The sequence below is a fragment of the Gluconacetobacter asukensis genome, from assembly GCF_014174375.1.
GTDB classification, from domain to species: Bacteria; Pseudomonadota; Alphaproteobacteria; order Acetobacterales; family Acetobacteraceae; genus Gluconacetobacter; species Gluconacetobacter asukensis.
Genome location: NZ_JABEQE010000006.1, coordinates 1 through 57,671, shown reverse-complemented (window position 1 = coordinate 57,671; position 57,671 = coordinate 1). Strand labels below are relative to the sequence as shown.

At 65.3% G+C, this 57,671-nt stretch carries 45 protein-coding genes, 1 tRNA gene and 1 riboswitch (1 of these 47 running past the window's edge); of the genes, 25 read left to right on the top strand and 21 right to left on the bottom strand.

Annotated features, from left to right (window positions below; translation table 11 throughout):
- The 5 genes from HLH35_RS20300 to HLH35_RS08545 all read right to left on the bottom strand — a co-directional run.
- Nucleotides 1-461, bottom strand: the 5' portion of a protein-coding gene (locus HLH35_RS20300) for an IclR family transcriptional regulator domain-containing protein (protein WP_182978756.1). The gene continues 232 nt to the left of window position 1, outside the view; only the first 461 of its 693 coding nucleotides appear in the window; its start codon is at nt 459-461; its stop codon lies beyond the left edge, outside the window.
- 27 nt (nt 462-488) lie between these two features.
- Nucleotides 489-2,081: an amino acid permease gene (locus HLH35_RS08560; protein WP_182978755.1), complete on the bottom strand. Its 1,593-nt coding sequence runs from the start codon at nt 2,079-2,081 to the stop codon at nt 489-491.
- Nucleotides 2,082-2,175: 94 nt separating this feature from the next.
- The gene (metE, locus tag HLH35_RS08555) at nt 2,176-4,488 is read right to left on the bottom strand and encodes a 5-methyltetrahydropteroyltriglutamate--homocysteine S-methyltransferase (protein ID WP_182978754.1); all 2,313 of its coding nucleotides are present in this window, start codon (nt 4,486-4,488) and stop codon (nt 2,176-2,178) included.
- 110 nt (nt 4,489-4,598) lie between these two features.
- Nucleotides 4,599-4,797, bottom strand: a riboswitch (cobalamin riboswitch).
- Between the two features lie 395 nt (nt 4,798-5,192).
- Nucleotides 5,193-5,732: a GlcG/HbpS family heme-binding protein gene (locus HLH35_RS08550; RefSeq protein WP_246384962.1), complete on the bottom strand. Its 540-nt coding sequence runs from the start codon at nt 5,730-5,732 to the stop codon at nt 5,193-5,195.
- 116 nt (nt 5,733-5,848) lie between these two features.
- Nucleotides 5,849-7,150, bottom strand: coding sequence for a carbohydrate porin (locus HLH35_RS08545; RefSeq protein WP_408870110.1), 1,302 nt, complete (start codon nt 7,148-7,150; stop codon nt 5,849-5,851).
- 1,065 nt (nt 7,151-8,215) lie between these two features.
- Between HLH35_RS08545 and HLH35_RS08540 the strand changes: the two genes are divergently transcribed.
- The 7 genes from HLH35_RS08540 (at nt 8,216) to HLH35_RS08510 (ending at nt 15,088) form a co-directional block, all read left to right on the top strand.
- A complete protein-coding gene (locus HLH35_RS08540; RefSeq protein ID WP_182978752.1) occupies nt 8,216-8,728 on the top strand; it encodes a sugar dehydrogenase complex small subunit in 513 nt (170 codons plus the stop codon).
- Nucleotides 8,729-8,740: 12 nt separating this feature from the next.
- Nucleotides 8,741-10,180, top strand: a complete 1,440-nt coding sequence (locus tag HLH35_RS08535; protein WP_182978751.1) for a cytochrome c — start codon at nt 8,741-8,743, stop codon at nt 10,178-10,180.
- Nucleotides 10,181-10,208: 28 nt separating this feature from the next.
- On the top strand, nt 10,209-11,843 hold the full coding sequence (locus tag HLH35_RS08530) for a GMC family oxidoreductase (protein ID WP_182978750.1): 1,635 nt from the start codon (nt 10,209-10,211) through the stop codon (nt 11,841-11,843).
- Nucleotides 11,844-12,024: 181 nt separating this feature from the next.
- The gene (locus tag HLH35_RS08525; RefSeq protein ID WP_182978749.1) at nt 12,025-12,963 is read left to right on the top strand and encodes an ArsR/SmtB family transcription factor; all 939 of its coding nucleotides are present in this window, start codon (nt 12,025-12,027) and stop codon (nt 12,961-12,963) included.
- Between the two features lie 40 nt (nt 12,964-13,003).
- A complete protein-coding gene (gene metF, locus HLH35_RS08520) occupies nt 13,004-13,870 on the top strand; it encodes a methylenetetrahydrofolate reductase [NAD(P)H] (RefSeq protein ID WP_182978748.1) in 867 nt (288 codons plus the stop codon).
- A 76-nt stretch (nt 13,871-13,946) separates the two neighbouring features.
- The gene (locus HLH35_RS08515) at nt 13,947-14,882 is read left to right on the top strand and encodes an SPFH domain-containing protein (protein ID WP_182978747.1); all 936 of its coding nucleotides are present in this window, start codon (nt 13,947-13,949) and stop codon (nt 14,880-14,882) included.
- Nucleotides 14,879-15,088, top strand: coding sequence for a toxin-antitoxin system HicB family antitoxin (locus HLH35_RS08510; RefSeq protein ID WP_182978746.1), 210 nt, complete (start codon nt 14,879-14,881; stop codon nt 15,086-15,088). The genes HLH35_RS08515 and HLH35_RS08510 overlap by 4 nt, the downstream gene beginning before the upstream one ends.
- 13 nt (nt 15,089-15,101) lie before the next feature.
- Here HLH35_RS08510 and nagA read toward each other — a convergent pair whose 3' ends face one another.
- The 6 genes from nagA to HLH35_RS08480 form a co-directional block, all read right to left on the bottom strand.
- Nucleotides 15,102-16,220 (bottom strand): N-acetylglucosamine-6-phosphate deacetylase, encoded by a 1,119-nt coding sequence (gene nagA / locus HLH35_RS08505; RefSeq protein WP_182978745.1) that lies wholly within the window; start codon nt 16,218-16,220, stop codon nt 15,102-15,104.
- Nucleotides 16,217-17,515, bottom strand: a complete 1,299-nt coding sequence (gene gluP, locus HLH35_RS08500) for a glucose/galactose MFS transporter (RefSeq protein WP_182978744.1) — start codon at nt 17,513-17,515, stop codon at nt 16,217-16,219. Before gluP ends, nagA begins: the two co-directional genes overlap by 4 nt.
- Nucleotides 17,512-18,816, bottom strand: a complete 1,305-nt coding sequence (locus tag HLH35_RS08495) for a class II D-tagatose-bisphosphate aldolase, non-catalytic subunit (protein WP_182978743.1) — start codon at nt 18,814-18,816, stop codon at nt 17,512-17,514. Before HLH35_RS08495 ends, gluP begins: the two co-directional genes overlap by 4 nt.
- A gap of 27 nt (nt 18,817-18,843) precedes the next feature.
- Nucleotides 18,844-19,797 (bottom strand): SIS domain-containing protein, encoded by a 954-nt coding sequence (locus tag HLH35_RS08490; RefSeq protein WP_182978742.1) that lies wholly within the window; start codon nt 19,795-19,797, stop codon nt 18,844-18,846.
- Between the two features lie 61 nt (nt 19,798-19,858).
- Nucleotides 19,859-20,836: a BadF/BadG/BcrA/BcrD ATPase family protein gene (locus tag HLH35_RS08485; protein ID WP_338029318.1), complete on the bottom strand. Its 978-nt coding sequence runs from the start codon at nt 20,834-20,836 to the stop codon at nt 19,859-19,861.
- A 115-nt stretch (nt 20,837-20,951) separates the two neighbouring features.
- Nucleotides 20,952-21,743, bottom strand: a complete 792-nt coding sequence (locus tag HLH35_RS08480; RefSeq protein WP_246384960.1) for a DeoR/GlpR family DNA-binding transcription regulator — start codon at nt 21,741-21,743, stop codon at nt 20,952-20,954.
- 578 nt (nt 21,744-22,321) lie between these two features.
- On the opposite strand from HLH35_RS08480, the gene HLH35_RS08475 reads away from it, so the two are divergent.
- From HLH35_RS08475 to HLH35_RS08455, 5 genes are all read left to right on the top strand, one after another.
- Nucleotides 22,322-24,499, top strand: a complete 2,178-nt coding sequence (locus tag HLH35_RS08475; protein WP_182978740.1) for a TonB-dependent receptor plug domain-containing protein — start codon at nt 22,322-22,324, stop codon at nt 24,497-24,499.
- A gap of 3 nt (nt 24,500-24,502) precedes the next feature.
- The gene (locus HLH35_RS08470) at nt 24,503-26,488 is read left to right on the top strand and encodes an enterotoxin (protein ID WP_182978739.1); all 1,986 of its coding nucleotides are present in this window, start codon (nt 24,503-24,505) and stop codon (nt 26,486-26,488) included.
- Nucleotides 26,488-27,660: a glycoside hydrolase family 27 protein gene (locus HLH35_RS08465; RefSeq protein WP_182978738.1), complete on the top strand. Its 1,173-nt coding sequence runs from the start codon at nt 26,488-26,490 to the stop codon at nt 27,658-27,660. Before HLH35_RS08470 ends, HLH35_RS08465 begins: the two co-directional genes overlap by 1 nt.
- Entirely contained in the window at nt 27,657-29,513 is a 1,857-nt protein-coding gene (locus tag HLH35_RS08460) for a beta-galactosidase (RefSeq protein ID WP_182978737.1), read from the top strand. The genes HLH35_RS08465 and HLH35_RS08460 overlap by 4 nt, the downstream gene beginning before the upstream one ends.
- A 96-nt stretch (nt 29,514-29,609) precedes the next feature.
- The gene (locus HLH35_RS08455; RefSeq protein WP_182978736.1) at nt 29,610-29,804 is read left to right on the top strand and encodes a hypothetical protein; all 195 of its coding nucleotides are present in this window, start codon (nt 29,610-29,612) and stop codon (nt 29,802-29,804) included.
- Between the two features lie 72 nt (nt 29,805-29,876).
- Here the strand turns inward: HLH35_RS08455 and HLH35_RS08450 are convergent, their stop codons facing one another.
- Entirely contained in the window at nt 29,877-30,560 is a 684-nt protein-coding gene (locus HLH35_RS08450) for a DUF2459 domain-containing protein (RefSeq protein WP_246384958.1), read from the bottom strand.
- Between the two features lie 91 nt (nt 30,561-30,651).
- Nucleotides 30,652-31,839 carry a thiolase family protein gene (locus HLH35_RS08445; RefSeq protein WP_182978735.1) on the bottom strand — a complete coding sequence of 396 codons (1,188 nt, stop codon included), beginning with the start codon at nt 31,837-31,839 and terminating at the stop codon, nt 30,652-30,654.
- 240 nt (nt 31,840-32,079) lie between these two features.
- Between HLH35_RS08445 and HLH35_RS08440 the strand changes: the two genes are divergently transcribed.
- Nucleotides 32,080-32,832, top strand: a complete 753-nt coding sequence (locus HLH35_RS08440; RefSeq protein ID WP_338029317.1) for a TetR/AcrR family transcriptional regulator — start codon at nt 32,080-32,082, stop codon at nt 32,830-32,832.
- A 14-nt stretch (nt 32,833-32,846) separates the two neighbouring features.
- Here HLH35_RS08440 and HLH35_RS08435 read toward each other — a convergent pair whose 3' ends face one another.
- On the bottom strand, nt 32,847-33,629 hold the full coding sequence (locus HLH35_RS08435; RefSeq protein ID WP_182978734.1) for an IclR family transcriptional regulator: 783 nt from the start codon (nt 33,627-33,629) through the stop codon (nt 32,847-32,849).
- 93 nt (nt 33,630-33,722) lie between these two features.
- On the opposite strand from HLH35_RS08435, the gene HLH35_RS08430 reads away from it, so the two are divergent.
- Entirely contained in the window at nt 33,723-35,174 is a 1,452-nt protein-coding gene (locus HLH35_RS08430) for an NAD-dependent succinate-semialdehyde dehydrogenase (RefSeq protein ID WP_182978733.1), read from the top strand.
- A 45-nt stretch (nt 35,175-35,219) separates the two neighbouring features.
- Here HLH35_RS08430 and HLH35_RS08425 read toward each other — a convergent pair whose 3' ends face one another.
- Entirely contained in the window at nt 35,220-36,296 is a 1,077-nt protein-coding gene (locus HLH35_RS08425; protein WP_182978732.1) for an ABC transporter substrate-binding protein, read from the bottom strand.
- A 186-nt stretch (nt 36,297-36,482) separates the two neighbouring features.
- Here HLH35_RS08425 and HLH35_RS08420 point away from each other — a divergent pair.
- Both HLH35_RS08420 and HLH35_RS08415 read left to right on the top strand, forming a co-directional pair.
- Nucleotides 36,483-36,558, top strand: a tRNA-Asn gene (locus HLH35_RS08420).
- Nucleotides 36,559-37,253: 695 nt separating this feature from the next.
- A complete protein-coding gene (locus tag HLH35_RS08415; protein WP_246384957.1) occupies nt 37,254-39,407 on the top strand; it encodes a methyl-accepting chemotaxis protein in 2,154 nt (717 codons plus the stop codon).
- 60 nt (nt 39,408-39,467) lie between these two features.
- Here HLH35_RS08415 and HLH35_RS08410 read toward each other — a convergent pair whose 3' ends face one another.
- Nucleotides 39,468-40,109 carry a LysE family translocator gene (locus HLH35_RS08410; protein ID WP_182978730.1) on the bottom strand — a complete coding sequence of 214 codons (642 nt, stop codon included), beginning with the start codon at nt 40,107-40,109 and terminating at the stop codon, nt 39,468-39,470.
- A gap of 99 nt (nt 40,110-40,208) precedes the next feature.
- Nucleotides 40,209-40,844, bottom strand: a complete 636-nt coding sequence (locus HLH35_RS08405) for a TetR/AcrR family transcriptional regulator (protein ID WP_182978729.1) — start codon at nt 40,842-40,844, stop codon at nt 40,209-40,211.
- Nucleotides 40,845-40,959: 115 nt separating this feature from the next.
- Between HLH35_RS08405 and HLH35_RS08400 the strand changes: the two genes are divergently transcribed.
- Together HLH35_RS08400 and yghU are read left to right on the top strand one after the other, a co-directional pair.
- Nucleotides 40,960-41,664, top strand: a complete 705-nt coding sequence (locus HLH35_RS08400; protein WP_182978728.1) for a glutathione S-transferase family protein — start codon at nt 40,960-40,962, stop codon at nt 41,662-41,664.
- Between the two features lie 12 nt (nt 41,665-41,676).
- Nucleotides 41,677-42,555 (top strand): glutathione-dependent disulfide-bond oxidoreductase, encoded by an 879-nt coding sequence (gene yghU, locus HLH35_RS08395; protein WP_456305635.1) that lies wholly within the window; start codon nt 41,677-41,679, stop codon nt 42,553-42,555.
- Nucleotides 42,556-42,731: 176 nt separating this feature from the next.
- Here yghU and HLH35_RS08390 read toward each other — a convergent pair whose 3' ends face one another.
- Complete coding sequence (locus HLH35_RS08390; RefSeq protein ID WP_182978727.1) at nt 42,732-43,649, bottom strand: AraC family transcriptional regulator; 918 nt, start codon at nt 43,647-43,649, stop codon at nt 42,732-42,734.
- A 458-nt stretch (nt 43,650-44,107) separates the two neighbouring features.
- On the opposite strand from HLH35_RS08390, the gene HLH35_RS08385 reads away from it, so the two are divergent.
- Genes HLH35_RS08385 through HLH35_RS08375 form a run of 3 tightly spaced genes read left to right on the top strand, consistent with a single transcriptional unit; the run spans nt 44,108 to nt 49,924 of the window.
- A complete protein-coding gene (locus tag HLH35_RS08385) occupies nt 44,108-47,293 on the top strand; it encodes an efflux RND transporter permease subunit (protein ID WP_182978726.1) in 3,186 nt (1,061 codons plus the stop codon).
- Nucleotides 47,286-48,461: an efflux RND transporter periplasmic adaptor subunit gene (locus tag HLH35_RS08380; protein WP_182978725.1), complete on the top strand. Its 1,176-nt coding sequence runs from the start codon at nt 47,286-47,288 to the stop codon at nt 48,459-48,461. The genes HLH35_RS08385 and HLH35_RS08380 overlap by 8 nt, the downstream gene beginning before the upstream one ends.
- 2 nt (nt 48,462-48,463) lie before the next feature.
- Nucleotides 48,464-49,924 (top strand): efflux transporter outer membrane subunit, encoded by a 1,461-nt coding sequence (locus HLH35_RS08375; protein ID WP_338029316.1) that lies wholly within the window; start codon nt 48,464-48,466, stop codon nt 49,922-49,924.
- An 88-nt stretch (nt 49,925-50,012) separates the two neighbouring features.
- Here the strand turns inward: HLH35_RS08375 and HLH35_RS08370 are convergent, their stop codons facing one another.
- Together HLH35_RS08370 and HLH35_RS08365 are read right to left on the bottom strand one after the other, a co-directional pair.
- Nucleotides 50,013-50,435, bottom strand: coding sequence for an ArsR/SmtB family transcription factor (locus HLH35_RS08370; RefSeq protein ID WP_246384956.1), 423 nt, complete (start codon nt 50,433-50,435; stop codon nt 50,013-50,015).
- On the bottom strand, nt 50,425-51,081 hold the full coding sequence (locus tag HLH35_RS08365; protein ID WP_182978724.1) for a peroxiredoxin: 657 nt from the start codon (nt 51,079-51,081) through the stop codon (nt 50,425-50,427). Before HLH35_RS08365 ends, HLH35_RS08370 begins: the two co-directional genes overlap by 11 nt.
- A gap of 107 nt (nt 51,082-51,188) precedes the next feature.
- On the opposite strand from HLH35_RS08365, the gene HLH35_RS08360 reads away from it, so the two are divergent.
- The 3 genes from HLH35_RS08360 to HLH35_RS08350 all read left to right on the top strand — a co-directional run bounded on the left by HLH35_RS08360 (nt 51,189) and on the right by HLH35_RS08350 (nt 54,783).
- The gene (locus HLH35_RS08360; protein WP_182978723.1) at nt 51,189-52,115 is read left to right on the top strand and encodes an MBL fold metallo-hydrolase; all 927 of its coding nucleotides are present in this window, start codon (nt 51,189-51,191) and stop codon (nt 52,113-52,115) included.
- Nucleotides 52,116-52,325: 210 nt separating this feature from the next.
- Entirely contained in the window at nt 52,326-54,008 is a 1,683-nt protein-coding gene (locus tag HLH35_RS08355; protein ID WP_182978722.1) for a bifunctional protein tyrosine phosphatase family protein/NAD(P)/FAD-dependent oxidoreductase, read from the top strand.
- A gap of 1 nt (nt 54,009) precedes the next feature.
- Nucleotides 54,010-54,783 (top strand): sulfite exporter TauE/SafE family protein, encoded by a 774-nt coding sequence (locus HLH35_RS08350; protein WP_182978721.1) that lies wholly within the window; start codon nt 54,010-54,012, stop codon nt 54,781-54,783.
- Nucleotides 54,784-54,794: 11 nt separating this feature from the next.
- Here HLH35_RS08350 and pdxR read toward each other — a convergent pair whose 3' ends face one another.
- Entirely contained in the window at nt 54,795-56,330 is a 1,536-nt protein-coding gene (gene pdxR / locus HLH35_RS08345) for a MocR-like pyridoxine biosynthesis transcription factor PdxR (protein ID WP_182978720.1), read from the bottom strand.
- A gap of 149 nt (nt 56,331-56,479) precedes the next feature.
- Between pdxR and HLH35_RS08340 the strand changes: the two genes are divergently transcribed.
- On the top strand, nt 56,480-57,550 hold the full coding sequence (locus HLH35_RS08340; protein WP_220790601.1) for a D-alanine--D-alanine ligase family protein: 1,071 nt from the start codon (nt 56,480-56,482) through the stop codon (nt 57,548-57,550).
- Nucleotides 57,551-57,671 lie beyond the last annotated feature (121 nt).

Genomic DNA, 57,671 nt, shown 5'->3' with positions numbered 1-57,671 from the left:
AGCGTCATCCTCTTTTCGACACCAGGGAAAAACGCCAGGAAGACCAGGCCGAGGGCCGATCCTTCCAGCTTGTCACGCTGCCCGAAGCCCGCCCCGTCCATGCTCCAGGCCGGTGTCTCGATCATGTCGAGATACGCGACTTCATCCCCGCTCGGCACGGCCAGCAGCACCGTCGCATCGCAGGCGCGTGCAATCGCCTCCAGCACCGGGCGCACGCGGTCGCGCAGAATGGAATCATCGCCGGCCATGCGCGCGATATTCAGGATACGGTTGCCGAGATGATAGCGCATGTCCCCCGGCACACGCTGCACATAGCCCAGCCGGTCAAGCGTTTTCAGAATATTGTGGATGGTCGTCTTGCCGATCCCCATCTGCTCGTGAATCGTACGCAGATGCGCCCGCCCACCCTCCTGGGCGATAATCTCCAATATCGCGGCGGCCCGCTCGACGGACTGGATCACAGCCGCCCCCGCGGGCCCAGCACCCGTTCAGTGCCCGATATCCGGCAGCCCGTCATCCGCTTCATCCATCAGCGACAGATCCGGCGCGGCCACGGCGCTGCGCACCCCCCAGACGCAGAACAGCAGCGAGACCCCCGCCACCACGATCAGGTCCCACCCATAGGGAATCCACCCATGCCCGCCGAATTGCGGGCTGCCGGCATAGGACAGCGCCGCGATCGTCGGCAGATAGACCATGAACCAGATGGCATGCCGCGCCGCCGCGCGATGCTGCGCCCAGCTATCCTGGCGGCGGCACCACAGATAGAGCGGCAGAAGCAGCAGCATCAGCAGGATGATATCCCCGCTCAGCGGCCAGCGCGCCCAGTACAGCAGCAGCGACGAGAACATGAAGGCCAGCGCCCCCGTCACCCGCATCACCGGCACCCGCACCGGACGCGGCCGATCGGCCAGCGTGCCCCGCAGCGCCAGCGCCGAAATCGGCAGCATCAGGTACGAAATCACGGTGCAGACCGAAATCACCGCCGCCAGGATACCCCAGCCGCGAAAGCAGAACAGGAAGATATAGGCCGCGCCAATGTTGAACCACAGTGCCGGGCGCGGCACCCCGGATTCCGGATGGATCGCCCCCAGCAGGTCGGGCAGCGTGCCGTTGCGCTGCATGCCCAGCGTCATGCGCGTGCTGGACGCCAGATGCGTCGCCCCGGCCCCGCTGGGTGCCAGGAACGCATCGAAATACAGCAGCACCGCCACCCAGTTCAGGTTGAAGGCAATGGCCAGTTGCGCAAAGGGCGAGGAAAAGGACAGAGCCGCCCATCCCCCCGCACCCGGCCGCACCGCCCCCAGATAGGCGCATTGCAGCAGCAGATAGATCACGGTCGCCGTCGCCACCGACCCGATCACGGCAAACGGAATGCTGCGGCCCGGATTGCGCGCCTCACCTGCCAGATTCAGCGGGCTCTGGAACCCGTTGAAGGCGAAGACGATGCCCGAGGTCGCCACCGCCGTCAGCACGCCGGACAGGCCATAGGGCATGAAGCCTCCCGCCTCCGCACCGGTCAGGTTAGCGCCATGGAAGCTGCTGGCCATCAGCAGCACCGCCGTCGTCGCCGGCACGATCAGCTTGAAGACCGTGATGGCGGAATTGAACCGGGCGAAGAAACGCACGCCCCAGAAATTGAGCAGGAAATAGACCACCACCAGCACGGCGGCAGCCGCCAGTCCGCTCGGCGACAGCACCCCGTCATGATACATCCCCCGCGCCCAGGAGAACGGCCAGGAACTCATATACTGCACCGACGCCTCGGCCTCGACCGGCACGACGCTGACGATCGACAGCCAGTTCGCCCCGGCGGCCATGAAGCCGACCAGCGGCCCGTGCGTCAGGTTGGCGTAACGGACCATGCCGCCCGCCACCGGAAACATGCCGCCCAGCTCGGTCGCCATGGCGGCGATGACCAGCGCGATGAACGCCCCCAGCAGCCAGGCCAGGATGGCGGCCGGTCCCGCGGTGGAGGCCGCCCGCTCGGCCCCGAACAGCCACCCCGACCCGATCATGGCACTCAGCCCGGTGAACATCAGTTGCCAGGGTCCAAGGGCACGATTCAGGCGGGACGACACGTTGGGCAAACTCCGGAACGAAGGGATGGGCGAGCGAATCGCGCGCGAAGCGCCCAACCAACCTCGTTCCGTGCCCGGATGCAACAGGCTCCGTTCAACCCGCGCGCATCGCCCGCGCCGCCGCGACCATGCTGGCGATCGCCGGCCAGACCTCAGGCCATTTGCGGGTCTTCAGCCCGCAATCCGGATTCACCCAGATCTGCCGCGCGTCCAGCCGCCGGGCTGCGGCCTTCAGCAGCGCCACCATCTCGTCCACCGAGGGTTCCCGCGGCGAATGGATGTCATACACACCTGGCCCGATCTCCGCCGGATAGCGATGGTCCACAAAGGCATCCAGCAGTTCCATCTTCGACCGCGCGGTCTCGATCGAAATCACGTCGGCATCCATCGCCGCAATGGCGGCAATGATGTCGTTGAACTCCGAATAACACATGTGGGTATGGATCTGCGTCACATCGGCCACGCCGGACGAGGCGATGCGGAAACTCGCGACCGCCCAGTCCAGATAGGCCTGCCAGTCGCGCCGCCGCAGCGGCAGCCCCTCGCGCAGCGCGGCCTCGTCGATCTGGATGATCGCAGCCCCCGCCCGCTCCAGATCCACCACCTCGTCACGGATGGCATAGGCGATCTGGCGGCAGGTGGTCTCGCGCGGCTGGTCGTCGCGCACGAACGACCAGTTCAGGATCGTGACCGGTCCCGTCAGCATGCCCTTCATCGGCCGCGCCGTCAGCGACTGGGCATATTCCCACCACCCGACGGTCATCGGCTGGGGCCGCGCGACGTCGCCATAGATGATCGGCGGCCGCACGCAGCGCGAGCCATAGGACTGGACCCACCCATGCCTGGTGAACACGAAGCCCGACAGATGCTCACCGAAATACTGCACCATGTCGTTGCGTTCGAACTCGCCATGTACCAGCACGTCCAGTCCCGCCTCTTCCTGCCAGCGGACGGCAGCGGCAATCTCCTCCTTCAGGAAGGCCTCATACGCGTCATCGGCCAGCGCGCCCCGGGCCTGCGCGGCGCGCGCCTGACGCACTTCCGGCGTCTGCGGGAACGAGCCGATCGTCGTGGTCGGGAAAGGCGGCAGGTCCAGCATCACACGCTGCGCGGCCTGCCGCACAGGGAACGGCGTGGCGCGGCCCGCCTGCCCGCTTCCGCCAGCGACGCGCGCCTGGACAGCCGGGCTGTTGATACGCGGCGAGGTCCGGCGCGACGCAACGGCGGCCGAGGCGGCATCCAGTTCCCCGCGCACCGACTCCACCCCCGTGTTCAACGCCCGGGCCAGAATCGCCAGTTCCCCGATCTTCTGCACAGCAAAGGCCAGCCAGGAGCGCACGTCTTCGTCCAGCGCGGTCTCGCGGTCCAGATCCAGCGGGCTGTGCAGCAGCGAGCAGGACGGCGCAAGCTGGAGCGTCCGACCCGAGCGCACAGCCGGCGCAATCCTCGCCAGGATCGCATGCAGGTCGGCCCGCCACACATTCCGCCCATCGATCACGCCCAGCGACAGCACCAGGTCGGGCCGCGCCCCCTCCAGCACGGGCTGCAACTGCCCGGGCGCCCGCACCAGGTCGATATGCAGCCCGTCGACCGGCAACGCCAACGCGGTCGCCAGATTGTCGCCCAGATCGCCGAAATAGGTCGTCAGCATCAGGCGCGTACCGTCCAGCGCCGCATGAAGTTGGGCATAGGCCTGCGCATAGGCGGCACGCGCCGCATCGTTCAGGTCCAGCACCAGACAGGGCTCGTCGATCTGCACCCAGCCGGCGCCGGCATCGGCCAGGGCCCGCAGCACGGCGACATAGACCGGCAGCAGGCGCGGCAGCAGCGTCAGCGGATCGAAATCGCCACCGCGCGCCTTGCCCAGCAACAGGTAGCTGACCGGCCCCAGCAGCACCGGCCGCGTCTCGATCCCCTGGGCGCGGGCCTCATTATACTCATCGACCGGCTTGGTCGAGGACAGGCGGAACACCTGATCGGCAGAAAATTCGGGCACCAGATAATGGTAGTTGGTGTCGAACCATTTCGTCATTTCCGCCGCCGGCACACCGCCCGCCGCATGCGCGGCATGGCCATGGGCACAGGCGGCCTCGCCCTGCGTGCCGCGCGCCATGGCGAAATAGGTCGCGCCGTCGACCGGCCCGCCGCTCCAGCCATAGACCGGCGGAATCGCCCCCACCATCGCGCTGGTATCCAGCACATGGTCGTAGAGCGAGAAATCGTTGGACGGAATCACATCCGCCCCCCGGTCGCGCTGCCAGGCCCAGTTGCCGGCGCGCAGCCGGGCCGCTGCGGCCAGCAGCGACGCGGCATCGCTCCGCCCGGCCCAATGCTGCTCCAGTTCGGTCTTCAGTTCGCGGCGGGGGCCGATGCGGGGAAACCCCAGGGTCGCGACGGTAACACTCATGACTGCCTCGTCAGGTTGGGCGGTGCCGTCGGGACAGGTGCGCACGCGCGCTCACGCCGGCCCAGGGACCGGCGCGGCATCATCCACGCCCCATCCGGACACCCCGCCGGAGGATCTTTGTGGCCATGGCAGGTCTCCTGGCTCGCGGGTCCGCGCATCGCCGGTCCGGCCTTCCCAGGGCGCAAACCCCAGTGACGCGAATGGACCGATGCTCGCCGCTTACAGTTGCGGGGGCAGCGCCGGCATCACACCGGCTTCCCTCTTCGCCGCGCCCCAACGGGACGCGGAACCATGACGTGCCGGATTAAGGCACCCGCCCGCATGACAGTCAACATAATTTGCACATATAAGGATATCGTTATATGTAGAGCGCCATAAAACGCATCCACGACATATTCTCGATATTCCCGACGATCCCGCCGCGCTAATGCATGACCGGGAACCGTACAAAATGTCAGGGAATGGTCCTGCCGCCGGCGCGGGTCGCGATGAGGTAACGCACTCAATCGCGTGAAGACGCTCTTCAAGGCAGGACGGGAGAGCATGCCGCGCCTCGTCGGGCTCGTCACACCAAGTTCTCTCGCCCTGCAAACCTCCGAAACGCGCCTGCGGATTTCGGAGCCGGAATACCAGCCTGGAGGCCAGGCTGATATCCCCATCGCGGGGCAAAACGCCCCGCTTCAAACAATAAAGCCGGAGAAAACTTATTTGAGGCTCTGCAGAGCCGTCGTGACAGCTTCCTTCGCCAGATTGGCATCGGTCTCACCTTCGCCACCGCTCAGGCCCAGCGCACCGATCATCTTGTTGCCGATGGTGATCGGATATCCGCCGCCGGCAGGCAGCGTATCAGGCAGGGTGCCGATCATGTAATTGCCGCCATTCAGGGCATGTTCCATGTCCGCCGACGGACGCGCATAGTTCACGGAGGTCTTGGCCTTCATGATCGCCAGCTTCATGCTGCCCAGCTGCGTGCCGTCCATTTTCTCGAGTGCGACCAGATTGCCGCCCTCATCGACGATCGCAATGGCGACATGCGCATGCACCGCCTCGGCGGCCTGCTTCGCACGCTCGATGAACGCGAGCGAAGTCTTGAGGTCCATGGTGCGCTCATGCGCCAGCGCCGCACGCGGAAGCGCCGCCCCGGCCACCAGCAGGCAGGACGCGGCCACCGCACAGCGCATCGCCGCACGCCGCACGCGCCCCCCTTCGGTCGAGGAGAGGGAAAGGCCGGAGAATAAAATCATGATGTCGTCACCTTTACATGGATCGTCTCGAAACGATCAAGGAAGGACCACCCGTTTTCCATAACGGTTCAGGCGTGGCCCATTGTGGGCCACGCCTGCGGAGCGTCAAGAGACGATCAGAAATTCGTCGTGAACTGACCACCCAGGATCGCAATATCCTTGAACGTCGTCGTGGCGCCCGGATGCTGCATATACTGGAAATCGGCCATCAGGTTGGTCGCCGGCGCCAGATTGATGCTGTAGAAGGCCTCGTAGGCATTTTCCCAGTTCTGAATACCGTAGACCGGGCCCCACTGGTTCGACATGAACGGAAGACCGAGCGCCAGGGACGATTCCTGCTGGAGGCTGACGGTACGGCTCATGTCGTAATGCTGGAACATGATGCCCATCGCATCGTTCGGACGATGCCACGGCGTGCCGCTTTCTACGAAACCGACCCATTCGCGATCGCGCATCGCAACCAGGTTGCCCTGCGCATAGCCCGCGCCGCCTTCGATGATCAGGCCGTTGGTCAGGCCCTCTCCGTTGCGGACCAGCATCTGGTTGAACATGAACCACGCGACGCTCATGCCGGCTTCATAGCGGCGCGGCTGACCGGTCGCCTGGAAGGAATTGCCGTGAATATCCTCATACAGGTTCGGATAGCGCGAATTGTCGTACCAGTAGCCGATCTTGTAGTTGCCGCGCAGCTTGTGCTTGCCGAACTCGGGCATCCAGCCGATTTCGACCTGCGAGGTGACCTTGTCCATGCCGTCCTGCGCAATCGCCCATCCCGAAATACCGCCGTTATAGGCATGCGGGCTGACAAGGAAGATACCACCCTCGATATAAGTCTGCTGCGTCGGCCGGATCTTCAGCACGCCGCCCACATTCCCCGACGGCCAGTCACGACCACCAGGATTGTATTTTCCCGGCGCCCAGTTGCTGCACACCGAGACGTTCATGAAAAAGCACGCCGTATAATCGTACGAGAAGAAGCTGCCGGTCGGAATGTCACCCACCGACACGATGACGCGCTTGTTGAAAAAGCTCTTGTCCGCATACATCTCGACAAGATGGGCAACGACGTTGCCGCGCGCGCCGTAGATCTGTTCCGGATTCGTCACCGAATCGCCGGAATTGAGGCTGAAGCTGCGACCATGCCCGTTGATGACGAGCATATGGGTCCAGAGCCCCTCCACGCCGGCCAGGCGCTGCCAGTCGATATCCAGCTCTCCCGCGACCTGACCCGCCAGCACGTTCGACCGGGTCTTGCCGCCGGTGATATTGCCGACATATTCCTCGTTCAGGGCCAGGTTCAGAAAGACGCCGTGCTTGAGCAGCCACGGCTGAATGCCGTACCAGTCACCAAACAGATGCGGCGCTCCCGCAAGGGTCGGAATGACGGGGCCGATCGTGAATCCGCCCACATCATCCAGCGGATACGCCGTCGGCTGGTAAGCCTTGGACGAGACCGCGCCGTATTCGACCGCCTCGCCCTTGCTGGTTGCCGACGGGGGATTATTGCTGCTTGACGATTGGGCAAGACCGTCGCCGGCATGAAGACCGCATACCAAAATAAAAAACGCTACAAACCGTCCAACACTTTTCACAAAGTGGCGCGACCGGTGACATTCACAGTGTCCGATCATCGGAGTCCTATTGGGAATATGGCGAAACTTTTTCTCTATGAAACGCTTCGTCTCGTTTATGGCCGGGAGGGGGGCATCAGGTCATCTTTCATTTTTGAAAAGGCCTATGATTATAAAGAAATAAAACGCAATCGGCCATGATTTCTCTTTAATCATCATATGCCCGCGCGGCCCTGCGATGGCCGTCATGGGTCCAAGCCGAACCTGCCCTAAACCCACACAGATCCATATTTCCAAAACAGCCTTGCGTAAAGTTTTTTTCACAAAGCGGCGCGCGAATGCCATCCGTGAATACAAATTAGAAAACGTTTTCCCATTAAAAAAAATTTTAGTTTCCGGATAAAATCGCGACTCAAGCCATCCCACCGTCTATTTTTTGATCAATTTTTCAAATTTTGGAATAAATTTGTCCAAAAACTATATACATATACTGATTTTCAGAAATTTCTTTCGGATTTTTATAACATTATTCTAGTAATATACGACAAAATCAAAGAATGAAACTATCTATTATTTATAAGCACACCCACATCAACCCATTCCCATCATGTTATAACATTTTTATTTTCGTCTTTGATTATTAATTTTTTGAAAGTCAGGAATCTATTTGAAATTACTCTCGTGTTCAAAAAAACGTTATCTCTTCTTGCTCCTCCGCTCACCATATCAATCCATTGCGTTCCGATATTTCGGCGATTATGGATTGCCATCCGTCAGTGATGCTTCAGATCTCAAGGACATCGGAAACATAGTTCGTACGCCTTGATATTTGCACAATCCATACCTTTGAACTCGTCTGGGAAAAACATGGGAAATTCCGATAAAGCGCGGGGGGAGCCTGTGCGCGGCCATATGTCCCGCCGCCATATGCTGATGGTATCCGCCGCGTCGGCATTTGGCCTGCTCCTGCCGTCCTTCCAAGCCGCCACGGCCGAGGCAGCAACCGGTGCCACCGTAGACGAAGCCGCTGATTTCATCAGCTTTTCCCGTTTCGCGACCGGACACAGCGCGCTGGACCCGCTGGTCGGCCAATCGCTGCTGGGCGCCCTGCGTGCGCAGAGCGCGCTCTTCCCGGGTCAACTCGCGGCACTGGTCAAGACGGTCGCCGACAACAAGCCGGCCGATGTCGAGGCGCTTGAGGAATCCCTGCGCGGCACACCGCTGCACGACACGCTGCTGCACATCATCCGGGCCTGGTATTCCGGCGTGATCGAGGACGGCACCAACGCCCGCGTCTATGCTTTTGAAAATGCCCTGATGTATCAGCCTGCGCGCGATGTCGTGGTCATCCCGACCTATGCGCATAACGGACCGAACTACTGGGTCGCCGAACCTGCTCCCGTTGAGCAAATGCCGCAATTCTGACCGGGGCGTATCATGAAAAATTCCGTATCGAACTCCCGGAGACTCCTCCGCAGCCTCTGGCTGGCCGCCCCGCTGGTCCTGACGGGGCATGCGATCGCGCATGCCGACACGTCCATGAGCCGTGGCCATTATCTTGCCGTCGCCGCCGACTGCGCCGCCTGCCACACCAACGGCCATGAGGGCGCGGAACTGGCCGGCGGCTATGCCATCGCCTCGCCGATGGGCGCGATCTATTCGACGAACATCACGCCGTCCAAGACGTACGGCATCGGCAATTACACGCCCGAGCAATTCTCGCGCGCGATCCGCCACGGCGTGCGCGCCGATGGCGCCGAACTCTATCCGGCAATGCCCTATGGATCTTACAGCCAGCTGACGGACGAAGACGTCGCGGCGCTGTATGATTACCTGATGCACGAGGTCAAGCCGGTCGACCAGCCCGCGCCGAAGACCAACCTTCCCTTCCCCTTCTCGATCCGTGCCTCGCTGTGGGGCTGGAAGCTGATGAGCGGCGTCGAGGGCAAGCCCTTCGTGCCCGATTCCACGCACGATGCGGCGTGGAACCGCGGCAAATATCTGGTGGATACGCTCGCCCATTGCGGCGAATGCCACACACCGCGCAACATCATGATGGCGCCGAAATCCTCGGCCTATCTCGCCGGCGGCGATCTCGGCTCCTGGCGGGCGCCCAACGTCACCAGCGACAAGGTTGCGGGCATCGGCGGCTGGTCCGATCAGGAACTGCAGGACTATCTGCGGACGGGCAAATCTGCGCATGCGCGTGCCGCGGGCCCGATGGCCGAAGCGGTCGAACATAGCTTCCAGTATCTGACGCCGACCGACCTGGCCGCGATGGTCGCCTATCTCAAGACCGTGCCGGCAATTGCCGAGCCCGGCCAGAGCGCCGCGAATTTCGCCCATGACGGCAAGGCGGCGCCCTTCAATTACGCCGCCGCCAATGCGCGCCGCAATAACAGCTCCCTCAAAGGCATGACCGAAGGCAACGTGCTGTATGAGGCCGTCTGCGCAAGCTGCCACCAGTCGAACGGCAAGGGATCGGCCGATGGATATTATCCGTCGCTGATCGGCAACACGACGACGGGCCAGCCCAACCCGGCCGACCTGGTCGCCAGCATCCTGTTCGGTGTCGACCGCACGGTCGACGGCCATCAGATCCTGATGCCGAACTTCGGTCCCCAGTCTCTGGTGCAGCGCCTGGACGACCAGCAGGTCGCGTCACTCGCCAACTATGTGCTGGGTCATTTCGGCAGCGGGCAGGCGACCGTCACCGCCGAAAGCGTCGCCACCATTCGCGCCGGCGGCCCCAAGCCCGCCATCGCACAGCTTTCCGAACCGCGCGTTCTCGCGGTCCTCGGCATTGTCGGCCTGATCATTCTGGGCGCTCTCGCCCTGGCGCTTCGTTTTATCCTCAAGTCCAGACGCGCCGCGTAAGCCGCCGGAAAACAGGAGAGATTCACTCATGGCTCAAGAAACGCTGACGGCGGACGTCGTCATCGCCGGTGCCGGCATCTGCGGCTCCATGCTGGCGCACAAGCTCGCACGCAACGGCGTGTCCGTCATCCTGCTCGATGCCGGCCCCTATCGCGACCGCGACCAGATCGTCGAGAACTGGCGGAACATGCCGCCGAACAACAAGTCGGAATATGATTACGCGACGCCCTATCCGTCGGTTCCGTGGGCGCCGCACACCAATTATTTCCCCGACAACAACTACCTGATCGTCAAGGGCCCGGATGCCAGCGCCTATCGCCAGGGCATCATCAAGGGCGTCGGCGGCACCACCTGGCACTGGGCGGCGTCCAGCTGGCGCTACCTGCCCAACGATTTCCGCCTGAAATCGGCCTATGGCGTCGGCCGCGACTACGCGCTCAGCTATGATGAGCTCGAGGCCTATTACTACGCCGCGGAATGCGAAATGGGAGTCAAGGGCCCCAACGGGCAGGAGATCATCCCCTCGGCGCCGCGAAAGAACCTGTGGCCGATGGACTCCATGCCGTACGGGCCGGGCGACCGCGTCTTCACGGACATCGTCAAGCCGCTCGGCTATGACAACACGCCGGTGCCCCAGGCGCGCAACAGCCGTCCCTATGACGACCGTCCCCAGTGCTGCGGCAACAATAACTGCATGCCCATCTGCCCGATCGGTGCCATGTATAACGGCATCTATTCGGCACTGAAGGCCGAACGGGCCGGCGCGCGGATCATCCCCAACGCCGTCGTCTATTCGATCGAGACCGACGCGAAGAACAAGATCGTCGCGATGAACTACTACGATCCGGACAAGGGATCGCATCGCGTCGTCGCCAAGACCTTCGTCATCGCGGCCAACGGTATCGAGACGCCCAAGCTGCTGCTGCTCGCCGCCAATGACCGCAACCCGAACGGCATCGCCAATTCGTCCGACCAGGTCGGCCGCAACATGATGGACCATCCGGGCATCGGCATGAGCTTCCAGGCAGCCGAGCCCGTCTGGGCCGGCGGCGGCTCGGTGCAGATGAGCTCGATCACCAATTTCCGCGACGGCCCGTTCCGTTCGGAGTATGCCGCCATCCAGATCGGCTACAACAACACCGCCCAGAATTCCCGCGCCGGCATGAAGGCGCTGTCCATGGGTCTGGTCGGCCGGAAGCTGGACGAGGAAATCCGTCGCCGCACGGCGCACGGCGTGGATATCTACGCCAACCACGAAATCCTGCCGAACCCGGAAAATCGCCTGGTCCTGTCCAAGGACCATCGCGACGCGCTGGGCATCCCGCATCCGGAAGTCACCTACGATGTCGGCGAATATGTCCGCAAATCCGCCGCCCTGTCGCGCCAGCATCTGACGAAGATCGCCCAGGCGATGGGCGGCACGGAAATCGAGATGTCGTCGTTCTTCACGCCGAACAACCACATCACCGGCGGCGCGATCATGGGGCATGACCCCCGGGATTCCGTCGTCGACAGCTGGCTGCGCACCCACGACCATCCCAACCTGTTCCTGGCGACAGGTGCGACGATGGCGGCCTCCGGCACGGTCAACTCCACCCTGACCATGGCCGCGCTGTCGCTGCGCGCCGGCGACGCGATCCTCGCCGATCTCAAGCACGGCTGAGTTTCTCAACATCTCCGCCATGATGAGGTGCCCCCCACCTCATCACGGCCCAAGGCTCCAGACACGCGGCCGCCGGACACATTGTCCGGCGGCCGCGTCGCTATTGGGGGTCATGAACGGAGACATCCCCCAGGAAGCGATATAATTTGCATATATAAGGATATCATTATATCACTCCTTCATGACTTCCCCCCTCACCCTGTTCCAGGCCCTGGCCGACCCGACGCGCCTGCGTATCCTGGCGCTGCTGCGCGCCATGGAACTCTCGATCGGCGAAATCGCGCAGGTGCTGGGCCAGAGCCAACCCCGCGTCTCGCGCCATGTGAAGATCCTGGTCAGCGCCGGACTGGCGGATCGGCGCAAGGAAGGAAGCTGGGTCTTCCTGACCCTCGGCGCGCCCGGCATCGTGGCCCCGGTGCTGAAGGCGATCGATTGCTGGAGCCCCCAGGGTGACGGCGAACAGCAGGCCGACCTCGCCCGGCTGAAGGCGGTACGCGCCGTCCGCGCCACAGCGGCCGAGGATTATTTCGAAACCCACGCCGCCAACTGGGACGCGCTGCGCTCACTCCACGTGGCCGAACGCGATGTCGAGGCCGCGATCGAACGCCTGCTGGCGCCCGAGCCGATCGGGCGCATGGTCGATATCGGCACCGGCACCGGCCGGATGATGGAATTGCTGGGCCGGCAGGCCGCCAGCGCCATCGGCTTCGACCGCAGCCCGGCCATGCTGCGCCTGGCACGCACCAAGCTGGCGCAGCCGGGATCGGACCATGCCGAATTGCGGCAGGGCGACATGTATGCCCTGCCCCTGCCCGATGGCGCGGCCGATTTCGCGATCATGCATCAGGTCCTGCATTACGCGCAGCATCCCGCCGCCGCGATCGCCGAGGCCGCGCGCGTGCTGGCACCGGGCGGCCGCCTGCTGATCGTGGATTTCGCACCGCACGACCGTGAGGATCTGCGCGAGCGCGACGCCCATGTCCGCCTCGGCTTTACGGACCGGCAGATGGCGGACTGGTTCGCCGCCGCCGGCCTGGCCAGCGCGCCGCCGGTCCATCTGGATGGCGAACTCACCGTCAAATTGTGGCTGGGCCGCCGCACGGCCACCCCGTCCGCCTGACCCGCTTCTTTCCTTTTTCCGCTTCCAAGGAACCGGCCATATGTCCCTGTCCCAGCCCCCCGGCCCCGGGCTCTCGTTCGAATTCTTCCCGCCCAAGACGCCGAAGATGGCCGAGGCGCTGCGGCAGACCGCATCGGTCCTGGCCCCGCTCGGCCCGCGCTTCATCTCCGTCACCTACGGCGCCGGCGGCTCGACCCGCGACCGCACGCTGCAGACGGTCGCCGAACTGGTGCGCGAAACCAATGTGCCAGTCGCGGGCCATCTGACCTGCGTCGACGCCACCCGCGCCGAGGTCGACGCCGTCGCCCGCGCCTATTGGGATGCAGGCGTGCGGCATATCGTGGCCCTGCGGGGCGACCCGTCCGAACTCGGCGCCCCCTTCGTCGCCCATCCCGACGGCTATGCCGGGGCGGTGGAACTGGTCGCCGGCCTGCGCCGCATCGCGCCGTTCGAAATCTCGGTCGCCGCCTATCCGGAAACCCATCCCGCCGCCATCAGCCCGGCCGCCGACCTGGATCATCTGAAGGCCAAGATCGACGCCGGCGCCACCCGTGCCCTCACCCAGTTCTTCTTCGAGGCCGAAACCTTCCTGCGCTTCCGCGACCGTGCCACGGCCGCCGGCATCACGACCGAGATCGTGCCGGGCATCCTGCCGGTCGCCAACATCGCCCAAGCCTATCGCTTCGCCGAAATGTGCGGCGCCCATGTGCCGGACTGGATGCGCCGCCTGTTCGACGGGTTGGACGACCATCCCGGCGCGCGCGCCATGGTCACCACCACCGTCACGGCGGAACTGTGCCGCCAATTGCACGATCACGGCGTGACCGACCTGCATGTCTACACGCTGAACCGCCCCGACGCCGCACTGGCCCTGCACCGGCTGCTACATGCCGGCAGCACACCCTGACAGACGGCGCGCACCTTCTCCTTGCTTATTTTATGATATCATAAATATATAAGATAAAAAGCAGGGAGCGGCACGCATGGGAACGCAGGAAATCAAGGCACGGGCCATTTCGGGTTTCGCAGGGATCGGCATCGTCACACTGCTGGTCCTGGCAGGATTGCTCAACGCGCTGTCCGCCGGACTCGTCCCCGGCGACATGGCGAAAGCGTCGTGCGCGGTCGCCACGGGCCTGTGCGGCATCACGGCCGTGATCCTGCTGCGGGGCCTCCTCACCCTGCAACCCAACGAATCCGTGGTCCTGACATTCCTCGGGAAATATTCGGGCACGTTGAGCCAGGACGGCTTCTGGCTCGTGAATCCCTTCGCCGCCCGCAAGCGGCTCACCCGCAGGCTGGTCACGCAGGAAATCGGACCGCTGAAGGTCAATGACGCGGCCGGCAACCCGGTCGAAATCGGCATGGTCCTGACATGGCGCGTGGCCGAAGCCGCACGCGCGGTCTTCGATGTCGAGAATTACCAGGCCTATGTCACCGCCCAGGGCGAAACCGCCCTGCGCAGCCTGGCCAGCCGCCACCCCTATGACGAAGAGGAATACCGGCAAGCCCTGACCCTGCAGCAGTCCGGGGAGACGCTCCACCAGGATGGCGGCGTACTGTCCCTGCGCGACGGCGGAGACAGGCTGACCGCCACCCTCGCCGCCGACCTTCGGGAACGGATGGAACTGGCCGGCCTGGTGGTGAAGGAGGCCCGCCTGTCGCACCTGGCCTATGCGCCCGAAATCGCGGCGACCATGTTGCGCAAACAGGCAGCCAGCGCCGTCATCGCCGCCCGGCGCACCATCACCTCCGGCGCCGTTTCCATTGTCGAACAGGCCCTGAACGAACTCGAAGACCGCCTGGGTGGCGTCCTCGACGCCGAGCGCAAGGCGGCGATGATTTCCAACCTGCTGGTGGTCCTGGTCGGCGATCGCGATGTCACGCCGGTGGTCAACACGGGCACGCTCTATTCGTGACCCACGAGAGAAGCAGGGGAAGGCCGCGCGGACCGGACAAGGCGGCCTTCGCCCTGCGTCTCGACCCGGCCCTGCTGGCGGCCATCAGACGCTGTGCGGACGCCGAACTGCGCAGCGCAAACGCACAGATCGAAATCCTCCTGCGCGAGGCCCTGACCAGGCGCGGCATCCGTGTGGCCGAAAGCCCGGGCAGCGAGCCCTCCTGAGAGCCCTGCGCCGTCAGACGACCTGCTGTCCGGCCACCCACACCTGCCGAACCCGCAGATCCTCGTCCATTACGACGAAGTCGGCCCGGCGCCCCACCGCCAGAACGCCCCGGTCATACAGGCCCAGATAGCGCGCGGGGGCACCGCTGGCCAAGTCTGCGGCACGCGTCAGCAACACGCCACCACTTTCCACGGCGTTGCGCAAGGCGACATCCAGGGTCAGCACGCTGCCCGCCAGCGACCCGCCCGGCAAGCGTACCACCCCGTCCTTGATCATCACATCCTGCCCGCCCAACTGGCTCGGCCCATCCGGCAGGCCCGTACCGCGCATCGCGTCCGTCACCAGCAGCAGCCGTCCCTCCATCAGGCGCGCCGCCATGCGGAAGGTGGCGGGGTGAACGTGATGCGTGTCCAGGATCATTTCGGCATAGGCCACATCGCTGCACATCAACGCCGCAACGGGGCCGGGGCGGCGTCCCTCGATCGGCGCCATGGCATTGAACAGATGCGTCGCCCCCACCGTACCGCCGGCGGCACAGATCGTGCAGATCGCCTGCTCGGTCCGTTCGTAATCGGCCGTCATATGGCCCAGACTGATCCGCACCCCCGCGCGAGCGAAAGCCTGCATGGCGCTTTCGGCATGGTCCAGTTCCGGCGCCAGGGTCACCACGCGTACAATGCCGGTCTCCAGCGCCTCTCGTACCACCTCGGGACCGGGTGCGATGGCGTAGGGCGGCTGCGCGCCAAGCTTGTGCGGGCTGACGAACGGCCCTTCCAGATGCGCGCCATGGATGTCGGGACCATTCGCCACGCCCACCCGACGCACCTCGGCGATCGCGCGCAGGGCATCCATGACATCCGGCCAGGGACGGGTAATGGTCGTCGGCAGGATCGTCGTGGTTCCGTGCGACAGATGAAAGCGCGACAGGCGCCCGATCGCCGCCACCCCGTCCATGGTGTCCGCACCGTCGCCGCCATGGACATGGCAATCGATGAAGCCGGGCAGGATATAGTGTCGCGGTGCATCCGGGCACGCCGCGATCTCGCGGATATGCCCGTCGAAGGCAATGCGCCCCGGCATGATCCGCTGGGGCAGGACGACCCGGCCCTCCAAAGCTGGAGACGACGTCATGATTCCTCCGCGATCGGCAGCCGTTCACGTCCGAAATGCCGACTGTAGAAAAGGATGGCAAGATACGACGGCAGCACCAGCATCGCGAACAGGCGTTGAAAGCCTACAACCGGCTTCAGCCAGACATAAAATTGCGGCATGACCGCGCCACCGCAGAACGCCATGACCAGCAGCGCCGAGGCCAGAGGCGTAAAGGCGCCCGCGTCCCGGATGGCGATCGGAAACAGGGCCGGCATGATCATCGCATTACTCAGGCCCAGCAGCGCCACACACAGCACCGAGACATAGCCATGCGTGGCCCAGGCCAGCACGGTCAGCACACAGCCCGCCAGACAGGACAGTTCCATGCAGCGTTCCTGCCGCAACAGGCGCGGCACCGCCAGCAATCCGCCCAGATAGCCCAGCATCATCGCCGCCAGCGTCAGGGCGGTGAAAAAGCGGGTCTGATCCAGCGGCAACCCCAGCCCCCGACCATAGGTACCGATCGCATCCCCCGCCATGACCTCGACACCGACATACAGGAACATCGCCCCGATCCCGGCCAGCAGGTGCGGCTGGAGGACATACGCCTTCCAGCCGGCCTCCGCCCGGCGCGACGGCGGCAGCGACGGCACATCCAGGTCAGGCAACGGCGACAGGACGATCGCGGCCGACATCGCCACCAGAACCGCCGCCATGCCCATATAGGGCCAATAGATCGCCCGCACGAAGCCGACCAGGATCGCCTCGCGCGCCATCGGGTCGGATGCTGCCCGCGCGCGCTGCGCCACGCCGCCGATATCGCGCATAGCCAGCACGGCCAGCGCGACCGGCGCCAGGATGCCGGCGAATTTGTTGCAGATCCCCATGATAGCAATGCGCTGGGCAGCCCGCGCCGGAGGTCCCAGCAGGCTGACATACGGGTTCGCCGTCACCTGCAACAGCGCCAGCCCAGCGCCCAGCACCAGCAGCCCCGCCAGCGCGCCAGCATACCAGCGGCTGGCGACGAACTGGCCGAACAGCGCGCTCCCCACGGCCATGACCAGAAGGGCGAGCGCAAGCCCGCGCTTCAACCCCATCCGCCGCGCGACCGCCGACGACGGCAGCGCGAACAGGAAATAGGACAGGTAGAAGACCAGCGGAATAAAAAACGCGCCGACATCATCCAGCGAGAACGCAACCTGCACGAACGAGATCAGCGGGCCGTTCAGCCAGGTGACGAATCCGATGACGAAGAACAGCCCGGCGATGATCGCCAGCGGCGCCCAGCCGAAATCGCCGGCCGGCCCACGCGGCGGGGGCTGGTGGCGCGTCATGCGCGTCGCGGCCCGGCCGGCACACAGGCCCGCGCGTATTCCTTCAGCACCTGATCGATCGCGGCCAGGACAATGGCCCGCGGCGTGCGCGCGACCGCGCCGGCGCGCACGCGCGCACTGACGGCCGGCAGGAACTGGCGCAGCAGCGCATCCGGCAGGCCGCCTTCCTCCAGATCGGCGAACAGCCGCCCCACCGCCGCCTCCGCGGCGGCGGACGGCCAGTAATAGCGGATCCGGTCGCTGTAACCGTAATGGCGCAACATCGCCTGCCGCACGGGCGATCCCGCATAATGACCGGTCCAATGGCCGGGCGCGCCCGTCATGACCTGCTCCATCGTCTCGCGCAGGCTTTCGCTACCGGGACACAGCACCGCGCGCACCGCGTCCAGCGCATACAGCGCCTCGCGGAGCGCGAAGGTCAGGCCCGGTCCCACTTTCAGCAGCGCGAACCCGTCCTCGACCAGCGCGCGCAACGCGGATTCCGGCTGATAGTCGGTCGAATGCGCCTCGAACACCCGGCCCGGCATCGCGGCCAACGTGGCCGCCAGCGGCTGGGCGGGATCGCGGCGGTAGACGGCCACGTCCTCGGCATCGAATTCCACCCCCGGCTGCACAACCAGCGCGATCACCCGCGACCAGACGTCGTCTCCCAACGTGGGGCGGAACGCCGCCTCATGCACCGCCAGGGTGCGCAGGGCCGCGTCGGGCGTGGTCGGGACCACATGGTCCAGATGATCCGATGCGCCGCTCACGCCGCCGGGCACCGGCACTTCGGTCCCGATGACATACACCGCCTGTCCCGGGGCCACGGCCTCGGCCCGCGCCGCCAGCGCGCGGGCCCGCCCGGCCACGACATCGTCGGCCAGGGCGGCGGGTTCGCCCCCGCATCCCATGCTGGCATCCAGATGCAGCTTCACGAAGCCGGCCTCGGCATAGGCCGCGATCATCGCATCCGCCCGGCGCATCGCCTCATCGGGCGGCAGCGATTTCCACGGGTTGGGGCCCAGATGGTCTCCTCCCAGCAGGACCAGCCCGCGCGGGCAACCAGCCTGATCCGCGATGCGCCATACCATGTCGCGGAAATCGGCCGGCGTCATGCCGGTATAGCCCCCTTCCTGATTGACCTGGTTGCAGGTCGCCTCGATCAGAACCGGGCGCCCGGTGCGCCCGGCGCGCGCCAGCGCGGCCTCCAGCACCAGCGGATGCGCCGAGCAGACCGATGGCAACCCGACCCGCGCGGCGCGCGGTACCGACGGATCATGCGCCTGCGCGACCAGCGCGCCGAATAAGGCCAGGGACATGAAATATTTCCTTCCGGCCACGACCGCTCAGGCGACCGTCACGACTTTGGTCAGGTGGCGGGGTGCCAGCGTGTCCAGCCCGCGCTGGCGCGCCACATATTCGCCCAGCAATTGCAGCACGGGCAGGCACAGCAGCGGCAGCACGGCGGCCAGACCGTCAACGGACAGTTCGATGCTACCCGGTCCGCCCAGTCCCAGCACCCGCGCTCCCTTCGCCATCAATTCCCGCGCAAGCCGCGCTTCCTCCTCGATCGTATCCGGATGATACAGCATGACGACGCAGGAGCGATCGTCGACCAGGCTGATCGGGCCATGACGATATTCCAGCGGATGATGCGCCTCGGTCTGGCTCAGGCTCATTTCCTGCAGTTTCAGCGCGCCCTCGCGCGCCACGCCATACAGCGCCCCAGCCCCCAGGAAGACGAAATGCGACCGCCCCGCGATCAGCCCCGGCAGAACCGGGTCGGCCGCGCGCAGCAGCACCTCGGCAGCCTTCGTGGTCTCGGGCCCGACGGCGATCCCGGCATAGCGCAGGCCCATCAGCAGCATCAGGCTGGCTGAGGCCGTCATCACGATCCCTTCCTCGGGATGGGTTTCGGCCAACACGATTTCATCGGCATTGTGGCACAGCGCACTGCCCGGCGCGCAGCAGAAGGCCGTGACCGCCAGGCCGGCCGCCCGGCTGGCCGCGGCCGCGGCTACCGTCTCGGTCGATTCGCCGCTGCGCGACAGGGCGACGACATGCGGCGCAATGGCCGCCGGCACGTAATTGTCCCGCCGCCGCGTCCATTCGTTGCCCGGCACCGCGCGAGCCAGCACCCCGTGCATGTTCAGCGCCGCGGCGATCGAATCCGCGATATGGACCGACGTGCCACACCCCACCACCACATGGACCAGACCGGCACGCGGCCGCACCCCGTCCATGACCAGCTTGTCCCATAGCGGGAATTGCTCGCGGATGCCGCGTTCCGTTGCGTTCATGGTCAATCGTTGCCTTTGCTTCCGTTTGGATATTCGTGTGGATATTCGGCATCGGGCCGGATCAGGGCGCCTGGGCGAACAGGCCGGCATCGGTCAGGCCGGCTGCCAGCCTCACGATCCAGGCCGCATCGGGGTCCCACCCCGCCCGCCGGGCCGCCAGCAGCGCCGCGCCGCCGACGGGCGGCAGGATCGGGGCCGCCGGCACGCCGCACAGATCGATGACCGCCCGGCGGAGCGACGCGTTCCGAAACGCCCCGCCGGCATCGCACCAGGCCAGGCCGGGCAGCGCCAGCATCCGCCGCGCCGCGCCGACATGCCGGGCCAGATGCGCCGCCGCCCGTTCCACGATCCGCCGCGCCGGCCCGTTGCCCGCCGCCGCCAGCATGTCGACGCCACGCGTCAACGCCGCCACCTCCGACCGCGCATGGTGCAGACCGCCATACCAGTCCAGCAGGGCGGCCTCGATCCCGGCGGGATCGTCCGACAGCCCCATGAACCGGCAGAACGGGGCAATGAAGGACGCGGCATCCGGCTCCCGCCCGTCCACCGCCCGCGTCAGGGTGCCCAGCGCCTCGCGCCCGATCCAGAAGGCACTGCCCTCATCGCCGAACAGATGTCCCCATCCGCCGACCCGAAGGCCGCGCCCGGCCGAGTCCGCCGCCCAGACCATCGACCCGGTCCCCGCCAGCAGCAGGATGCCGGGGCCGCCGCCGAACGCGCCGACACAGGCGATATCGACATCGTTGCGCACGACGTACGGACACCGCCCCCATTCCGCCGGCACCTCGTCCTGCCGGGCGCTGACCGCCGGGCTGCCGCCATAGCCGGCCATGCCGAAAGCGGCGGCGACGATGCCGCCAGGCAGGTCCGCCAGCAATCCGGCCATCTCGTCCCGCCAGTCCGGCCGATCGAACGGATTGGTGCCGCCGGCCTGGCGCACCGCCAGCACCGTGGCATGCCGATCGATCAGGACGAGCAGCGTCTTCGACCCGCCACTATCCATCGCCAAAAGGCAGGGCTCGCCGGAAGCGTGCGGCACGTTCTTTCCTCCGACCAACAGGTGTGTCGTGCGATGACCCGATGCTTCCGATCAGAAAGCTCTCATGTCAAGTCATTTATATGATCGTTTATGATCGATATGCCCGACCCGCCCGTCACTCATCTCCCGCTTCACCGCCCGCGCTCCGCACCCGCGTGCAGGCAACCCCCGCCTGTTCGAGGCGGGCGAGCCATTCGCCAGAAATACCGTCATCCGTGATCAGATGTCCCAGATCCTCCAGCCCCGCGACACGGAACGTCGCATGACGCCCGAACTTGCTGCTGTCGATCAGCAGCAGCCGTTCGCCCGCGCGCCGGACCATGGCGGCATTCAGGCTGGCCTCCTCGCAATCGGGGGTGGCGATCCCGCCATCGGGCTGCACCGCGCTCGCGCCGAGAAAAAGCTGATCGAACCACAGCCCTTCGATGGATCGTTCAGCCATAGGCCCGACGATGCTACGGTTTTCGTTCCGCACACGCCCCGCCAGCAGGCAGAGCTGAAGCTGCGGGGTATCGAGCAGCGCCTGCACGATGGCGATACTGTTGGTGAACACGGTCAGTGGAATCGGCCCCAGCCGCAGGCGCCGCGCCAGTTGCAGCACCGTCGTGCCCGAATCGAGAAAAATCGAGGAATGCGGCCGCAGCGACGCATAAGCCGCCTCGGCGATCGCACGCTTGATCATCAGGCAATGACTTTCGCGCGCCTCGAATCCGATTTCCAGCCCGCCGGAATTGACGATTTCGGCCCCGCCATGCGTCCGGCGCACATGACCCAGCTCTTCCAGGCGATGAAGGTCGCGCCGCACCGTCACGACCGACGTATCCACGACACGCGCCAGTTCGTTCACTCCCGTAATGCCATGGAGGTAGAGGTAATGGCGGATCTGGGTCAATCGATCGGGCTGCATGGAAAATCTCCGACAGAATGGGCCCGACATTCTGGCATCATTTCCCCCCGTTCTCAATTCGCACGCGAAAAACGATCACAAAGAGATCGATCCGATCCACGACCAATCGATTCGCGGATAAAATCCGACATTCTCTCGCCGCAATACGCCACACAACCCCACGATCGACACAATAAATATATTTAACTATCTGTATTAATTACATTTTTTAAAATGGAATTTTTATGATCGTTTATGATCGTTTTTGTATTGCAATCTCCTGACCGCCCATGGCTAAACTGCGTCATAACCTTGCAATGCGAAGCAATGCCATGAGCCAGCACGATCACAATCAATCATCCCGTTGCCAAATGCCCCGTCGATCTCCCCGCCGATCCGTGGACCTGCTGTCACAGCTTGCCTTTCTCCTCTCCTGTTCAACCGCGCTCGGGGCCACCACGGATCCGGCCGGCAGGACGGCGCCCCGCCACGATCATCCACGCCCGACATCCAGCCGCACCGCGCCGGCGGCGGCCCCAAAGACTTCCGCGAAGGGAGAGGACATCCAGGTAACCGGAGCGGTCTCCAATGCGACCGGCGTGACGAACACGACGCCCGGCGGCGGCCTGCTGGCCCCCGAAACCGCGGCACAGGCCCAGCAAACCGTCACGCGCGACTTCATCGCCAAACAGTCGCCCACCAGCAATCCGCTCTCGCTGATCCAGTACGTCCCCGGCGTCACGCTCTCCAATGCCGACGCGTTCGGCCAGTCGGACCAGAGCAGCTTCTATATGCGCGGCATGGGGCAGACTTCGGTCGGCTATACGCTCAACGGCATTCCCACCGCCGACCCGACGCATTACGTCCCCTATACGTCGCAGGCCGCCGATACCGAGAATATCAGCCACCTCACGGTCCAACAGGGCGTGGCGGACATCGCGATGCCGGTCTACAACGCCCTGGCGGGGTCGATTAAGGAATCCCTGACCGACCCCGCCGATCATTTCGGCGGCAAGATCGACCTCAGCTACGGCAACCATCAGGCCGCGCGCGAATTCATCCGCCTCGACAGCGGCGAGATCGGCCATTCGGGCATCAAGACATTCGCGTCCTACTCCTACGGCACCCATGCGATGTGGCTCGGCCCGGGCCGCAGCCGCCGCTCACATGTCGATGCGATGGCGCTCAAGGAATGGGGCGAGGGAAACAGCGCCCGCGTCTTCCTGACTTACAATCAGAGCAGTGAGCCGTATCTGATGAGCATCACGATGCAGCAATGGAAGCAATACGGCCGCTCAGCAGCTTATTACGACCCAACCTACACGACGGGCGACTATAATTATTACAAGCTCAACGCGACCGAGCAGCATTCCGTCATCATCGGCGCGCCGCTCTCCTTCAATCTGGGCCACGGCCTGACCTTCGAATCCTCGCCTTATTACGTGCATATCCACGGCGCCGGCGATAACGGGCAGACCCAGGCGGAATACGGCTATAACGGCATCCAGCCCACCGGAAACCTCAACATCCCCAACGCTCAGGACGGGTACGCGTCGGTACTGGCCATCGACAACTGGAACCAGCACACGGCTGGTTTCAACAACACGCTCAGTTGGAAGCTCGGCCATAACGAACTGAAGGCCGGCTACTGGTACAATTATTACGACCAGCACGAAATCGCCCCACTGTCGCAAATCGGGGCCAATGGCGAAGGCGAGAATTACTGGGGGATGTACCCGATCCGGGGCCAGGACGGCGCGCCCCTGATGATGTTCAACATCCACCTGATCCAGCAGCTCAACTCCCTGTTCATTTCAGACACCTACAAGGCGCTGAGCGACAGGCTGACCCTGAATGCCGGCTTCAAATACGTCATGATGTCCTATCATTCGACGAATGCGATTCCGGGCGATATGTATAATTACGGCCGCAACGACGCCCAGCCTCTGCCACAGGTCTCCGCGTCCTTCCAGATCACGCCGCACGACCAGATCTATCTGGACGGCGCGACCGCCTTCATGGAACCGACCGGTATCCTCGTCTACGGCACATACTGGGACGGCTCTGCGCCGATCGTCGACGAGGCCCATTCGACCAACCTGAAGGCGGAATACTCGATTTCCGAGGAAATCGGCTACCGGCACACCGGCCTGGTGAACATCACTGCGTCGTTCTTCAACTACAACATGACCAACAAGCAGAGTTCGATTTCCAGCTATATCGGCGGCCGGCTGGTGTCGAATTACGTGAATGCCGGCGGCCAGACCTCGCGCGGCTTCCAGCTCGCGGCGGGCCTGCGGCCATGGCACGGATTCAGCCCCTATGCGTCGTTCCAATATCTGCACGTCACCACGGACAACAACCTACCCGACAAGACCGACTTCATCCGCAGCGCCGGCAAGATAGCACCCTACAGCCCGAAAACCACGGTCAATGTCGGGCTCTCCTACGATAACGGCAATTTCTTCGCCAACGGGTATATGAGCTATGTCGGTTCGCAATACGCAACCTTCATGAACGACCAGGTCATGCCCGCCTATGCCACCGGAAACGTGACGGCGGGCTATCGATTCAAGAAACTGTGGATCGCCAAATCCCCCCAGGTCCAGGTCAATGTCATGAACGTCACGGACAACAAATATCTCGCGGCCGGCAACGGCGGCTACAATGCCAGGACCACGACGGGCGTTCACGGCACGACGCTTGCCGGCAGGGCCCCCACCTATGTCGTAGGCGGTGGCTTCGGCATTGTCTTTTCAGTCACGACGGGCTTCTGATTCATGAACATGAAAAAACTGGTCGTCTGCGCCATCCTGGCTTCAAGTGCCCTGACCGCGATTCCCCCGGCGCAGGCTGACGACACCCTGGTCCTGGCTCCCGGCAATCCCGCCGGCGATCTGGCCGCCGTCCACCAGAGCTTCGGTAACCAGGCCGTCCGCCTGTCATGGACCGCCCTGGGAACCACCCTGGGGACGACCCAGGCCAGCAAACTCGTCGATCCCCGGTTTTCCGACCTCGTCCATGACAGGACGATCACGCTACGCGGATTGTTCACGCTCACCCTCGCCGACGGCAAAGCGATTTCCAGCGCCGACCTGACGGTGATCCAGCCCCCGCGCGTCGAGACAATCGCGCCGGACGCGACCAGCGCACGCGCGGCCGACCGCCTGCCCGGCCGGGCCGTCACCGCACAATTCACCGACCCGAAAGGCCGTTTCACAATCGCCTGGCGGGTCGAACAGCGCGACGGATCGCCCTATCTGCGCGAAATCGTGGCGCTGACGCCAAAGACCCGGCCTCTTTCATTGAAGAGCGTGGCACTGTTCGAAGCCAACGTGGAAACGGGCGAGGTGGTCGGCGACGTGCAGGGCTCGCCGGCTGTCGTCGATGACAGCTATTTCGGCATCGAAAATCCGCTGGCCAACAGCCTGGTGTTCAACGGCCGCTCGCAGTTGACCCTGGCCCAGGCACTGCCGATCCAACCCGACCACGCGCTGACCGTCTCCGCCGTCGCGGGTATCGTCCGCCACGGCCAGTTGCGCCGCGATTTCCAGATCTATGTCGAGCGCGAGCGCAGCCATCCCTACCGCCCGTTCCTCAACTACAATTCCTGGTACGATATCGGCTATTTCACGCCCTACACGCAGAAAGATGCCGAGAACCGCATTCGCGCCATCGGCGAAGAACTGGTCCGCAAGCGGGGCGTAACGCTCGATTCCTACCTTTTCGACGACGGATGGGACGACCGGAGCGGCTTCTGGCGGTTCAGCAAGGACTTCCCCGCCGGCTTCAGGCCGCTCTGCACGCTGGCCTCGTCCTTTGGCGCCGCTCCCGGCGTCTGGCTGTCCCCCTGGGGCGGCTACAGCAAGCCGCAGCAGATCCGCGTCGCCAATGGACGCAAGGCCGGCCTGGAAATCCGCGACGACGGGTTCGATCTTTCGGGACCGAAATATTATGCCGTCTTCCACGATGCCGTCATGCGGATGCTGAAGGAAGATTGCATCAACCAGTTCAAGTTCGACGGTACCGGCAATGCCGACCAGGTCGCGCCCGGCAGCGTGTTCAACAGTGATTTCGACGCCGCCATCCACCTGATTGCCGACATCTACGCCGCCCGCCCCAACACCTTCATCAACCTGACGACCGGCACCTTCCCGTCGCCCTTCTGGCTGCGCGGCGTGGGCACCAGGCGCCAGCGCTGGATCACCTACCGCGATTCGGACACCTACCACAACATCGTCGTCAAGGCGCCACTCTTCCCCCTGAACTCCCTGATGCTGCACGGCATCATCTACGCACAAAAGAACCAGCGCCTCGACGCCGACCCCGGCCATGATTTCCCCGATGAAGTACACAGCTTCTTCGCCACCGGCACGGACGAGCAGGAACTCTATCTAACACCCGACCTGCTCAAGCCCGCCGATTGGGACGTGATCGCCGACACGGCAAAATGGGCACGGGCAAACGCCGGGATACTCAAGGACAGCCACTGGGTCGGCGGCGACCCCGGCCGCCTCGAACCCTATGGCTGGGCGGCCTGGACGCCCAAAAAGGCCTTCCTGACCTTGCGCAATCCCGACCAGGTACCGCGCCGCATCCTGATCGAACCGGACAAGGTGCTCGAACTGCCCGATGATGCGCCGATGCGCTACACCGTGCATACCTTGTGGGCGAAATCTCCCGCGCCCCGGACTCTGGACGCCGCCACGCCCGTCGTCATCCAGTTGGCGCCATTCGAGGTCATGACGCTGGAGCTGACACCCTGATGCAGCCGCGCGGGACGATACGCGCGGCATTGCTCGCAATGGCGGCACTGGCCACCGGCCCCGCGCGCGCGTCCGGGCCGCCCATGGGCTGGAACAGTTGGAACCATTACGGCGACAAGATCCGGGACGCCGACATCCGGCACGCTGCGGATGCTCTTCTTTCCAGCGGCATGGCGGCAGCCGGCTATCGCACTGTCATCATCGACGACGGCTGGCAGGGCCAGCGCGACGCACAGGGCAACCTGCAGCCCGATCCCTCCCGCTTTCCCGACATGAAAGCGCTCGCCGACTATATCCACGGCCGAGGCTTGCGGTTCGGGCTGTATTCATCCCCCGGCGCGCGCACATGCGCCGGACGGCCGGGCAGCGAAGGGCACGAAGCGCAGGATGCGCGCCGGTTCGCCGCCTGGGGCGTGGACTATCTCAAATATGATCTCTGCGGCTTCCGCCGACATCTCGCCGGGCAGGACCTCGACCGCCAGCGCGCCATGATGATCGATGCGTATCGCCGCATGGGCACCGCTCTGGACGCGACCGGCCGCACGGTCATTCTTGCCCTGTGTTCGTACGGCTGGAGCCGTGTCTGGGAGTGGGCCGCCTCGACAGGCGGGACGATCTGGCGCACCACGACGGATATTACCCCCGATTACGCGGCCATGATGTTCAATGCCCTGAGCGATCAGGCCATCCCCGATCCGCCACCCGGCCATTGGAACGACCCGGACATGCTGGAAATCGGCAACGGGGACCTGACCGCCCCCGGCGCGGAACGCACGCACCTGACGCTGTGGGTCATGCTTGCCGCGCCGCTGATCGCGGGGAACGACCTCTCTGCCATGACGCCGGAGACTCGTGCGATCCTGACCAATCGTGACGTCATCGCCATCGACCAGGACGTTTCGTCCCATCCTGGCCACCTCGTTTCCTGGAATGGCGCCGTACAGATCTGGCTGCGCCATCTTGCCGACGGCGGAACCGCCATCGCGCTGGTCAATACACTCGATCATGCGATCGACACGACACCGGGAACAGCATTGCGCGCCACGATGACGGAGCGGAGTGCGCGCGAGTTGTGGACGGGGCGCGAGACCGGGCCGCTCACCCCCCATACACGTTTCACGATCCCCGCCCGCGACGTCATCCTGCTGCGCCTCGAAGGCCCCAGCCGGTGACGCACTCCGTTTTCGGGCGCCGCGCCGTCCTCTCCGGCTCCATGGCCGTCGGCCTGTTCACAGCCGGCGGCCGGCTCCTGGCCGCCACACCCGGCCCGGAGCCGGTACCGGACGGGCGGCCTCACGCCTTCACGCTGCATCGCGACGGCTTCCGCCTCGACGGCACCCCCTTCCAGATCCGGTCGGGCGAAATGCACCCCATCCGCATCCCGCGCGGCGAATGGCCGGCGCGGATCGCGATGGCGAAGGCGATGGGACTGAACACCATCGCCATCTACCTGATGTGGAACATGCTCGAACCCGCCCCCGGACGGTTCGACCTGACCACGGACCGGCGCGATTTCCGCACCTTCCTGACCCTGTGCCAGCAGGCCGGACTGTGGGTCTCCCTGCGTCCTGGCCCCTATGTCTGCGGCGAGTGGGATTTCGGCGGCCTGCCCGCATGGCTGCTCTATGACGGCGATATCCGCGTCCGCAGCATGGACCCCGCCTTCCTCGCCGCCGCCAGGCGCTATATCGCCACCATCGCACAGGCCGTGCGCCCCTTCATGGCCGATCGCGGCGGCCCGATCCTGATGACGCAGATCGAAAACGAATATGCGTCCTTCGGCGGCGACCCCGCCTATATGGCCTGGACCCGCGACACCTGGTTCCGGCACGGCATCACCGGCGCCTGCACCACCGCCGACGGGCTGGCCCAACTGCGCGAGAAACGCACTATCCTGTCCGGCTGCGCGATTGGGCTGGACGGCGACTACCGGCTCGATCAGGCTCGCGACCTGGCGACGGAAACGCCGCCCTGGATCAGCGAGGCCTATCCCGGCTGGCTGACCCATTGGGGCGAGAAGAGCATGGCGACGATCGATTTCGTCCCGGATTTCCGGAAAATCCTGGATCAACGGGCATCGTTCAACCTGTATGTCGTCCATGGCGGGACGAATTTCGGCTCCGGCGCGGGCGCGAACGCCCATCGGGACGGCAGCCGCTTCCAGCCCGTGGTGACCAGCTACGATTACGATGCGCCGATCGACGAGGCCGGACGCGCCACGCCGAAATATCACACCCTGCGCACCATGATCGCGCGCGCCACGAACCTTCCCCTTCCGCCCGTCCCTCCGGACCCGCCGATCCTCGGCTTCGCCCCGGTCATGGCGCGTGCCGCCGGATCGCCGTGGAACGCGCTGGGCGACCCGGTCCGGGCCCGCGATCCGGTGTCGATGGAACGCGGCCTGCGACAACCCGGCGGCATGGCGCTCTATCGCTGCGTCGTCCCGGCCGGTCGCGGCGGCCCGCTTCACCTGCCGCCGGTCCACGACGACGCGCGCCTGATCCTCGACGGCACGGAAATCGCCGCAATATCACGCCTCTTTCCGACCAGGACACCACTCGTCATCGCGCCTGCGCCGGGGTCGAGGCGACTGGATATCCTGGTGGACAGTTTCGGCCATATCGGCTTCGGCCTCGCCATGGGCGATCGCAAGGGGTTGGAAGGCCCTGTCACGCTGGGCGGCGCGCCTCTCCGGGACTGGACGATCTTCGGCCTGCCCCTCGACGCGGCACGGCTTGCCCAAGCCACCCGCCACCCATCAGTACCCGGCCACCCTGCGGGGCTTTACCGCGCCACCTTCGACATGCCGGGCATCGGCGCCACCTATATCGACATGGCAGAATGGAAAAAAGGTTATGCTTGGATCAATGGCCACGCGCTGGGGCGCTTCTGGTCGATCGGCCCCCAGCAACGTCTCTTCTGTCCGGCGGAGTTCCTGCGCCCGGCGGGGAACGATCTGCTGGTGCTTGATTGCCACGCCGGCGCCCCGGCACGGATCGTGGGCGTGACTCACGCTGGCGGCTGAACAGCCCGGTACAGAACGATGTCCCCCGACCGGCAACTCCGACGAACGCCATGCGATTGAAGGAACATCCACTCTTCCCGTTGCGAAAGCGCTTCCATGACCGACCTTCCATTGCCGTGCCGCCCGCTCCGCCTTTCCGCCGCCCTGTGCCTGATCCTTCTCCCGCTGGCCGCATGCAGTTCGGCCAGCGGCGACGGCGACGACCACCCGCCCCGCGACCACAAGGTCATCGTCGTACCGCGCGGCACGGATGTCGTCTGTCCCGACGGCAACCACCCACCCTGCCCCTGAGAGCCCGACCGAAAATGCGCGCTGGCGGCGATCGCGCGCCAGCCCACATATTCGGTCAGACCCTGAGATCCCTCACGGTGCTGTCTTGCGGCACAACATCGCCGCCGCACGCGCGCCGCGCGCCATGACCTGGCCGGCGAACACCACACCATCGGCCGAGACCGGCAACCCGGCCTCCCGCAGCGCCTGCACCACCCATCCGTTGCAGGTATGGAACAGCGTGTAACGGCTGCGCGCCGCATAGAACAGGCTTTCCGGCCCATGACCGGCCGCAACCAACCGTGGCCGGCCATCACGCCCCGTCTCCAGGTCGTCCCCGATAAAGTCCGACAGGCGACCCATCCCCTCACGGCTCACCGGCAGCACCACCACGGCATCCGGGTCATAGGCCAGGTCAGGCGTGGTGGTCATGGCAAAGACCTGCACCACGGCCGGGCCGGGAAAAGGCCCGATCAGATACTCTTCCAGACTGCTCGCCGGGGCGGTGAAGAACGTCTTCTTGCCATAGCCGAACAGAATGGTCCGCGCGCCGGGGAAGATCTCGCGATAAACCGCCAGTTTCCCCGACAGCGCCGCCACCGGCACCCCGATTTCGGTATGCCACCCCCGATCGACCAGATAGACCGAATTCAGCTCCCCGGGCCGGCAGGCCGACGGCCCGCTCCCGCCGGCACAGCAGGCCAGCAGAACCCCCATGGCGGCCAGCAACAGAAATCGCGACAGCCCCTCCAGCACATTCCCTGCGCGGCAGCACATGCAGAACCTCGTCACAACCGCCACGAACATCGGGCATGTCAGACGATAGAGAAGCTGCCAGCCATCTTCCAGTCGATCGACGCCCCGGTCGTCAGGGCAGCTCCACCGCGATCGCAATCGCCTCGCCACCGCCGATGCAGGCAGCCGCCACCCCGCGCCGCAATCCCCGCGCGCGCAATGCATGCAGCAGGGTCGTCACCAGCCGCGCCCCCGTCGCCCCGATCGGATGCCCCAGCGCGCAGGCGCCCCCATTCACGTTCAGTCTGTCCGACGGAATGTCCAGATCGCGTTGCGCCACCATCGCCGTGACTGCGAAAGCCTCGTTGATCTCGAACAGATCGACATCGCCCACGCGCCACCCCGCCCGATCCAGCAGCTTGCGGATGGCAGGCACCGGCGCCTGCGTGAAATCGCGCGGCGCCTGCGAATGAACCGCCAGCGCCCGGATGGCGGCGAATACCGGCACTCCCTGCCGTTCGGCCCAGGACCGGCGCGCCAGAACCACCGCCGCCGCACCATCGGCAATGCCCGACGAACTGGCCGCCGTGATCGTGCCATCCCTGCCGAAGGCCGGACGCAGCGTCGGGATCTTGTCCGGCTGCGCCTTGAGGGGATTCTCGTCCTGCGCGACGTCCACCTCTCCCTTGCGGGTCCTGACGGAAACCGGCGAAATCTCGGCCGCGAAGGCCCCGCCTTCCACCGCGACACGGGCACGCGCCAGCGTCATCGCGGCATACGCATCCTGCTCCAACCGGCTGAAACCATAATCGCGCGCGGTCTGTTCCGCGAAATGCCCCATCAATTGCCCGGGTTCGTACGCATCCTCCAGCCCGTCGTGGAACATATGGTCGATCATCTGGCCGTGCCCCAGACGATAGCCCTGCCGCACCCTGGTCAGCAGGTAGGGCGCGTTCGACATCGACTCCAGGCCACCGGCCACGACCGCCTGGGCCGAGCCCGCCTTCAGCGCATCGTGCCCCATCGCGATCGCCATCATCCCCGACCCGCACAGCTTGTTGACGGTCGCCGTCGCGGCGCCAAACGGCAGCCCCGCGCCATGCGCGGCCTGCCGCGCGGGGTTCTGCCCCAGCCCGGCACTCAACACACACCCCATCAGCACCGTATCGACGGAATCAGGCGCCAGACCGCTCCGCTCCAGCGCCCCCCGGATCGCCACAGCCCCCAGTTCGGTCGCCGGCACATCCGACAGCACGCCCTGGAACCAGCCAACCGGCGTACGTGCCGCCGAAACAATGACGACAGGATCATCCATGTTCATGATGTCGCACCCTTCATACGTCACGCTGGCCGAAATTTGCCTAACATTTGTTAGTCAACTTTCTATGGAGCGCGCCCACCCCTGTCGAGGCCGAAAACAGTCCCGCCTCATCACACATGATTGAGCGCCGCCCCGCCGCCCGCACGCATTTCCGGGACAGACCGCGCATCAGGCCATGGAACATGAACCGGCCATGCACTAAGAATTATCTGGAATCAGATAGCAGGAGCACAGGACGGCGTGAGCGCGAGGCAAAGACAGAAGACCACCGGTCCCGGCAGGACGCATGACGAGCCCCCGGCCCGCCCGGTCAGGCGTGGCCGCGCACAGGCAGTCCCAGCGGCCGAAGCCGCCCCCAACCTGGAACGCCGTCAGGAAATTCTGGAAATCGCGGCCAAGCTGTTCGCCGAATACGGCTACAAGGCGACCTCGATCCGCGAGATCGCCGAGCGGGCGGGCATGATGGGCGGGTCCCTGTACTACCATATCCGCTCGAAAGAGGCGCTGTTCATCGAAATCCACGACCGGGCGCTGGACGCGGCGGCGCGGCGCATACGCGCCGCCATGGCACCGCACACCGCGCCGTGGGCAAGGCTGGAGGCCGCGTGTACCGAGATGCTGGAAATCCAGCTCAATCCCGAATCCCTCACGCTGCCGATCATGAACAATTTCCGCTCGGTGCCCGAGGAGGTGAAAGCCATCCTCGTCAAGAAGCGCGACGAGTTCGAGACCATCTTCCGCACGATCGTCGACGCCCTCCCCCTGCCGCCCGGGCTGGACCGCCAGATCTATCGCATCCTGCTGCTGCGCCTGCTCAATACCGCGGATACCTGGTATCACGAGGGCCGCCTCTCCCCCGCCGAGATCGCGGCCCAGATCCTCACGATCTTCCGCCACGAAGCCTCCGCCACCCGTGCGAAGAGCGAAAAGAAAAGCGGAACGAAGGCCGCCCCAAAGACACAAGCGCCCCGCAAGCGCCACGTGGCGGCATAAGCCGAGCCCTCTGGTCAGCCGCCCCCCAGCCGGCACGACAGATCGGCGGCGGCCTCGACCAGGGCGCCCCCCAGGGTGGCGATCGTATCCGGCGTCGCCTCGCTGCGCGTCAGCGACAACGCCAGCGCGGCCACCGCCTGGCCGGTATGATCGCCCACCGTCGCCCCCAGGCAGAACAACCCCTCGCGGATCTGCCCGTCATCAATCGAAAAACCCCGCTGCCGCGTCTCCACAAGCTCCCGCCGCAGATCGGACAGTGAAGCAACACTGTAGCGCGTCAGCGGGGCCGGAAACCCCAGCCCGAACAGCGCGTCCAACTCCCCGTCGGGCCGGGCCGCCAGCAGCGCCTTGCCCGTGGCGGTAAAGGGTGCGGGCAGGCGCATGCCGATACGAAAGGCCACATCCAGCGGCCGATTGGCATCCGAACAGGCGATATAAACGACCTCGCCACCGTCCAGCACCGTCATCGTCACGGTAAACCGTTCGAATCGCCGCGCCTCGGCGATGGACTGCCGGAAGACCGAAACCAGATCGGTCCGGGCCAGGAAATCCCCCGCCCAGCGCAACGGATGCGGCCCCGTCCGCAGCGTGCCGTCGGCCGCACGCACCAGCAGCCCCAGTTCCTCCATCGCCTGCACCAGCCCATGTGCCGTGCTCTTGGGCAATCCCAGCGCGCGCGCCAGTCCGGAGAGCGTCGGCGCGTCGCAGGAGGCCGAAATATGATCGAGAATCGCCACCGCCCGCCGCAGCGCCGGCACATGCGCCCCGCCGGACCTGATCCCATCGTGAGCCCGCATTCCCCTCTCCCGCCTTGACCGAAGGCGTTCAATGCACCCACAGTTCATTATGATGACCACGCGTTCAATATACTGAACGATATGGAGGCGGCAATGGTGATGCTGAAAGACCCGACCCTGTTGCGATCGGACTGCCTGATCGACGGAAAATGGGTGACCGCGCCCGAGCGGACATCCCCCGTGACCGACCCCGCGACCGGGCGCGTCGTCGGCCAGGTGCCCGACCTGGGCGCGGCCGAAGCCGAAGCCGCCATCGCCGCGGCCGCCCGCGCGCTGCCCGCCTGGTCGGCCCGCACCGCCAAGGATCGCGGCGCCATCCTGCGCCGCTGGTTCGATCTGGTGGTCGCCAACGCCGACGACCTGGCGGCGCTGATGACGGCCGAACAGGGCAAGCCCCTGGCCGAGGCGAAGGGCGAGGCCCTCTATGCCGCCTCGTTCCTCGAATGGTTCGCCGAGGAAGCCAAGCGCATCTACGGCGAGACGATCCCCGCCCCCACCACCGACAAGCGGCTGCTGGTCATCAAGCAGCCGGTCGGCGTGTGCGCCGCGATCACGCCGTGGAACTTCCCTGCCGCCATGATCACCCGCAAGGCCGCCCCCGCGCTGGCCGCCGGCTGCACCATGATCGTCAAACCCGCCGAACAGACGCCGCTGACCGCACTGGCCCTGGCCGTGCTGGCCGAGCGGGCGGGCGTGCCCGCCGGCGTGTTCCAGGTCATCACCGGCGACGCCCGTGCCATCGGCGGCGTGCTGACGGGGTCGGACGTGGTGCGCAAACTGTCCTTCACCGGCTCCACCGAGGTCGGACGCATCCTGATGAGCCAGTGCGCGCCCACCATCAAGAAACTCAGCCTGGAACTGGGCGGCAACGCACCGTTCATCGTCTTCGACGACGCGGATCTGGACGCGGCGATCGAGGGCGCGCTGGCCTCGAAATACCGCAATGCGGGCCAGACCTGCGTCTGCGCCAACCGGCTCTATGTCCAGTCCGGCATCTATGACGCCTTCGCAGCCCGCCTGGCCGAGGCGGTGCGGGCCATGAAACTGGGCCAGGGCACCGAACCCGGCGTGACCATCGGCCCGCTGATCGATTCCGCGGCGGTCGAAAAGGTCGAATCCCACGTCGCCGACGCGCTGGCCCATGGCGCCACCCTGGTCACCGGCGGCAGGCAGCCCCCGGCCGGCGGCAATTTCTACGAACCGACGATCCTGACCGGCGTCACCCAGAAGATGAAAGTGGCGCGCGAGGAAACATTCGGCCCCGTCGCCCCCCTGTTCCGCTTCGAGACGGAGGAGGAGGTGGTCGCCATGGCCAACGACACCGAATTCGGCTTGGCCGCCTATTTCTACACCGAGAATGTCCGCCGGGTCTGGCGCGTCGCCGAGGCCCTGGAATACGGCATGGTCGGCCATAATACCGGCCTGATCTCCAACGAGGTCGCCCCCTTCGGCGGCATCAAGCAGTCGGGCCTGGGCCGCGAGGGCTCACGCCACGGCATCGAGGAATATCTGGAAATCAAATATCTCTGCTCGTCCATCGGCTGACGGTTCCGGCACGCGCCCGAATATCGCAGCGCAATCGGGCCGGCGTCAGGCCGGCCCGTTCCCCGGAATCGACAGCGCGCCGGATTCGTCCGCCTCCAGCACGTTGACGCACAGCCGCCGTGCATAGGCCGCCGAGCCGACCGTATCGGGCACCCGTCCCAGCAGCTTCATTTCGTCCACATATTGCGACACCTGCACCCGCAGGTCGCCGCCCACGGGGCTGATGCCCAGGCTCTCATGCCGCAGCATGGCCAGGATCTGGCCCGCACCCATGCCTTCCATCGCCTCGGCCACCAGGTCCGCCGCCTGGTCGGGATGGGCGCGAATCCAGTCCGACGCGGCGCGCAGCGCCATCACCAGCGACGCCGCCGCCACCGGGTCGGACCGCAACAGGGCGTCGGACAGGCCAAGGGCCAGATTGGTCCGCTCCCCGTAATGGCCGGTCGTGCTGTTCTCCAGCTCAAAGAAGAGCGGATCGGGCAAATGCAGCCACTGCCACGCCTGCGGATCATGGGCCGCCACGGCATCGATCTCGCCCGCCCGCGCGGCCTGCTCCACCTGTGTCGGCGCCAGTGTCACCCAATGCACCGCGCTTTCCGGATCAATGCCCTTGCGCCGCATCATGACCGAGAAGAACAGCCGGTCGGCCATGTCCTGGTCCGTCACCGCGATTCGCATCCCGGCGACATTATCCAGCCGCGAGCCCTTGACCCCGCGCCGCACCAGCAGGCGGAAACTGCCCGATTGCAGGCCGCTGACCAGATGGGCCGGAATCGGCCCAAGACGAAAACGGTCCAGCCAGGTCAGAATCGGCGCCGCCGCTCCCACGGCCCGCCCTTCCGCCACATCGGCAATGGTCGTGCGGCCGGTGCGCGGCCCATCCACCAATGTCACGTCCAGATTGTAGGGGCCGAAAAACCGGGCCCGCGCGACGGCGAACAACAGACGATTCGACGACGGCCAGGACAGGACCAGCCGCCGCGCCCGGCCATCGGGCATAATCTTGTGCCGCACCACCGGATGGGGCCCCCGATTGCGCGTCACAACGGCCCCCACGACCGCCGCCCCACCTGCCACCCCACCGGCGGCAACCAGCAGGCGCCGCCGCGTCAGGCCACGCATGGATGACCGGCCTTCTGATCCATCCGTGTCTTTGGCCCCCTTCAGCCCTTATCCGACGCGATTCAGCCCATCGCGCATGAGACGTCTTCGCATGGTTGGAGCCTCCTCTCCTAGCCGTCAAAAAAAAACGTATCGAGGGGGTTTACCTCCGTCCCGAACCTCCGCTATACGGTGCCCCGGCGCTGATCCCGAATAGCTCAGTTGGTAGAGCAAGCGACTGTTAATCGCTGGGTCGTAGGTTCGAGTCCTACTTCGGGAGCCAACCTTTCCTTATTTCTTCAAAGACTAAAGAAAGACCGCCCTGCGCCCGGTCCGGGCAATGCAGGCGCACATGGCGCGCACAGAGCGGTTAAAGCCGCGCGCAATACCCGGCACCACACGCCCCAGCGGGTCGCAGCCCCTGCCTTCCCCGCGCCCCCGCTTTCCCGATCCGACACATCGCCGAGGCCCGGCAGCACACAGACCGCCCCGGCCTGCACGGGCGATCCTCGTCCGAACACGGACACCTGGCGGAAAAACAAATTCCATCAAACACTTATGCGGATTTTTGTCTCAACGGATCACGAAAAACGCGCTATCGCGTTGTTTTGACAGGCACCTCACCCAAGCAGAGAATTCCATCCGACCAGAATCCATCCTAGAACCAATACAATCACCCTATTCCAGCGCAGGGCCTGAAAATTATTGAACTCCACGACCTTCATAAATGAATACTATTGAAAAAACACAAAAATAAACAATAACGACGTATATATTCATTGTTGAGTCGTATAATATCATTGCCTGGTCCATCTTTACTGAAGGACAGACTTCGCTTGTGTAGAAGCAACGAAGATGTCAGAGTATCCGCAACTGGTTTTACCTCATGACTTTGCTTCACCTTTCTCCCGGAGTGTCTCTTTGATGGTCGCATCGTCGAATGCGCGCCCCCGCGCATATCTATCCACAAAAATCATAATGATATGCGGGCTGTCCTTCATCATCATCCAGCTTGTCGCGGTGACCCTGTCCAGCACGCAGATGAAGGCCCAGGTCGAAAAGAACATCTATTCCGAGGCGATTTCGAACAGCCAGATCCTGGCACAGAAGATCACCCTGGCCCTGACCGCGCAGAACACCGTCGTCCGCGGCATTCAAAGCACGATTGAAACCGCCCACCGGTCCGGCGTGCTGACCAAGCAGTTCATCGTCGACCTCCTGTATGAAGACATGCAGCGCTTTCCCGACATTTACGGCATGGACTTCAAGGAAGTCCCGCGCGGATTTGACGGCACCCAGGTTCCCGGCGGCCCGGGCACCAACAGCCACGGCATCTTCTTTCCGTATGTCCTGCGCGGCGCCGACGGCAAGGTCACGATCAACACACCACCCGAACATTACAGCGACGTTTACAAGAACATCATCAAGACCGGCGACCTCGACGGGCTGGAACCTTATATCGACGCGGATACGAAGGTTCCGATGGTGTCCCCCACCTATCCCATCACATTCGACGGCAAGAGAATCGCCGTCATCGGGGCCGATGTCCCGCTCGGCTGGCTGGCGCCGCTGCTGAAGAACGTCAAGATCGCCGAAGGGTCGACCATCTCCCTGCTATCCAGCCAGGGGTTCTGGATCGTCAATCCCGATCCCGCCCTGGTGATGAAGCACTATAACGACACACCCAACACGCTTGTCGAAAAAGCCATTTCAGAACACAAGCTTTCCATCATTCGCAATTTCAATAACGGCACGATGGACCGCATCGTCGTTCCGCTCAAGATCGACAATTTCAATGTGTACTGGACCCTGATCGTCGATGTGCCGTCCGAGGCCATCACCAAGCCGGTCTGGGACAACATCTTCTCCCTCGTCATTCCCGGCGTGACGCTGATCATCCTGTCGGTCGCGCTGATGTGGTTCATCTTCAACAAGCTGCTGAGCACACCGCTGCGCAACCTGCTGCAGTCCGTCTCGGCGCTGGAACATGGCGATTACGACGTCACCGTCTACGGCGTGCAGCGATCCGACGAACTCGGCGCCACGGCCCGCGGGCTGGAGAATTTCCGCGGTTCCCTTCTCCGGGCCCGGCAGGCCGACGCCGAAGCCGAGCAGGAGCGCCGCTGGAACGAGGCGCAGCAGGCCAGGCGCCGCCAGGAAGACGAGCAGAGGCTCAAGGACGTCAACAGGGTCATCGACACGATCGGCACGGCCCTCAACGCCCTGTCGACCGGCGACCTCTCGTCGCAGATCCAGCAGCCCCTACCGCAGGAATTCGAACCGCTGCGGACCAATTTCAACCGGTCCATCCAGCAGCTCGCCACGGCCATCACAGGCATTTCCAACGCGGTCGATACGATCCGCAAAGGCAGCCAGACCGTCTCCACCGGCGCCGAGGAACTCGCCGACCGAACGGAACAGCAGGCCGCCGCCCTCGAGGAAACGACGGCTGCGATCAATCAGATCACCCGAAACGTCTCGCATGCCGAGGATGTCATCAACAACACCCAGGCCATCGGCACGCAGGCCTGCGATTCAGCCGAATCGTCTTCCGAAATCATGAGCCGCACCCGCCAGGCCATGCAGCGCATCGAAACCAGCTCGGCGCAGGTCGTCGCCATCGTCGAGGTCATCGACGGCGTCGCGTTCCAGACCAACGTGCTGGCCCTCAATGCCAGCATCGAGGCCGCGCGCGCCGGCGACGCCGGAAAAGGCTTCGCCGTCGTGGCCAACGAAGTCCGCGTCCTTGCCCAGCGCTGCACCGACGCCGCCCGCGATATCGGCGACCTCGTGCGCAAGACGGTCGAGGAAATCCACACCGGCGCCACCTGCGTGCGCGATACCGAGAAAGCCCTGCAAACCATTTCCGGACTGGTCTCGACAATGGGGGAAAAGCTGAACACGATCGTTCACAGCGCGCGCGACCAGGCCACCAGCCTCAAGGAAGTCAGCGCCGCGGTGACCGTCATGGACCAGAGCACCCAGAAAAACGCATCCATCGCCGACACGTCACGCTCTTCGGCCCGCAGCCTGGCCGGAGAAACGCAGAAGCTTACGCAACTCGTCACGCATTTCAGGCTTCCCGGCTCCCGGAACACCGCCAGCCGGGAACTGGCAAGGCACGGCAGCTAGCCGCGCCTTCCGGCACACGCCCCCGATCAGACCATCCGTCTGATCGGGGATGCGCCTCCTTCAGGCCCCCCGCTGCTCGGTCAGCATCCGCGCTGCCAGACCGCCGAGCACCGTTGCCATCACCCAGCGCTGGGCCATGGCAAAACGGGGGTTGGATTCAAGGAATTTCGCCATATTGCCGGCGGAAAGCGCAATGACGGCATTCACCAGCACGCTGATGACGATCTGCATGGTCCCCAGGATCAGGATCTGGAACAGCATAGACGTGCCCGGCACGGTAAACTGGGGCAGAAGCGACAGATACATCACGGCGATCTTGGGATTCAGCAGATTGGTCATGAAACCCATGAGAAACAGCCGGCGATTGCCATCCGCCGCCAGCTTGCGCACCTGGAACGGCGACCGTCCGCCGGGCCGGATCGCCTGCCATGCGAGATAAAGCAGGTACACCGCCCCACCCAGCCGCAGCGCGTCATAGGCATAGGCATAGGGCACAGCCATAACCAGCGCGGTAATCCCGAACGCGGCGCACAGCATGTAAAAGACAAATCCAAGCGCCACGCCGCCAAGCGAGACCAGCCCCGCACGCGGCCCCTGACAGATGGAACGGGAAATCAGGTAGATCATGTTCGGGCCGGGCGTCAGCGCCATGCCCAGCGCGACCAGCGCAAACGCGGCAAGATGGGTAACGGGCAAGATCATTGTCTGTCTCCTGTGGCCCGACCGGGCACACGCGCCGACGACGATCCGACGCGCGTCCCCGCGCGCCACCGCTCGCCAGTCACATTTCCGGCCAGGCTTTCATGTCATACCACGTTCCGAACGATCCGCAGCCCCGTCCAGCCGCTCTTCCGGCCGCGCGGCCAGCGCGGCCAGAAGCGCCGCCACGGCTCCGTTCAATACCGCCCGCTCCGGGCGGATACGCGCCAGCACCCGCACCCCCATCAGCACCGCCAGGCAGTGCAGGGCCAGATCCTCGGCCGCCATCGCGCGCGTAATGCTGCCATCGCCCTGCCCCCGCCGAACGCAGTCGAGAAAAAATGCCTCGATCCGGGCGAACGTCCCGATGATCAGCGGCCGGAACTCCGCATCCTGTGCCGCGAATTCCAGCGCGGCATTCACCACCATGCAGCCCTTGCTGGCCGGATCATCCAGCGAACGCGCCACCACATCGTCCAGATAGCCCCGCACACCATCCAGCGGCGGCGCGGCCTCATACCGCGCAAGGCGCGGGCCAATCCCCCCCGCGATATACCGTTCGAGCGCCAGCCGGAACAGCGACCTCTTGTCGCCGAAGGCATTGTACAGGCTCGCGGCCGTCAACCCGGTCTGCCCGACCAGGTCCCTGATGGACGTCGCATCGAACCCGTGCCGCCAGAAACACGCAACCGCCGCATCCAGCACAGCATCTTCGTCAAATTCTCGCGGCCGGGCCATTCCCTCATCCATGCAGGCATTACGATCCCATCTTGCCACATGAGATACGACGCGTCATTCTAGAACGATCATACTAAAACGCACCGCGCCATGCGCCGGCACGAACGGAGGCACCATGATCCGCTTCTATTTCCACCCCACCCCCAATCCCGCGAAGGTGGCCCTCTTCCTCGAGGAAAGCGGCCTGGACTACACGGTCATTCCCGTCGACACCCGCAAGGGCGAACAGCATGACCCGGCATTCCGCGCCATCAACCCCAACGGCAAGGTGCCGGCGATCGTCGACCCGGACGGACCAGACGGCACGCCGGCACACGTTTTCGATTCCACCGCCATCCTTCTCTACCTCGCCGAAAAGACCGGCCGCTTTCTCGGCACCCCGGCCGACCGGCCGGAATTGCTGTCCTGGCTGATGTTCATCGCCACCGGCCTCGGCCCCTATTCGGGCCAGGCAGTCCACTTCCAGTATTTCGCGCCCGAAGACCAGGACTATGCCATCAACCGCTACCGGCGCGAGGCCCAGCGGCACTACCAGGTGCTGAACGATCACCTGGTAGGCCGGGAATATATCGCCGGCAACAGCTACACGATCGCCGACATGTCAGCCTGGGGCTGGATCGATCGCGCGGCCCGAGTCATGAAGGGTACGAAAGATCCGCTGACCCCCTGGCCCCACCTGAAACGCTTCTTCCACACCATCGACAGCCGCCCCGCCGTAGCGCGCGCCCGCGCCGTCGGGCAGGATCACGCCTTCAAGACCACGACCGACGAACAGGCCCTCCGCGCGCTGTTCCCCTCGAATTATCCGCCTGCATCCTGATATCGGAGATCCATGATGACCGAACCCACCGACTACACCCCACCTAAGGTCTGGACCTGGAACAAGTCGGGCGGCGGCCAGTTCGCTAGCATCAACCGCCCGATCGCAGGCCCGACGCATGACAAGACACTCCCCGTCGGCCGCCACCCGCTCCAGCTCTATTCGCTCGGCACGCCCAACGGCGTGAAGGTGACGATCATGCTGGAGGAACTGCTGGCGGCCGGTCACGCCGGGGCCGAATATGATGCATGGCTGATCAATATCGGCGCGGGCGACCAGTTCGGCAGCGGCTTCGTCGCCGTCAACCCGAACTCCAAGATCCCCGCCATGGTCGACCATAGCGGGCCCGCCCCCATCCGGGTGTTCGAATCCGGCTCGATCCTGCTCTACCTGGCCGAGAAATTCGGCGCCTTCCTGCCAAAGGACATCGCCGGGCGCACGGAATGCCTCAACTGGCTGTTCTGGCAGGTCGGCAGCGCCCCCTATCTGGGCGGCGGGTTCGGGCATTTCTACGCCTACGCACCGCACAAGATCAAATATGCGATCGACCGTTTCGCAATGGAGGCCAAGCGCCAGCTCGACGTGCTGGACCGCCGGCTGGCGGAAAGCCCCTATATCGCGGGCGACAGCTACACCATCGCCGACATGGCGATCTTCCCCTGGTATGGCGGACTGGCCAAAGGCTGGCTCTATGGCGGCGCCGAGTTCCTGAGCGTGCAGGACTACAAACATCTCCAGGCCTGGGCCGACCGCCTGCTGGAACGCCCGGCCGTCCAGCGCGGCCGCATGGTCAACCGCATGAGCGGCGAACCCTCCAGCCAGCTGCGCGAACGCCACGAGGCAAGTGATTTCGAGACGAAGACACAGGACAAGCTCGGTACCGCCGGGTAAAGGCGTTGAACAGATTCGCTCTGGTTTCTGTTATTTTTTGAAAAAAGAACCAAAAAACTTTTATTCGTTCAGGGACATTGTCTGCACCTGGCACACGGCTCCTGAACGGATAAAAGTCTTTTTTCTTCTTTTTCTTCAGAAAAAGAAGAAAAGACAGACCTCCCCTCCGCCATCAATCAAACCGCCTCCAGCGTCCGCGCCTCCACGGCATTCTCCGCCCGAATCCGCTGCGCGTCCCGCGCCGGCGGATTCCCGAACATGCGCCGATATTCGCGGCTGAACTGCGACGGGCTGTCATACCCGACCGCAAACCCCACCTCCGCCGCATCGACCGCATTGCCCATCAATTGCCGCCGGGCCTCCTGCAAGCGCAGACGCGTGCGATATTGCAGCGGACTCATCATCGTCGCCGCCCGGAAATGCCGATGGAAGGATGATGGGCTCATGCCCGCCAGCCGGGCGACATCCGCGATGTCGAACGCCTGGGCATAATGATCCCTGATCCAGGCGATCGCCCTGTTCAGATGCGACAGGTTGCTGCCGGCGGTGGCGATCTGGCGCAGGACGCCACCCTGCGGCCCCTGCAACAGGCGATAGAGCAATTCCCTGACCGCCAGATGGCGCAGAAAGATGATATCCTCGGGTGTATCGAGCAACCCCACCAGCCGCGTCACCGGATCGAGGATATTCCGCGTCAGGGCGCTGACTGTCAGGCAGCGCGGGCACTGGTGGGAAAGATCCTCCGGCCGATCGCGCAGTTCCAGCAGCACATCCGCGATATCGGCCGGGTCCAGCGTCAGGCACAGAGCCAGATAGGGCTCCTCGGGACTGGCATGGGTGATATGGCCGCTCACCGGCAGATCGACCGCCGTCACCAGATATTTGCTGGCATCGTAATCGAAGACCTGGTCACAGAGCATGACCTGCTTGCTGCCCTGCACGATCACGCAGAAACGCGGTTCGTATACCACATTCATCGGCGTGGTCGGGGCCTCGGCCCGAAACAGCAGCAGGCCTGGCAAGGCGGTCCGCGTGGTGGGCGCGACGCAGTGTCGTTCGATCGTATCGCGCAGACGGTCGAGCAGATCGCGCATCCAACCCTCCGAAACCACATATCCCATCCCGTCCGGCCAGGATCATCCGGACGGGCAACGATGCTCCAGTTCCCCGCGATGATAGCGCATGTCCGATCCGATCACACCGTCCTTGCGGGCAGTTCAAGAGGATCGTGCAATCATTTGATCGGATCATGCCATCGCCCCATCGCGAGAAGAGAAAAATCGGCAAAAGCTCCATATTATACATAATGATATGATGACGCCGCTCGCCATCACGCCCCCCCGAAACCGGCCGGCAGGCGCGAATCATGCAAGAACGAGAGCGGATCGCTCTACCGCTCCAACCCGCACAGGTTGCATGATCCGACCACAAGAGCGCCTCAACGAAGCTGTTCGGTTTATCTCCGGCATGAACGGACATCTTCGGCAGGCCGCCCTCGCCATTGCCTCCGGAGCGCCAGCGCGCCCGGTCCATCCATCACATAGAGAGACCCATGGGTATCGTCGCATTCGCGCTCCGACGGCCATACACGTTCCTCGTCACGGGCGTCCTGATCCTGCTCATGGGGATCACGGCACTCTTTCGCACGCCCACAGATGTCTTTCCCGCCATCGATATCCCGGTGGTGACGGTCGTCTGGTACTATGACGGGCTGGACGCGGCCGAGACTGAAAAACGCCTCAGCACCTATACCGAGTTTTCCGAAAGCTTCTTCGTCAACAATCTGCGCACCATCGAAAGCCAGACCACGCCCGGCCTGGTGCTGCAGAAGCTCTATTTCCAGCCCGGCGTGAATGTCGACCTGGCGGTGGCGCAGACCGTCTCGGCCACGAACTCGATCCGCGCCTTCCTGCCGCCAGGCGTGCAGCCGCCGATCATCATGCAGTACAGCGCCTCGTCCGTGCCGGTGCTGCAACTCTCGCTGTCGTCCGACCACCTGACCGAGAGCGAACTCTACGATTACGGCGTCTATCGCGTGCGCCAGCAACTCGCGCCCATCCCCGGCACCATGCTGCCGCCCCCTTATGGCGGCAAGATCCGCCAGGTCATGGTGGATATCGACAGCACGAGGCTGGCCGGCCTGGGGCTGACGCCGCTGGACGTGTCCAACGCCATCAACGTGCAGAACCTGACCCTGCCCGCCGGCACCACGAAGTTCGGCCCGACCCAATATGATTTGCGCATGAACGGCATGCCGGACGTGGCCGCACAACTGAACCAGGTGCCCCTGAAGCGCGACCCCAAAACCGGCGCCATCGTGCGGATCGCCGACGTGGCCCAGGTCCGCGACGGCACGGCGGTCCAGCAGAATGTCGTGCGGCGCGAAGGGCAACGCTCGGTCCTGCTGTCGATCATGAAGGCCGGCAACGCCTCGACGCTCGACGTGGTCAATGCAATCCGCGACAAGGTGCTGCCGGTCACCCGCGCCGCCGCCCCGCCGGGCATGAAGATCGACGAACTGTTCGACCAGTCCGTCTTCGTCAAGGCCGCCATTTCCGGCGTGGCGTCGGAAGCCGTCATCGCCGGCCTGCTGACGGCAGCAATGATCCTGGCCTTCCTGGCAAGCTGGCGCTCGACGCTCATCGTCGCGGCCTCGATCCCGCTGGCCATCCTGTCCTCGATCGCCATCCTGTCGATGACGGGCCAGACGCTGAACCTGATGACATTGGGCGGCCTGGCGCTGGCGGTCGGCATCCTGGTCGATGACGCCACGGTCACGATCGAGAACATCCACCGCATTCGCCATGACGGCGCAGACCTGCGGCTTGCCGTGCTGGACGGCGCCGCCGGCATCGCACTGCCGACCCTGGTCTCCACGCTGGCAATTTCCTGCGTGTTCGTCTCGGTGGAATTCCTCACCGGCCCGTCGCGCTTCCTGTTCACGCCGATGGCGCTGGCGGTGGTCTATGCCATGCTCGCCTCCTACGCCATCAGCCGGACCCTGGTGCCGATCCTGGCCGCCCTGCTGCTGGGCGCCGAAGAAGAGCAGGCCCGCCGCCGCCACGACGCCGGCCTGCCGCCCGGCCGCATCGCCCGCTTCGGGCAGCGGTTCGACCAGCATTTCGAACGCCTGCGCGACCGCTATATCGCCCTGCTGCACCGGCTGATCGCCAGTTCGTGGAAAGTGCCCGCGCTGGCAGGAACGATGCTGGTGGCCGCCGGACTCGTGGCCACCCAGGTCGGCCAGGATTTCTTTCCCGCCATCGATGCCGGCGAATTCCGCCTGCATGTCCGCGCCCCCGCCGGCACAAGGATCGAAAGCACGGAGAAAATCTTCGATCGCGTCGAGGACACGATCCGCCAGATCGTGCCGGACAGCGAGCGCGATCTGGTGCTGGACAATATCGGCATCCCCTTCCGCTACAGCATGCCGTTCGACGACGGCACCACGATCGGCCCCAATGACGGACAGATCATGGTGGCGCTCAAGGAACATCATCGCCCCACCGCCGATTACATCCGCACGCTGCGTACCGAACTGGCCCGGCGCTTCCCCGACTGCGTGTTCTATTTCCAGCCGGCGGACATCGTCACCCAGATCCTGAATTTCGGCATTCCCGCCCAGGTCGATATCCGCATCGCCGGCTACGACCAGCCCAACAACCGCAAGGTGATGCGCGACATCCTGCGCGAGGCCGCACAGATTCCGGGCCTGGTGGACGTACATCTGCACCAGCAGATCGCGGCCCCCGAACTGCTGATCGCCATCGACAGGATACGCGCCCAGGATCTGGGCCTCACCCTCAACGACGTCGCGCGCAACGTCATGGTGTCGCTGGCCTCGTCCAATACCGTCACGCCCAATTTCTGGGTCGATCCTGCCACCGGCATCCAGTATCCGCTGGCGGTGCAGACGCCGCAATACCGCGTCAACGGGCTGGGCGACCTGCTGGATACGGTCATCTCGCCGGCCAACGGCGCAACCAGCACGCCCTCATTGCTCAGCAACGTGGCCACGATCAGGCGCGGCATGGCGCAGAACGTGATCTCGCACAGCAACATCCAGCCGGTCCTGGATATCGACGCCAGCGTCGAAGGGCGCGACCTGGGCGGCATCGCACGCGCCATCGACCGGATCGTCGACCGCCATCGCGGCCAGCTATCGCCCGGCAACACCATCACGGTGCAGGGCCAGATCGACAGCATGCGCTCGGCCTTCACCCGGCTGGGCATCGGGCTGATCGTCGCGGCCCTGGCCGTCTATCTGCTGATGGTCGTGAACTTCCAGTCCTTCATGGACCCGTTCGTGGTGGTGCTGGGCCTGCCGGGGGCGATGTGCGGCATCGTGTTCATGCTGTTCGTCACCGGCACGACCTTTTCCGTCCCGTCACTGATGGGCGCGATCATGAGCGTCGGCGTCGCCAGCGCCAATTCGATCCTGCTCGTCACCTTCGCCAAGGAACGCCGCGCCGACGGCCATTCGGCAGCCGAGGCCGCCATCGCCGCCGGGCAGGCACGCCTGCGCCCGATCCTGATGACGTCTCTGGCCATGGTGATCGGCATGCTGCCGATGTCGCTGGGCCTGGGCGACGGCGGCGAACAGAACGCGCCGCTGGGCCGCGCCGTCATCGGCGGCCTGATGGTGGGAACCTGCGCCACGCTGTTCGTGGTGCCCTGGCTCTACAGCCGCCTGCGGCGGCGCGAGAGCCGCCTTCTCGAGGATTATCGCGATGTCTGACCTCTCTTCCCCGCCAGTTCCATCCTCGCGCGGCGGCCGTGCCACCGGGGCCGCGATCGGCCTGGGCCTGGTGGCCCTGCTGGGCTACGGCGCGGTGACGCATGTCGAACGCGCCCGCGCGGTCCGGGCACTGGCCGATACCCGCCGCGACCAGGCGCCCGAAGTGCTCACGATGGTCGTCCACGCGGACACGACACCGATCGCGCTGGACCTGCCGGGCGAAACCGCCCCGCTGGAGACGGCGGCAATCGGCGCAAGGGCGTCGGGCTATATCGAAAAGCGGTTCGTCGATATCGGCACCCCGGTCAAGGCCGGCCAGGTTCTGGCGCTGATCCGCGCCCCGGAACTGGACCGGCAGGTCGCCCGCGCCCAGGCCGCACTGGCCCAGGCCCAGGCCGACCTCGACCTGGCCCGCGTCACGGCGCGGCGCTCGGCGGGGCTCGTCGGCGGCGGCGCCGTCAGCCGGCAGAATTTCGACGTCGACCGCATCACCCAGCAGGCAAGGCTGGCCGAACAGGACGCCGCCCGCGCAGCCTTGGCCGACATCGCCCAGCGCCAGGCCTATACGACCATCACCGCGCCCTTCGACGGCGTCGTGACCGCCCGCACGGTCGAGGCCGGCGATCTGGTCAACGCCGACAATGTCCAGGCGGCGCCGCTGTTTGTGGTGGCCCGCACCGACCGGCTGCGCGTGCGGGTTCATGTGCCGCAAGACCAGGCCGCCGGCCTCGCGGTCGGCACGCAGGCCACCCTCTCGCTGCCCGCGCGGCCCGACCAGCATTTCAGCGGCACCGTCACCCGCACCGGCCATGCTCTGGAACGCGACAGCCGCATGCTGCCGGTGGAAATCGAACTGGACAATCCGGATGGCAGGCTGGCGGCCGGCCTCTACGCCACCATCCATTTCGACCTGCCACGCGCGGGCGGCATCACGCTCATCCCGGCGGAGGCCCTGAATTACGAAGCCGACGGGCTGTCGGTCGATACGGTCTCGCCCGACCACCACGTCACGATCCGGCACGTCACGGTGGGGCGCGATTATGGCGACCGGCTCGAAATCCTCGGCGGCCTGCCGGACGGCAGCCAGTTGATCGTCCACCCACCCTCCGCACTGCATGACGGCAGCCCCGTCGCGCCCCACTCCGATTCCGACACAAAGGGAGCCTGACGGTGCGGCCCACCAGACCCCTCGCCTCACTCGCCGCCGGCCTCGCGCTGCTCCTGTCCGGCTGCACCATGATCCCGGCCTGGCACCGCCCCGCCCCCGCCATCGCCACGTCATGGCCCGGCGGCAACGAGGCCACCGCCAGCCTGCCGGACTGGCAGCATTTCTACCGCGATCCGGTCATGCAACGCCTGATCGCCCTGGCGCTGGCAAACAATCAGGACCTGCGGATCGCCCAGCACCAGGTCGAGGCCGCCAGCGCGCAGTTCGACATCGAAAACGCATCGCTGTTCCCCACCCTGAACGGCGGCGCCATGGCGAACGTCCAGAAGGAATATGCCAGGATCTGGAGCCTCTCGCAGACAAACGGCCCGTTCTACATGCGCCAATACGCAGTGGGCTTCGGCGTCTCGGCCTACGAGGTCGATCTGTGGGGGCGCATCCGCAGCGCCTCGCAGGCCGCCTTCGACCGCTACATGGCCGACGCGCTGAACCGCGAGAACATGCAACTCAGCCTGATCGCCAGCGTGGCATCGGGCATGCTGACCTGGGTGGCGGACAACCAGGCGGTGCTGGTGACGCAACAGGTGCTGGACAGCCGCCAGCGCACCTACGATCTTGTCCGGCAGGCGGCCCAGACCGGCACGGTCACGGCGCTGGACGTCGCACAGGCGGAATCCGCCCTGCACGACGCGGAAACCAGCCTGCAGGTCTATACGCGGCAGCGCGCCCAGGCCCTGGACCAGTTGACCCTGCTGGTCGGCACGCCACTCGACGACACCACCATGCGGGCATTGCACGGCATCACATCCCTTGATTCCGTCATGGCCTTTCCCGACGTTCCGGCCGGCCTGCCATCGGACATGATCGCCCGCCGCCCGGATATTCTGTCGGCCGAAGACGTGCTGCGCGCGGCCAACGACGATATCGGCGCCGCCCGCGCCGAATTCTTCCCCAAGATCCAGATCACGGCGGCCAACGGCACCGCCAGCAACAACATCACCCGCCTGTTCCAGAGCGGCATGGGCGCCTGGAACGTCGCCCCCCAGATCACCGTGCCGCTCTTCGACGCCGGCCGCCTGACAGCCCAGCTCCGCGTGGCGAAAGCCCGCAAGAAGGAAGAAATCGCCCGCTACGAAAAGACGATCCAGACCGCCTTCCGCGAAGTCGCCGACGCCCTGGCCGGCCGCGACACCTACCTGAAGCAGCTCCACGCGCAGGACGCCCTGATCGCGTCGAACGACCGGCAATACCATCTGGCGATCACACGCTTCCGAGCCGGCTACGACCCCTACCTGACCACCCTGGTCGCCCAGCGCGACCTGTACACGGCCCGCCTCGGCGGCATCACGACGCAACTCCAGACCATGGCCAACAGCGTGACCCTCTACAAGGCGCTCGGCGGCGGATGGACCAGCACCATTCCCCCACGCCCGACCGCCTCCGCCGGCGGCCATATCCTGTAGAGACTGTTTACAAAGCCGCCCCGCCGGCCGGGGCGGAACATGACCTCCGAGGGCACGAAGGCAGAAACGGAGACGCGAACCATCGCGTCTATCCCCGATCCGCCGACATCCCGACGCGGGCGAACACCGCGCCGGCCTCCTCCTGCCCCTCGCGCAGGGCGGGCGGGCGTCCGGGTTGCGCAATGGCGGCCGGGCCGCGGGGCCCATCCAGCACGCCAAGCAGCATCCGTGCCCACCTCGCCTCTCCCTCGTCCGAAAAACTGTAGAAAATGGCGCGCGATTCCCGCTCGGCCCGGATAATCCCCGCACGACGCAGCGCACCCAGTTGCTGACTCAGGACCGGCTGGCCGATGCCGGTTTCATCCTCCAGCACGCTGACGGCGCGCGGGCCGTCCAGCAACCGCGACAGGATCAGCAGCCGCTGCGGCTGGGCGAACAGTTTCAGCCGATCGGCCACCCGCCGCGCCTCGTCCGGCGTCAGCCCGCTCATGCGGCCCCGCTCACGCGGCATGATCCGGCCGCATCCGCATGAACCAGGCCGGCCCGGCCGCCGCCGCGTCCTGCTGCGTCTGTACTGCGGGCAGCACGGTATCGTCTCCGGGCATCCACCCCTCGGGCGTCAGCACATTATCCGCCGTCACCTTCTGCAACGCGGCCACCAACCGCAGCAATTCCGCCACCGAGCGACCCACCGACATCGGATACCAGACGACGGCACGGATCACCCCTTCAGGGTCGATCGCATGCACCGCCCGCACCGTGGCACTGCTCTCCGCCGTCTCGTCCAGCATGCCATAGGCCCGGGCGATCGCCATCGACGGGTCCTCGATGATCGGAAAGGGGATCGTCACCCCGAACTGGGCGCGAATGGCCTCGACCCACGCCAGATGTGCGGACAGGCTGTCCACCGACAGGCCCAGCAGGGCGCAGTTCATCGCCTGGAACCGGTCGGAAGCCGCCGCGAAAGCCAGGAACTCGCTGGTGCAGACCGGCGTGAAATCCGCCGGATGCGAAAACAGCAGAACCCACCGCCCACGCAGATCGCTCAGGCGCAGACGGCCCTGCGTGGTGCGGGCACTGAAATCCGGCGCCACATCCCCAATCTTGGGAGCAACAACCGGCAATCCGGCACGGGACGGAGAAACAGGATCGCTCATGACCCATTTCATAAGGCGCCCATCCGGCTTGACGCAAGACAGTTTCATTATTAAATAAACTACGAAGCAATAATTAATGATTTTCATTAATTATCAGGAGGACCCCGATGTCCGACCCCGTGCTGGCGGCAGCCGCCGCCCAGATCCAAGATGTTGAACAGGGACGCGCCCCCGCGCCGATGGTGCGCACCTTCTTCGACGAACAGACCTTCACCGCCAGCCACGTGGTGCATGATCCCGAGACCCGGGAGGCTGCAATCATCGACAGCGTGCTGGAGTACGAAGCCGCCTCGGGCCGGACCCGCCATAGCGAGGCCCAACGGATCGTCGATTACGTCCGGGCCGAAGGCCTGCATGTGCGCTGGCAGCTCGAAACCCACGCCCATGCCGACCACCTGTCCGCAGCACCCTGGCTGCAGCAGCAGCTCGGCGGCAGGCTGGGCATCGGTGCCGAAATCGTCCGCGTCCAGGACGTGTTCGGCAAGATCTTCAACGCCGGCACCGATTTCGCACGCGACGGCTCGCAGTTCGACCAACTGTTCCATGACGGCGACCGCTTCACCGTGGGGCGGATCGAGGCCATCGCCCTCCATGTTCCCGGCCATACCCCGGCCGACATGGCCTTCATCATCGGCAACGCGGCCTTTATCGGCGACACGCTGTTCATGCCCGATTACGGAACGGCGCGGGCCGACTTCCCCGGCGGCGATGCCCGCCAGCTCTACCGCTCCATCCGGCGCCTGCTCTCCCTGCCGGACGAAACCCGCCTGTTCCTCTGCCACGACTACAAGGCCCCCGGCCGCGACCATTTCGCGTGGCAGACCACCATCGGCGCCGAGCGCCAGACCAATGTCCACGTGCATGACGGCGTGACCGAGGACGCGTTCGCCGCCATGCGCACCGCGCGCGACGCCACCCTCTCGCTGCCCAACCTCATCATGCCGTCCGTACAGGTCAACATGCGCGGCGGCCGCCTGCCCGAACCCGAATCCAACGGCACCCGCTACATCAAAATCCCCATCGACACACTCTGAGCGAGGCTGTTTCAAAAGCCCCGCTGGCGGCGGCCTGACGGCGGTTTCCTGCGCTTCGGTGCTCACGGCCCACAAGGTCGCTCCGCTCCGATGCTCAAAAACCACCGCCAGACGCGTGGCTGGCGCCACGCTTCCACTCACCATCGGAACTTTTGAAACAGCCTCTCCGACCTAGTCACTCCTTCTTCCCATTCCAGAGGTCCCCCACCGATGCCCTTCCGCTCCCTGACGCCCCTTTTCTCCGTCTCTCCGCAACTGTCGATCACCGACGTGGACCAGGCTGCCGCCGACGGGTTCAAGGCCATCGTCTGCGCCCGCCCGGACGGCGAAACGCCCGGCCAGATCCCGGCCGGCACCATCGAACAGGCGGCACAGGAAAGGGGGCTGGCCTTCGTCGCCATTCCCGTCCCGTCGGGCAGCACGCCGGACGAAGTAGCGGTGCAGGCCATGCGTTCGGCGCTCGACGCCATGCCCGGCCCGGTCCTGGCCTATTGCCAGGGCGGCGGCCGGGCCGCACGGCTCTGGGCACTGGCACAAGCCGGCACAATGCCGGCCGAAGCCATCCTCGCGGCAGGCCGGAATGCCGGGATCGACCTGTCCCCGCTCTCGCCCCGCCTGACCGCCCCGGCGGAGGCGCCGCCGGCCGGCGGGCAGAAAGCACCAAGGCGCTTCAACATCGTGATCGCGGGCGGCGGCGCGGCAGGCCTGGCCACCGCCGCCAGCATCCTGCGCCGCCGGCCGGGCATCTCCCTCGCCATCATCGAGCCCTCCCCGACTCATTTCTACCAGCCGGGCTGGACCCTGGTCGGCGGCGGCGTGTTCACACCGGAACAGACAAAGCGCCCGGAAGAAGGCCTGATCCCGGCCGGCGCGACATGGGTGCGCCAGGCGGTGGCCGGCTTCCTGCCCGACCGGCGCGAGGTCGCGCTGGATGACGGCACCACGCTGTCCTACGACATCCTGGTCGTGGCCACGGGGCTGGTACTGGACTGGTCGGCCATCCCCGGCCTGGCAGAAACCCTGGGGCGCAACGGCGTCACCTCCAACTACCGCTACGACCTCGCACCCTATACCTGGCAACTGGTGCAGGGCCTGACGCGCGGCACCGCCCTGTTCACCCAGCCGCCAATGCCGATCAAATGCGCCGGCGCACCGCAGAAGGCGATGTACCTGGCCTGCGACGCCTGGCGCCGGCGCGGCGTGCTGACGGATATCTCCGTCGCGTTCGACACCGCCACCCCCGCCCTGTTCGGCGTGCCGGCCTTCGTGCCCGCGCTCATGACCTATATCGAACGCTACGGCATCGACCTCCATCTGCGCTCGAAGCTGGTGGCGGTCGATGGCGACCGGCGCGTGGCAACCTTCGAACGCACGACCACGGAGGGCACGACGCGCATCGAACGTAGCTTCGACATGCTGCACGCCGTCCCACCGCAGATCGCCCCCGCCATCGTCAGCAGCAGCGCCCTTGCCGGCGCCGACGGCTTCGTGGCCGTCGACCCCGCGACGCTGCGCCATACCAGCTTCGCCGATGTCTTCGCCCTGGGCGACGTCGCCGGCACATCCAATGCCAAGACCGCCGCCGCCGTGCGCAAGCAGGCCCCGGTGGTGGCGGTCAACGTCCTGGCGGCGCTGGACGGCAAGGCCCCCGTCGCGACCTATGATGGATACGGCGCCTGCCCGCTGACGGTCGAACGCGGGCGGATCGTGCTGGCCGAATTCGGCTATGGCGGAAAGCTGGAGCCGACCCTGCCCCTGTGGCTGCTGCGCGGCACGCAGCCGACCCGCCTGGCATGGTTCCTCAAGGAAAAAATCATGCCCCCGCTCTACTGGCACGCCATGCTGCGCGGGCATGAGCTGATGGTGGCACCCCGGATCACACAGGGCGCCTGACATGCAAGCCGACCTGGCCCATCTGGCGCTGGACATCCTCTCCGGCGCCCTGGTCGGCTTCACGCTGGGCCTGATCGGCGGCGGCGGATCGATCCTGGCCGTGCCGCTGATGGTCTATGTGGTCGGCGTCGCCAATCCGCATGTGGCCATCGGCACCAGCGCACTGGCGGTCGCGGTCAATGCGCTGGCGGGCGTGGCCCAGCATGCGCGCGCGGGCACCGTCAAATGGCGTTGCGCCGCGATCTTCGCCAGTTGCGGCGTCATCGGCGCCCTGGCCGGCGCCACGCTGGGCAAGGCCATGGACGGGCGCCGGCTACTGCTGTGCTTCGCGCTGCTGATGGTGGTGGTCGGCGTGCTGATGCTGCGCGGGCGCCGCAATCTCGGCTGCCCGGGCGCCGCCTGCAACCGTCACAACATCACCCGCGTCATGTCCTCCGGCTTGGGCACCGGCCTGCTGTCGGGCTTTTTCGGCATCGGCGGCGGGTTCCTGATCGTGCCGGCCCTGGTCGCCTCCACCGGCATGCCGATCCTCAACGCCATCGGCACCTCGCTGGTCGCCGTCGCCGCCTTCGGCGCCAGCACGGCCATCAGCTACATGGCCTCCGGCCTGATCGACTGGAACCTCGCCCTGCTGTTCATCCTGGGCGGAATCGCCGGCAGTTTCGGCGGCATGCGCGCGGCAAGGGCCATGGCCGGCACCACCGGCGCGCTGACCATCTTCTTCTCCGGTGTCATCTTCTGCGTCGCCGCCTACATGATCTGGCGCAGCCTCTGACGCGCCTTCCTTCACGCTCGGGCCGCACCGCCGACAAACGCCCCGCGTCTGAAAACATCGGCCAGAATCCGCGTTCCCATATCCGCCTCATGCTCCGACAGTCCCGAAAACCCGAGCATCAATCGTGATGTATCGCGAGAGGCGACATTCATCCGCGAAAGCGGCATGACAACGACGCCACGCTTCAACGCAGCTTCCGAAACGGCGCTATCGCTGCTCCAGGTCCCGGTGCTGCGTACGGTCAGATTGATGCCCTGATCCGGCAGGATGACCGCAAGATGCTCGGCGACACGCGCCCTCAGCATGGCCGCGAGCAGATCCCGCGACACGCGCAGACGCTCCCTGAGGCGGCGCAGATGCGCCGGAAAATATCCCTCATTGAGAAAATCGGCGATAACACGCTGCTGAAACGTGGGCGGGCAGCGATCGAGCGCGGGACGAACGGCCCTGAACACAGGCACGAGATCGGCCGGCACCACAAGATAACCGATGCGCAGGCTGGGCAGAAGCGCCTTGCTGAACGTCCCCGTATAGAGGACGCGCCCTGCCTGATCGAGCCCCTGGAGCGATGCGATCGGGTGCCCGTCATAGCGGAATTCGCTGTCATAATCGTCCTCGACAATCCAGCAGCCATGGTCCCGGGCATAGGACAGCAATTCCAGCCGTCGCGGCAGGGACAGGACGGAACCAACCGGATATTGATTGGACGGCGTGACATAGATGAAAGCCGGCGGCCGCAGCGCGCCCTCCACCAGCCTCTCCGTCATGATCCCCTCCCGATCCACCGGCAGGCCGACGATCGTCGCGCCGTTGAGCGCCAGGCACTGCCTGGCAGGCGGATAGCAGGGGTCTTCGACAATCACGGTATCGCCGGGAGACGCCAGGATGCGAAACGCCAGATCAAGCGCCTGCTGCGTGCCGGCAGTGATCAGGATCTGATCGGCCGTACACCGCACCCCGCGCGAAACCGCCAGATGGGCGGCGATCGCGGACCGCAATCCGGGTTCTCCCTGGATATCGCCATAGCCTTCGAAAGCGTAGTTCATGTGCCGCCCGGCGATGCGGTTCAACAACCCCGCCGTCCGCTCGTCATGGGCCATCCGCCCCGTCACGAACGGCAGGAGCTTTTGCGGTTCCAGACTGGGCCCGACGGTGCAAACCCGCCTCGCCGCATCCGACAGCACGCGGCCGGTCACAGGGGCCGCCGCCACCTGCCCCCCGCCACCCTTCGGAACGCTCTCCGGCACCTCCGACATGATGTAGGTGCCGGACCCGTGGCGGGCGACGGCATAGCCCTCCGCGATCAGGATGTCATAGGCCTCGGCAATCGTCCCACGGGACAGCGTCCATTCCTTCGCGGCTAGACGGGTGGAGGGCAGCCTCTGCCCCGCCTCCAGCCGGCCATCGGCAACCGCCTCGCGCAGCGCGACATAGAGCTGCCGCGCCAGCGACGCCGGCCGGGACGGATCGATCTCGGGCCGAAAGACCGCCGACGGCGTTTCCCGCCGCCGCTTCAAACTCCTCGGCCCGTCATCCAAGTGGCTCACGACCCGCCTCCAAAGTGGATCTTTCAATCGAATCGATCCTGTCTTTTTAATGATCCACTTTCAACATGCCATCGCTTGATCGCGGTCGTTTTCAGACCATCCTTTCAACGCCGGCCTCAGGAGGTCTCATGCCAGTGCCCCCGACCAGATTGCGGATCGCCGTGCTTTTCGGCGGCCGCTCCACCGAGCACGAGGTCTCCGTGCTGTCGGCCACCAATGTCCTGAAGGCCCTGGAGCCCGCGAAATACGACGCGGTCCCGATTTTCGTCACGCGCGACGGGCGATGGCTGATGAGCCAATTCGAAGCCGGCACGCTCACCACCCCCGAAACCGGCACGGAACTCTGCCTCATCCCCGGCGGCCGCGGGCGCATGATCGCGATCGGCACCGACGGCCGCGCCGCCGAGGCCGGAAAGATCGACATCCTGTTCCCGGTGCTGCACGGCCTTCATGGCGAAGACGGTTCCGTGCAGGGGCTGGCGGACGTGGCGCGGGTACCGCTCGCGGGCTGCGGCATCCTCGGCTCCGCAACCGCGCTCGACAAGGTAATCGCCAAGCAGCTCCTCCGCGCCAGCGGCCTTCCGGTCGCCCGCGCGATCACCATCAGCGAGGGCGCGGTTCCTGACCTCGCGGTGCTGGAAAACGCAATCGGGCTCCCGCTTTTCCTCAAACCGGCCCGCCAGGGCTCATCCGTCGGCGTGCGAAAGATCTCCGGCAGCCAGGAATTCCTGCCGGCACTCACCGAGGGCTTCCGGCACGACCGCCGCCTGCTGGCCGAGGAATTCATTCCGGGGCGCGAGATCGAATTCAGCGTCCTGGAAGACAGCACCGGCGAAGTGTTCGTCTCCAGGCCCGGCGAGATCATCCCCTCCGTCAGCCACGGCTTTTACAGCTACGACGCGAAATATATCGACCAGCACGGCGCGGCATTGAAGGTGCCCGCCGAATTGCCGCCGGACGTCGAAGCACGGATGCGCAAGATGGCCGCCGAGGCCTTCAGGGCCCTCGGCTGCGACGGCATGGCGCGCGTCGATTTCTTCCTGACGGCGGACATGACGATCATCGTGAACGAGGTGAACACAATCCCCGGCTTCACCGATATCAGCATGTATTCCAGGGCCATGGCGGCCAGCGGCGTAAGCTACGCCGAAATCATCGAACGCCTGATCGCCCACGGCCTGGCGCGGGCCGCTCATCCGGCCCACACCGACGCACCCTAACCAGGGCGCTGCCCCATAGGCGCGAAGTTAATATTTTCTGAGGTCTTGAGCTTGTGAGCTTCGCTTTCTGACGGGTTGTGCCTGTCTTCGTCGAAAGCGCTGGATGACGTCATGTCTGTCG

Bases quoted from the DNA above. Each gene is read 5' to 3' on its own strand.
- HLH35_RS08465 (WP_182978738.1), top strand. From the start codon at position 26,488: ATGCAGCCGCGCGGGACGATACGCGCGGCATTGCTCGCAATGGCGGCA.
- HLH35_RS08390 (WP_182978727.1), bottom strand. From the start codon at position 43,649: ATGCGCGATCTGCTCGACCGTCTGCGCGATACGATCGAACGACACTGC.
- gluP (WP_182978744.1), bottom strand. From the start codon at position 17,515: ATGACGCGCCACCAGCCCCCGCCGCGTGGGCCGGCCGGCGATTTCGGC.
- HLH35_RS08360 (WP_182978723.1), top strand. From the start codon at position 51,189: ATGTCCGACCCCGTGCTGGCGGCAGCCGCCGCCCAGATCCAAGATGTT.
- HLH35_RS08400 (WP_182978728.1), top strand. From the start codon at position 40,960: ATGATCCGCTTCTATTTCCACCCCACCCCCAATCCCGCGAAGGTGGCC.
- HLH35_RS08455 (WP_182978736.1), top strand. From the start codon at position 29,610: ATGACCGACCTTCCATTGCCGTGCCGCCCGCTCCGCCTTTCCGCCGCC.
- HLH35_RS08385 (WP_182978726.1), top strand. From the start codon at position 44,108: ATGGGTATCGTCGCATTCGCGCTCCGACGGCCATACACGTTCCTCGTC.
- HLH35_RS08515 (WP_182978747.1), top strand. From the start codon at position 13,947: ATGGGAACGCAGGAAATCAAGGCACGGGCCATTTCGGGTTTCGCAGGG.
- metE (WP_182978754.1), bottom strand. From the start codon at position 4,488: ATGAGTGTTACCGTCGCGACCCTGGGGTTTCCCCGCATCGGCCCCCGC.
- HLH35_RS08480 (WP_246384960.1), bottom strand. From the start codon at position 21,743: ATGCAGCCCGATCGATTGACCCAGATCCGCCATTACCTCTACCTCCAT.
- HLH35_RS08445 (WP_182978735.1), bottom strand. From the start codon at position 31,839: ATGAACATGGATGATCCTGTCGTCATTGTTTCGGCGGCACGTACGCCG.
- HLH35_RS08525 (WP_182978749.1), top strand. From the start codon at position 12,025: ATGACTTCCCCCCTCACCCTGTTCCAGGCCCTGGCCGACCCGACGCGC.
- HLH35_RS08380 (WP_182978725.1), top strand. From the start codon at position 47,286: ATGTCTGACCTCTCTTCCCCGCCAGTTCCATCCTCGCGCGGCGGCCGT.
- HLH35_RS08435 (WP_182978734.1), bottom strand. From the start codon at position 33,629: ATGCGGGCTCACGATGGGATCAGGTCCGGCGGGGCGCATGTGCCGGCG.
- HLH35_RS08410 (WP_182978730.1), bottom strand. From the start codon at position 40,109: ATGATCTTGCCCGTTACCCATCTTGCCGCGTTTGCGCTGGTCGCGCTG.
- HLH35_RS08350 (WP_182978721.1), top strand. From the start codon at position 54,010: ATGCAAGCCGACCTGGCCCATCTGGCGCTGGACATCCTCTCCGGCGCC.
- HLH35_RS08405 (WP_182978729.1), bottom strand. From the start codon at position 40,844: ATGGCCCGGCCGCGAGAATTTGACGAAGATGCTGTGCTGGATGCGGCG.
- HLH35_RS08355 (WP_182978722.1), top strand. From the start codon at position 52,326: ATGCCCTTCCGCTCCCTGACGCCCCTTTTCTCCGTCTCTCCGCAACTG.
- HLH35_RS08535 (WP_182978751.1), top strand. From the start codon at position 8,741: ATGAAAAATTCCGTATCGAACTCCCGGAGACTCCTCCGCAGCCTCTGG.
- yghU (WP_456305635.1), top strand. From the start codon at position 41,677: ATGATGACCGAACCCACCGACTACACCCCACCTAAGGTCTGGACCTGG.
- HLH35_RS08490 (WP_182978742.1), bottom strand. From the start codon at position 19,797: ATGAACGCAACGGAACGCGGCATCCGCGAGCAATTCCCGCTATGGGAC.
- HLH35_RS08550 (WP_246384962.1), bottom strand. From the start codon at position 5,732: ATGATTTTATTCTCCGGCCTTTCCCTCTCCTCGACCGAAGGGGGGCGC.
- HLH35_RS08470 (WP_182978739.1), top strand. From the start codon at position 24,503: ATGAACATGAAAAAACTGGTCGTCTGCGCCATCCTGGCTTCAAGTGCC.
- HLH35_RS08365 (WP_182978724.1), bottom strand. From the start codon at position 51,081: ATGAGCGATCCTGTTTCTCCGTCCCGTGCCGGATTGCCGGTTGTTGCT.
- HLH35_RS08450 (WP_246384958.1), bottom strand. From the start codon at position 30,560: ATGTGCTGCCGCGCAGGGAATGTGCTGGAGGGGCTGTCGCGATTTCTG.
- HLH35_RS08415 (WP_246384957.1), top strand. From the start codon at position 37,254: ATGATATGCGGGCTGTCCTTCATCATCATCCAGCTTGTCGCGGTGACC.
- HLH35_RS08430 (WP_182978733.1), top strand. From the start codon at position 33,723: ATGGTGATGCTGAAAGACCCGACCCTGTTGCGATCGGACTGCCTGATC.
- HLH35_RS08425 (WP_182978732.1), bottom strand. From the start codon at position 36,296: ATGCGTGGCCTGACGCGGCGGCGCCTGCTGGTTGCCGCCGGTGGGGTG.
- HLH35_RS08530 (WP_182978750.1), top strand. From the start codon at position 10,209: ATGGCTCAAGAAACGCTGACGGCGGACGTCGTCATCGCCGGTGCCGGC.
- HLH35_RS08495 (WP_182978743.1), bottom strand. From the start codon at position 18,816: ATGTCCCTGGCCTTATTCGGCGCGCTGGTCGCGCAGGCGCATGATCCG.
- HLH35_RS08370 (WP_246384956.1), bottom strand. From the start codon at position 50,435: ATGCCGCGTGAGCGGGGCCGCATGAGCGGGCTGACGCCGGACGAGGCG.
- metF (WP_182978748.1), top strand. From the start codon at position 13,004: ATGTCCCTGTCCCAGCCCCCCGGCCCCGGGCTCTCGTTCGAATTCTTC.
- HLH35_RS08540 (WP_182978752.1), top strand. From the start codon at position 8,216: ATGTCCCGCCGCCATATGCTGATGGTATCCGCCGCGTCGGCATTTGGC.
- nagA (WP_182978745.1), bottom strand. From the start codon at position 16,220: ATGACGTCGTCTCCAGCTTTGGAGGGCCGGGTCGTCCTGCCCCAGCGG.